Genomic DNA, 55270 nt, shown 5'->3' with positions numbered 1-55270 from the left:
ATGTAACCGATGGAACCGTCCGCGCCCTTGACCCGGCTGGCCACGCCGTCCGAGCCCTTGGCGCCGGTGCCGCCCGGGGCCTTCCACGCCTTGGCGTTGCCGAGGGTCCAGTCGCTCTCGGCGGTCTTCGAGAGGTACTTGGTGAAGTTGTCGGTGGTGCCCGACTCGTCCGAACGGTGGACGGTCTGGATGGTGGTCGCCGGGAGCGTGGCGCCCGGGTTGTCAGCCTTGATCGTGGCGTCGTCCCACTTGGTGACCTTGCCGGCGAAGATCTTCGCCAGGGTGGCCGGCTTGAGCTGGAGGTTGTCCACGCCGCTGACGTTGTAGGCGACGGCCACCGGGCCGATAACCATCGGCAGGTGGATGGCCTTGCCGCCGGCGCACTTGGCGTCCGCCTGCGGCTGCTCCTCCGGCTTGAGCGCGGAGTCGGAACCGGCGAAGTCGGCGGTCCCGGCGATGAACGCCTGGATGCCGGCGCCCGAACCGGAAGCCTCGTAGTTGATCGTGGTGCCCTGGCACTTCTGCTGGTACGCCTTGATCCACTCGGCCATGGCGTTCTTCTGCGCCGACGAGCCCTGGGCGTTGACCGTGCCGGTGCCGCAGTCGACCGCGGCGGCCGAGCCCGAGGCGCTGGCGCCGGTGGCGGGCTCGTTGTTGTCCGAGCCGCATGCACTGAGGCCGAGCGTCGCGGCGAGGGCGAGGCAGGCAATAGTGCCGTACCGCTGGAGCTTCACCTGAGGGGTTTCCCTTCGCGTCTGACTTGGCGCCCCGATCCCGGGGCCCGAGGACCGGCACTGACCGGCTGACACGAAAGTTAGAAGTGCCAGGTAGCCGGTTCGCCGGTCGCAAGTGAACGCAAGGTGAACACGTACGGCCCCCGAGGTGACCGCTCGCTGAGGGTGAGTTGTCCGTTAAGTGAACCCGGGTACACCTGTCGGAAGTATGGCCATATTTCCGGTTAGGCGTTATCTCGCCGACGTCCGGCCGTTACCCGCCGGTGACTCGGTCGGGCCGCGGCCGATGGTCAGCCCAGGTGGTAGTTGATGTGCGCGGACCACCTGGCGAAGCCCAGCCGCTCGTAGAGCGCCACGGCCCCGGTGTTCGAGTCGTCCACGTAGAGCATCACCCGGTCCAGGCCGCGCCTGTCCCTCAGGTGTGCCAGCCCCGCCGTGGTCAGGGCCCGGCCGAGCCCGCCACCGTGCGCGGTCGGCTCCACCCCCAGGACGTACACCTCGCCGATCCGGGCCGACCCGGGCCGCTCGTGCACCTTGGTCCAGTGGAAACCGAGCAGCCGGCCGGTCGCCGTCTCCTCGGCGAGGAGGAAGCCCGCCGGGTCGAACCACGGCTCGGCGAGGCGGACCCGCAGGTCGTCCGACGTCCACCGGCCCTGCTCGGGGTGCTCGGCGAAGGCTCGGGCGTTGAGGGCCAGCCAGGCCGCGTCGTCCGCGCCCGGCTGGAACGCGCGGAGCGCCACCCCGTCGGGCAGGCGCGGCTCACCAAGTGGGGCGGCAAGCGGCCGACGCAACTGCCAGAGCACCCGGGCGCGGGTGAAGCCGAGGTCGACGGCGAGCGCGGCGGCCGAGGGGTGGTCACCGTGCGACCAGGCCCGCAGCGGCCCGGTGGCGGAGGCGAGGACGCCCCGGGCGAGGGCCCGCCCGGTGCCCCGTCGCCGGTACGCGGGGTGCACCACCAGCTCGACGCCGATGCCGCCGACCGGGTCGGTGGTGTCCAGGTGCGCGTACCCGGTGAGGGTGCCGTCGTCGGCGCGGGCGATCAGGTGTACGGCGGGGGCGCCGGAGTCGCGCAGTCGGAGCAGGACGTGTTCGTCCAGCGGGTCCGCTCCGTCCGTGTCGCCCGCGGCGCTGGCGAGGGCCAGTACGTCGGCGATCTCGGCCGACGCCAGTCGGTCGCTCCGGGTCACCTGGTCGCTCGTCGGCTCCGCGCTGCTCATCCCGCCACCGTATCCGCTGCGGTTCGTGACGCTCGGACCGTCGCCGTAAAGCCGTGGCTCACGTCGGGTCGGTGGGGAGTGCCTCCAGCTCGAACCGGGCGGTTAGGTCGGGCAGCATCCGGCGTAGCGCCTCCACCGTGCCCTGCCGGTCCCCACCCGCGTCGTGCAGCAGCACCACCGAACCCGGTTTCGCCTGACTCACCACCGTTGCGGTGATCCTGGTGGCGCCGGGCAGCTCCCAGTCCGACGGGTCCACCGACCAGTGCAGCGGTGTCATGCCGAGTTGCCGCGCCACCGACACCACCGGGTAGGTCCAGGCCCCGCCCGGCTGGCGGTACCAGACGATCGGGGCGTTCGGCACCGCCGCCCGGATCGCCGCGTTGGTGCGCAGGAGGTCGGAGCGGATCGCGTCGGCCGATCGGGCGCCCAGGCCGACGTCGTGGTGCCACGAGTGGTTGCACAGGGTGTGCCCGTCGTTCACGATCGACTGGAGCAGGTCAGGGTGGTTCTGCGCGTTCTCGCCGACCACACAGAAGGTGGCTCGTACGTCGTATTCGCGCAGGATGGCGAGGACCTCCGGGGTGTAGCGCGGGTCCGGTCCGTCGTCGAAGGTCAGCGCGAGCCGTGGCGTGCCCGTGGTGGAGTGCGCGCCGAACAGGTTGTCGCCCCCGGCGTCCTGGCCGGACCCGTCCTGGCCGGTCTCGGCCGGGCCCGCGCTGGCGCTGGCGTTCGGGGCGCCGCTCGGCTCGGCAACGCTCGGTTGGTCGGCGTAGTGCGGCCCGTCGGCGTCGGTCGTGACACCTGTGGGGTGTCGGGGTGTCTGGTCGGGGACGAGGCTGCGGCCCAGCACGTACGCGGAGCCGAGCAGCCCCGCCAGCACAAGCGTCACGATCCCTGCGGCCCGCGCGGTGGAACCGACCCGCATCACGATGTCCGCCCGGCTCGCCGGTCACGCCGGCCCGTCGCCCCCGTGGTCAGTGCGCGCACCGTCGCCCCTTTCTCCGACAAACCCGGCAGTCAGAATAGAGCTGCCAAGCTGCGCAAAAAGGGCATATGGGAAATCGTCAAGCGTGGTCCGTAGATCAGACCGGCAGGGGCGCGTGCTCCGCCTCGGGAAGCGACCGCGACGGCGGCACGACGAACTTGTAGCCGACCTGGCGGACCGTGCCGATCATCGACTCGTACTCCGAGCCGAGCTTGGCGCGCAGTCGCCGGACGTGCACGTCCACCGTGCGGGTGCCGCCGAAGTAGTCGTAGCCCCAGACCTCGCGCAGGAGCTGGTCCCGGGTGAACACCCGGCCCGGGTGCTGAGCCAGGAACTTCAGCAGCTCGAACTCCTTGTAGGTGAGGTCGAGCGGGCGGCCCTTGAGTTTGGCCGCGTACGTGTCCGGGTCGATGGTCAGCTCGCCGGCCCGGATCGAGCCACCCGCACCAGCGGTGGCGTTGCTGAGCCGGCCCACCGCGAGCCGCAACCGTGCCTCGACCTCGGCCGGGCCGGCCGACGCGAGGATGACGTCGTCGACGCCCCAGTCGGCGTTGAGTGCGATCAGGCCGGCCTCGGTCACCACCGCGACCAGTGGGACGCCCAGCCCGGTGGCGTGCAACATCCGGCAGGTCGCCCGGGCCTCGCTCAACTCCGATCGGGCGTCCACCATCACCGCGTCCGGGCTGGGGCCCGCGACCAGGGTGCGGACGTCGCGCGGCGCGGTACGGACCGAGTGCGGCAGCAGGTCGAGCGCCGGCAGCACAGCCGACGGTTCCCCTGCGCGCGCGGTCACCAGCAGCAGGATCTCCACGATCACCTCCGTCCCGGCGGCGCGAGGCCGCACGCGACCAGTCGCACTCGGCGAGGGAGTGCGCTGAGAAATTGCGTGGTCCCGGCGTCGCTGACGGGCGGGTAACGCGTTGAGCCTAACTGATCGCCTCGGCAGTGCCGTCAGGCCATTTCCCGTTTGTCTAGCTTGCCCCTGATCGTGGCATGGATTTTAACGTCGCTGAAACCCGTGACCACCGCTTCGGGCCGCCGGTCTGGCACGATCGGGTCGTGTTTCCCTCCACCTCGCCCGAGGCCGGCCGCGAATCGTGGCCCGCCGGGCCCCAACCGGGCCCGGCCGCCGCACCGACGCGCGGCCAACCGCCCGCGCCGCGTACCGGTCCGGCCACCACCGACGGCGACCGCCGCGAACGGGGTGGGCCCCGTCGTGCCCGTCGCTCCGGCGAGCCGGCCCGCCGATCCGAAGACGAGATCGACGAGCCGGAAGAGGAGGTCATCCCCCCGGTCGAGGTGCACCGCCAGTTGGCGCTGACAATCGCCGGCTTCGCCGCGCTGCTCGGTGTCGGCCTGGTGCTCGGCGCACAGACGTCCGGCCCTGGTCACCGGCTGCCGTTCGCCTTCATCATCTTCGGCGTCCAGTTGCTGTTCGTGCTCGCCTGGACGATGGCCATGCGTCCGCCCGCGTTGCTCGTGGTCGCCGGGATCAGCGCCGCGGTCGCGGCGCTCGCCGACATCGCCGCGGTGCAGACCGACGTCGCCGGCCTGGCGCCGCTGGGCTACCTCGCCGTCGGCGGGTTCGTCGCTGCGGTGCTCGGCCAGCTGGTTCGTCGGGTCGACCGGGTCCGGGTCACCGACTCCCTCGGCGCCACGCTGCTCATCGTTGTCGGGGTGGTGGCCATCGGCACCCTGATCGTGCTCAGCCGGATCCCGGCCGGCACCCAGGCGATCACCGTCTGCCTGACCGCGAGCGGTGTCGCGCTCACCGTCGCCCGGCTCACCGACGCCGTGCTGCCCTGGCCCCGGCTGGCCCCGCAGGTGCCCCGTGGCGCCGCCGGCGTGGTGGCCGGCGCGATGGTCGGCACGTTGACGAGCGCCCTCCTCGGCAGCTATCTGGTGGCGCCCTTCACGCCGACCCGGGCCGCCGTGATCGGCCTGGTCGCGGCGGTCACCGCCGTCCTCTCCGACCTCGCCGTGGGGTACGCGGAGGCGGGTCGGCTGATGGCCGGTGAACCGCCCACGATGTGGGTGGCCCGGCACATGCAGGGTCCGCTCGGTGGCTTCGCCCTGGCGGCGCCCGCCGCGTACGCCATGTGCATGCTCTTCCTCTGAGTCACGGTTGAGCGCTGAGCGGGTCGGGTACCTACGGGTGCGCCGCCCTGCGGCGTCGGTACGAACGACCCGTCGCGGCGCGACGGGCGGAGACAGGAGGCGGCGTGGCGCAGGACTATCCGGTGGAAGAGGCGCGACCCCGACGGCGTGGCCGCAAGCTGCTCATCGGGCTGTTCGTGCTGCTCCTGCTGCTGGCGGGGTTGCTTGTGGTCGCCGACCGGGTGGCGGTCGGGGTCGCCGAGCGGATGATCGCCGACCGGGTGCAACAGGAGATCACCAAGCAGGGCGCGCAGTCCGCGGCACCTGACGTCGAGGTGGGCGGCACTCCGTTCCTCACCCAGGTGCTGGACGGCCGCTACCAGCGGATCACCATCAACCTGCGGGACGTGCAGGCCTCGGTCGAGGGCGACGCCGTCCGGCTGCCGGTGCTCGACGTGACCGCCCGCAACGTTCGGGCCTCGCTCGACACTCTGCGCAGCGGCCAGGGTGACGTCGTGGCGGACACCGTCGACGGCGCCGGCACGATCAGCTACGAGAGTCTGGCGGCGCTGCTGAACCGCCCAGGGCTCGCGCTCGGCGAGCAGAACGGCAAGCTCACCGTCACGGCCCCGGCCGACATCCTCGGTCAGAAGCTCACCATCAGCGGCACCGCCGACGTCACCGTCGCCGACAACGGCGCCGTCGCCCTGCGCTTCAACGATCTGGACGCCGCGGGTCTGCCGAACCTGCCGCTGGCCCGTGCCTTCCTGAGCAACTACGCCAAGAGCATCTCGATCGACGTGCCCCTTCCGGAACTGCCGTTCCAGCTCGCGATCCGGGAGGTCCGTCCACTGCCGGAAGGGCTTGCGGTCTCCGGCGACGCGAAGAACGTACCCATCAATTCCGTCAACTGATCGACGGCCCGGGCCGTCCGACGGTCCGGGCCGTTCCCGGATGGTGGTCGGCTGAGTGGCAGCTCGGTCACTGGCTGGTAGGCTCCCTGGCCATGGGGACCCACCTCACCAAACGGCGCGCGGTCGACCTGTGCCGCGTGGCCACCTGCCTGTGTCGCCCCGTCATCTGACGGCGGGGCTGTCTCCGGCCGCCTGACGGCGGCCACCGGCACAGGGTTCTCTAACCCTCCGGTCATCCCACCGAACGCCCGGCAGCGGCGCCGTCGCACGAACCCGTGATCCCGTCCTTCCGCTGGGTCCCGCGCGTGGTGCGACAGATACATCGATCGATTCGCGCGCGTTGGCTCACCATCCATCCTCACCAGGGAGTGATTCGATGAGTCGCGACACCGCACTCGTTTCGGCCGAGTGGGCCGAGAAGAACCTCGACGCCCCGGGCGTCGTCTTCGTCGAGGTCGACGAGGACACCTCCGCCTACGACACCGGCCACATCGCCGGCGCCATCAAGATTGACTGGAAGACCGACCTCCAGGACCAGGTCCGCCGGGACTTCGTCAACAAGACGCAGTTCGAGGCGCTGCTCTCCGAGCGGGGCATCAGCAACGACGACACCGTGATCCTGTACGGCGGCAACAACAACTGGTTCGCGGCGTACGCCTACTGGTACTTCAAGCTCTACGGTCACCGCGACGTGAAGCTGCTCGACGGCGGCCGCAAGAAGTGGGAGCTGGACGCCCGCCCGCTCGTGACCGACCAGGTGTCCCGTCCGGCGACGCAGTACGTGGCGCAGGAGCCGGACACCTCCATCCGGGCCTTCCGCGACGAGGTCGTCGCCGCGATCGGCACCAAGAACCTCGTCGACGTGCGCAGCCCCGACGAGTTCGCCGGTCGCCTGCTCGCCCCCGCCCACCTGCCGCAGGAGCAGGCGCAGCGGGCCGGTCACATCCCCACCGCGATCAGCGTGCCGTGGTCCAAGGCGGCCAACGAGGACGGCACCTTCCGGTCCGACGACGACCTGCGCAAGATCTACGGCGACGCGGGGCTCGACGACGGCAAGGAGACCATCGCCTACTGCCGGATCGGTGAGCGCTCGTCGCACACCTGGTTCGTGCTCCAGGAGCTGCTGGGTCACCGCAACGTCAAGAACTACGACGGCTCGTGGACCGAGTACGGCTCGCTTGTCGGTGTGCCGGTCGCGCTCGGCGACGAACCCGGGGAGGCCTGATCATGACTCTCCCCATCGCCGCTGGTTGCGCCGCACCGGACCAGGCCGCGCCGCTGCCGGCCAGCCTGGACCTGGAGAAGGAGACCGTCATCACCGGCATCGTCCGCTCCGCCGAGGCCGAGCCGGTGCCGGGCGCGTACGTCCGGCTGCTCGACTCGACGGGTGAGTTCACCGCCGAGGTGGTCACCTCGGCGGCCGGCCAGTTCCGGTTCTTCGCCGCGCCGGGCTCCTGGACGCTGCGGGCGTTGTCCCGGCACGGCAACGGCGACACCGCGGTCACCGCCGGCCGGGGCGTCAACGAGGTCGCCGTCACCGTCGCCTGACCCACTGCTCTGATCGACCGGGGCCGGTCACCCTTCCGGGGGTGGCCGGCCCCGGTCGTCTTCGCGCCGCGTCAGTAAGCGCGCATCCTGCTCTGGTTTTCTGCAGGGACCGAGTCGGGCGGAAGCACCTTGTACTGCAGCTCTTCGAGAGCCCGAGCGGCGATGCCCGGAGAGTCGCGTACGGCCGCCAGTAGTTGGAGCCTGCGCCATTCCTCCCGACCTTCGCCGACTGCGCTTCGCCATCCCTCGACCGTATCGACGCAGAACTCCTCCACCACGGCCTGCAGGACATCCTCAACGCAAGGTCGAAAGCGATGTCCTCCGAGCGGGAAGTGGAACTTGGCAAGCCGTGGCACCTCGTGCCTGCGCTTGCGGGCCTTGGGGCGCCCGCTTGGCCCGTCCTGCATGACAAAGGCGAATTCGTCGCGGTGACCATGCACATGGAGGTGGGCGCAGGGCACGCCGGGTTGGAACTCCCGGACGTACTCGTAACGGAACAGGGGCGCCTTGTCGCCCCTGGGCGTGACATGCAGCCACGAGGCTTCCGTCGCCAGGTGCATGCCGCTCGAATCCATGCAGCAGTTGAACTTGATGAGCAGGTCGAGGCGGTGCTTCTTGTTGATGTACAGCGGAAATGTGCCGAAATCGTCTCCCTCGACGATGCCCACCATCACGCGGCCGCCGTTCCTGCCGGGCATCAGCAGTGCGGACAGCCGCTTCTCTGTCCGCACCACGCGTTGCACTCGGCTGGTGATGTCGTCGGCGAAAGCGCTGGCTCGGGCGATCAGGTCGGGAGAGACGGGAGCCCCGTCAGTCGTCATCGCCGAGTAGGTAGTCGATGGAACGGACCATTTCGTAGACGCTGCGCTCGTCGGCGCGAAGCTCGAAGTTGCGCCCCAGGTCGTACAGCGTCTCTTTGCTCATGTGGACACGCTCCAGGAGCCGAGCTCGCCACTCTCGTAGCTCTTGCGGTGTCTTGACGATGGCGGTGCCCATTGCTGGTCCTCTCGCCGTCGACGACGTCGCTGTTGGCGTCACCCTAGTGCCTCCCTCGGACGACGCGGACCGCATAGCTGATCCTCGCGTCAATAGTTCACTACCCACCGTTTATCGATGGCACCGGCTCTTCGGTTGCGTGAGTGTCGGTTCCACGACAGCGGCTGCGGGTGATGCGGTCCGGTGGGGGGGCCTTGTGGTAGCCCGATGAAAGCGCAGCGTTGTCAAGGGTGGTGACCGCCCAGTGAAATCAATAGGTATGCGTCACTATCTTCTGGTGGAGATCTCAGATGGTGCGGCCGGTGGCGTGTCCGGTCAAAACTCTCCGATCGTCGTCTGCGTCGGCGCGGATGCCCTGATGCTCGAGCGGGTGCGGCGACAGCTCGACGGAGTCGGCCAGGTGGTGAGCTGTGCAGACCTGGTCCTCCTGCGGGCGATGCTTTTCCCGTCGCCGGCCGCCGGGTCGGCCCGCCCGGGGATGGTGGCGCAGGGCCCGGCGAAGTGGGGTGAGTTGGTCGTCGACCGGGCCGGGCACCGGGCCACCTGGCGCGGCGACCCACTCCCGCTGACCCCCACCGAACGGGATCTGCTCGCCCTGCTCATCGGCCCGCCGCGCGTGGTGTGGAGCTACGAGCAGCTCTGCGCCTCGGCTCTGGGTGGCGCGGACACCGCGGCCCTGCAGTCCACGATCAAACGGCTTCGCCGCAGGCTCCGGGGGCTGCCGGACGGGCCGCGGGTGCACACGGTGCGAGGAGTCGGCTATCGACTCGACCCGCCGCCGCAGCGGAACGGGCACTGAGCCGCCCTGCCGGCCGCCTCCGCCGCCGGGTCGGCGGCGGGCGCGTGACACCATGGCCGGGTGAGCGGTGCTGTGCAGACGGGTTGGGCCTCCTCGACCGGCCCCGCCGCGCCGGCACCGGCCCGGTCGCGGCGTCGCTGGTTGCTGGCCGCGACCGTGGCCTGGGCCGTGTTGCTGGCCGGGCTCACCTGGGTGTCGGTGCGGGACGACCCGCCGACGGTGCGCGAACAGCGTTCCCTCGACCAGGCCGGCCCGGTGGTCGACCGGGCGGTCGGCGAGTTGGCCCGCGCGGCCGGTGCGGCCGGTCTGCTGGAGCTGGGTCCGGCGCGGATCGCGTCCGGCTGCCGGGTCACCCCGTTCGCCGACGGGGCGAGGCTGCGGCGCGAGGTCGGGGTGCTCGTGGGCACCGGTGACGCGCAGGCCGTGCTTGCCGGCATCGCCGAGCGACTGCCGGCGAGCTGGCGGGCCGGGGTCGGCCCCGGGGTGGACGGCCCCGAGCTGCGCGCCGACGCCGGAGAGTTCGTGGGCATCGAGGGGCGGCCGACAGTCGACGGCCGGTTGCGGCTCGTCGTCGACACCGGCTGCCGGCCGGTCGGCGCCGGCTACACGCCGGCCCCGGCGACCGCTGCCGGCCCGGAGACCACCGCGCTGACCGCCGCGCTGACCGCCGCGCTGCGGGCCCTCGACCGGCCGGGTGACGCCGCGCCGGAGCTGGTCACCGCGCCCTGCCCGGGCGGCGGGCTCGCCCGCACCGCCTGGTCCGCGAACGGCAGCGGTCCGGCGGCCTCGACGGCCGCACTCGCCCCGCTGGCCGGCAACGCCCCACTGCTGGACCAACCCCCGGTGTACGCGTACCGCAGCGGCGCCGTCACGGTGCTGGCCGAGATCGGCTCGGAGGCCACCCGACTGGCCGCCACCGTCGGCTGCCCGGTCTGAGCCGGGCCGCCCACTCCGGTCAGCCGTCGCCTGGCTGGTCCTCCCGGTCACGGCTGCGGCCCAATGCGTCGACCATGCCCCACCGGCCGGGGATGTCCAGCAGCTCGATCCGGCCCATCCCGGGCGGGACGGCCGGGTCGATGATCAGGTGCTCGCCCTGTGGCTCCAGTCCGAGCATCACCCGGAGGAGCAGCAGTGGGGTGCCTGTCGACCAGGCCTGCGGGCTGCACGCGGTCGGGTACTCCACCGGATAGTCGGTGAGGTCCCGGGCGTAGCCGGCGAACGCCTCCGGCAGCCGGCCCTCGAAGTACCGGGACGCGGCAAGCATCGTGTCGCAGAGCATGCCGGCCTCCTCCCGGAAGCCGTACCGCCACAACCCCCAGGCGATGATCGAGTTGTCGAACGGCCAGACCGTGCCCACGTGGTAGCCGATCGGGTTGTACCGTCCCTCGTCCGCGGCGAGCGTACGCACCCCCCAGCCGGAGAAGAGCCGTGGTCCGAGCAGGTGCTCGACCACCTTGCCGGCACGGGACTCGTCCACGATGCCGCTCCACAGCAGGTGCCCGATGTTCGAGGTGAGCGCGTCCACCTGCCGGCCGTCGGCGTCCAGCGCGAGCGCGTAGTGCTCGCGGTCGGGGATCCAGAAGTCGCGGTCGAACCGCCGCTTCAGGTCGGCGGCCTGCCGCTCCAGCTCGTCGGCGAACTCCGGGTCGTTCCAGAACGTCCGGGCCAGCCGGGCGGCCCGGATCTTCGCGTCGTACGCGTAGCCCTGCAACTCGCAGGTGGCCCGGGGGAAGCCGGGCAGCTCACCGTCGGCGTACGAGATGGCGTCCCAGGAGTCCTTCCAGCACTGGTTCTGCAGGCCGGTTTCCGGGTTGCGGGTCCGGTACCAGAGGTAGCCGGTGCCGAGCAGGTCACCGTAGGTGTCGATCCACTCCAACGCCGCCCGGATCTGCGACTCCAGTTTGCGGACGAGCGCGGCGTCACCGGTCCACCGCTCGTACTCGTCGACAAGGATGATGAACAGCGGTGTGGAGTCCGCCGACCCGTAGTACGGCGAGTGCGGCTGTTCCTCGAAGCCGGCGGTCTCCCCGTACCGCAGCTCGTGCAGGATCTTGCCGGGCTCCTCGTCCCGGAAGTCGTCCACCCGCTGCCCCTGTAGTCCGGCCAGCATCAGGATCGTCGGTGGGACCAGCTCCGGCAGGAACGGCAGCACCTGCAACGACGTGATGATGCTGTCCCGGCCGAACAGGGTCATGAACCACGGCAGCCCGGCGGCGATCAGCCGTACGCCCAGGGCGATCGACTCGTAGCGCAGTGCGGCCAGGTCGTTGAGGCTGCGCCGGTACGCCCCGGCCAGCGGCTCACAGTCGCAGCCGAGCTTCGGCGCCCGGTCGATCAGCTCCTGCTGCTCGGCCCGGATGACGTCCGCACTGCGGCTGCCGCCGTACGGGAGGGTGGTCCGGATGTCCTCGCCCCGGGCCCCGAAGACGACACTCGACACGTGCAGCCGGGTGCTCCACCTGCCGTTGCGGGCTATCCGGATCCGGAAGGTCATCCCGGTGTCGTCGACCTGCGCCGGCGCGGTGGTGCTGACCACCGTCTCCCGGTGGAACGCCTCCCGCCGGTAGGTCAGCCGCAACTCGTTCTCGGCGACCGTGACGGTGCTCCGGCCCCGCTTCTGCCGGGAATCCTTGATCTCGAACAGGTCGGCGAAGTCGGCCCCGATCTCGATCCGGACGGTGCACTCGACGTCCGTGCCGAGGTGGTTCAGCACGGTCAGCTCCTCCTGGAAGCTGCCCACGATCGCCCGGCTGCGGATCACCGACACCTTGGCGTCCAGATAGTGCGTGGGCTCCCCGGGGGCGAGGAAGAACTTGGTGCGGTACGACTCGACATCATCGACGGAGAGGGCGTGCAGCCGTTCGCCGTCCAGGGTGAGGACCCAGGTGGACAGGAAGCGGGTGTCGAAGGAGAAGAGCCCGGTGGGGAAGTCGTAGGACGGCTCGATGTCCCCACGCCGGTCGCTGACCAGGAAGGTGTTGCCGTCAAGGATGCTGACGAGTTCCCTCACCCACGTCGCCCGGCTGCTCGGCGGGCCGTCTCGCGGGGGTCGCGGGTGCCGGGTGGGTTGGGGAAGAACCGGCGGAAGGCGAGGAAGAGCACCACGTTCCCGCTGAACGTGCTCTCGTTGCGCAGCACCGCCGCGACTCCCTGGGCCTCGCCGCGGACCAGCCGGTCGAAGAGGGCGGCGCTGCTGTACCAGATGGCGTCGGCCGGCCCACGTTCTCGGGTGACCTGCACCGACCCGGGTCGCATCCGGACCAGCCAGTGTTCGGTCCGGTGGTCGTCGCCGAGGTCGATCTGGAGGGTGCCGTCGGCCAGGCCGCCGAGGACGTCGGGGGCGCGCGACGGCAGCGATTCGAAGAACTTCTCCGCCGCCTCGGTCACATCCGAATCGTAGGCACCTGTCCGAGATGTCGTGTCGGTATCGGCACTCCGCCGCTATGGATCAGGTGACGGCGTGCGGTCAGTAGACGAGTGCCTGGGCGCCCTCGGCCAACGCCTCCTCGACGAAGACCGCGGCGCCGGCGATCCGCACCCCGGGGAGCACGTCGTCCGGGCCGATCTCCCGTCGGGCGGCGCACTGCGTGCAGGCGGTCACCCGGCCGCTGGTCAGGATCACGTGCAACAACTCGGCCAGGGGTGCGGAGTGCGGCAGGTCGAACTGCTGGGCGCGACCGGGCAGCGCGAACCAGGTCGACTCACCGGTCAGCCAGAGTGAGACGTCCACCCCGGCCGCGACCGCCGTCGCGGCGACGGTGAATGCCTGCGCGCACCGCTCCGGGGCGTCCGCCCCCGCAGTGACCTTGACGACGAGAGTGCGGGCCATGTGGCCCAGCATAGGATGGCCGGGATGGTTACCGAGATCGGGTTTGTCAGCCTGCTGGTCGCTGGCCTGGGCGGGCTCGCTGGTGGCTTGGTCTACCTAGCCGTACGCATGTCGAGAGGAAACTGGTGAGCGCGAGGAGTGAGCCGGGTCTGCGAGCCCCGCAGTCGCGAACGAAGGTGGCCTGGTGAGCGCGAGGAGTGAGCCGGGTCTGCGAGCCCCGCAGTCGCGAACGAAGGTGGCCTGGTGAGCGAGAATCCGCTGCAACCGCCGTGGCTGAACGCGCCGCCGGTCGAGGAGTACCCGTTCGAGGAGAGTCACGACCTCCGGGTCGGGCCGAAGCTCCACCCCGCGCTCGATGCCCTGCTGCCGTACATCGGGCTGTGGCGTGGCCGGGGCAAGGGCGGTTTCCCCACCATCGAGGACTTCGACTACGCGCAGGAGATCCGGATCAGCCACGACGGCCGGCCGTTCCTGCACTACGAGTCGCGTGCCTGGATCCTCGACGAGCAGAGCAGGCCGGTCCGTCCGGCTGGTCGTGAGGTCGGCTGGTGGCGGCCGGTGCTTGTGGACGGGCGGGCGACCGACGAGCTGGAGGCGCTGCTGACCACCCCGACCGGGGTGATGGAGCTGCACCTGGGCAAGCGCACCGGCACGCAGGTCGAGTTCGCCACCGACGCGGTGATCCGGACTCCGACCGCCAAGGAGGTCACCGGCGGGCACCGGCTCTTCGGCATCGTCGAGGGTGCGCTGCTCTACGCGCAGGAGATGGCCGCCATGGGGCACGGGCTCAGCCCGCACCTCTCGGCCCGACTGGTCCGGGTCGGCGGCTAGACGGGGAAACCGAGCAGGACCTGTAGGGCCGGGGTACGCGGGCATCGGGTCCGCCGTACCCCGTCCAGCGTGTGGACCTCGGCGGCGCCGCGCAGCGACGAGGTGAACCACACGCCGTCCGCCGCGTGCAGCCCGGCGGGGGTGGCCATCCGCTCGTCCGCGCTCAGGCCCAGCTCGGTCGCGTGGGCGAGCAGCCAGGCCGCGGTGGTGCCGGCGAGGATGCCGGTGGTGGCGGCCGGCACCGTGCAGAGCACGTCGTCGGTGAGCCACACCACGTTGGCCGTGGGGCCCTCGAGCGCGTAGCCGTCGGAGGAGGTCCAGAGCACGTCGTCCACGCCGGTCCGGCGGGCCCAGCGGCGGGCGGCGCTGTTGACCGCGTACGACGTGGACTTGACGCCCGCCGGCAGCCAGTCCAGCCCGGTGCGGGCGGCGGCGGGCAGCCCCAGCGGCAGGGTGGCCACCGCGATCCCGTCCCGCCGGGCGGCCCGGGTGGACGCCGGCACCTCGCTCAGCGTGGCGTAGACCGTGGGCGGCCCGCCGGCCTCGGGGCCCCGGGTGCAGACCAACCGCAGTGCCCCTTCCACCGGCGCTGGCCAGCCCGTTCGCACCTCGTCAAGGAGGTCGACGAGCGCGGCGGTCGGGGGCAGGGCCAGCTCGACGGCGGTGGCTGCCGCGGCTAGGCGCGCCAGGTGCTCGTCGCGCAGCCACGGCTGGCCGTCCCGCAGGTGCATGGTCTCGAAGAGGCCGTCGCCGTGCAGCACCCCGAGGTCGTCGCCGCGCAGCACCGGGTCGCCGGGCGGCACCAGGCCACGCCCCAGCACGGCGACCCGGGCGGCCGAGTCGGCCGGATTCTGCCCGACGGGCGACCTCACCATGACCGTCGAGCGTAGCGGTGATCGATCGCGGGGCGCGGAACAGGCCGCAGGCCGAACTATGATCGGACGGTGTCCGAATCCTCCCTCGCGGAAATGCTGCGGGCCCGTGGGCTGCGGCTGACGCCCCAGCGGCAGCTCGTCCTCCAGGCGGTGCTCGACCTGGGCCACGCCACCCCGGAACAGGTGCACACCGCGGTCCGGGAGGTCGCCGCCGGCGTCAACATCACCACCATCTACCGCACGCTCGAGCTGCTGGAGCGGCTCGGTCTGGTCACCCACACGCACCTGTCGCACGGTTCACCGACCTATCACGCCGCCGGTGAGCACCAACACGTCCACCTGGTCTGCCGGGAGTGCGGCGCGATCGACGAGATCGATCCGGAGCTGCTCCGTCCGCTTGCCGACCAGTTGGCCGCGCAGCGCGGGTTCCGGGTGGACATCGGGCACGTGTCACTCTTCGGCGTCTGCGTACGCTGCGAGAACGGGGACGAGAAATGATCGACATCGCGGGCGCGGTGGCCGTCGAGGGCATCGACGAGGCCAGCCGTGACCAGCCGGATCCGGCGCACGTCGCGGCCGGCGTGCGGGGGGTGGCCGCGCACTACGGCGACCCGCTGCGTGAGCAACGCACCCTCGACACCGCCGTCGGTCTCGTCGACAGGTCGCACCGAGGGGTCATCGCGGTGCCCGGCGAGGAGCGGGCCGGCTGGCTGCACACGATCACCTCGCAGCACCTGAACACGCTCGCCGCGAACGAGGGCACCGAGTTGTTGGTGCTGTCGCCGCACGGCCACGTCGAGCAGCACGCCATGGTCGCCGAGGATGGCGAGACCGCCTGGCTGGACACCGAACCCGGGGCGACCGAGGGCCTCCTGACCTACCTGGAGAAGATGCGGTTCTTCAGCCGGGTCGAACCCCGCGACGCGACGGCCGAGCGCGCGCTCCTGTCGCTTGTCGGGCCGGCGGCCATGGACGCGCTCGGCACGCTCGGCGTGACCGGGCTCGCCGAGCCGGACGTGGTCGCGGTGCCGGGTCCGAAGTTCGCGCACGGTGCCGTGCCACCCCGGGCCAGCGTTCGGTACGACGTACGACCGCTGCCGATCGGCGGCTGGGCCCGACGTGGTCCGCTCGGGGTGGACCTGCTGGTGCCCCGCTCGGCGATGGACCAGGTGGTGGCCGAGCTGCGCGGCGCCGGCGTGCCGGTCGCGGGGCTCTGGGCGTACGAGGCGATCCGGGTGGCCGCCCGACAGCCCCGGGTCGGGGTGGACACCGACCACCGGACGATTCCGGCCGAGGTCGACCTGATCGCCCCGGCGGTGCACCTGGACAAGGGTTGCTACCGGGGGCAGGAGACTGTGGCGCGGGTGCACAACCTGGGTCGGCCGCCGCGTCGCCTCGTACTGCTGCATCTGGACGGGGTGACCACCGACCAGCCGCCGGTGGCCGGTACGCCGGTGACCCTCGACGGCCGCGCGGTCGGCTTCGTCGGCACCGCCGTGCTGCACCACGAGCTGGGCCAGATCGCTCTCGCGGTGCTCAAGCGGAACGTTCCGGACGACGCCGCGCTGCTGATCGGCGAGACCGCGGCGGCGATCGACCCGTCCTGACCCGGCGTCTAGGATCGCCGGCATGACGACAGGGACGTTGATCACGGTGGCCCCGACCGGCGCGGAGTCGGCCAAGGCGGAGGTGCCGGCGCTGCCGGTGACCCTCGACGAGTTGCTGCTCACCGCCAAGGAGTGCGAGGCGCTCGGGGCTTCCGTGATCCACGTCCACATCCGCGACGACGAGGCCCGGCCGACGCTCGACCCGCTGCGCCTGGCCGACACGGTGGCGGCGCTGCGGGACAGCACGGACCTGATCGTGCAGCTCTCCTCCGGTGGCGCGGTGACCGACCCGGAGGCCGCCCGGCTCGCCGTGCTCGACGCCCGTCCGGACATGGCGTCCTGCACCATGGGCACCGTCAACTTCGGCGACGACGTCTTCCTCAACCGCTGGGAGTTCATCGTCGACCTGCACACCCGGATGCAGGAACGCGCGATCGTGCCGGAGTACGAGATCTTCGACCTCGGCCACCTGTCCGCGTTGCAGCGGTTGCTCGGCAAGTACGGACTGCCGGCCGGCGGGCACGTGCACGTCGACTTCGTGATGGGCGTGCCGGGTGGCATGCCGGGCACCACCGAGACGCTCGTCGCGGCCCACCGGATGCTGCGGGACCTGCCGGAGGGCACCACCTTCTCGGCCACCGGCGTCGGCCGGAGCACCATCCCGGTGCTGCTGGCGTCGCTGTCGACGGGCGGGCACCTGCGGGTCGGCATGGAGGACACCGTGACGTACGCGAAGGGCCGCCCGGTGGAGTCCAACATGCAGTTGGTCGCCCGTGCGGTGGGTTTCGCCCAGCTCGCCCAGCGCCCGCCGCTGACCACCACCGAGGCCCGCGAGCTGCTCGGGCTGTAAGGCCGGGTCCGTCCCGCGCCCCTGTCACCCGGGCGGTGGACCTGCTGGTCACCCGGCCGCCGGGCACCCCCGGACCGTCGGTACCGTCCAGCGCGTGACGAAGACGTACGAGGGCGGCGCGCCGCTCGCCGAGGTGGTCCGGTCGGGGTTCGTGGAGGGTGCGCACCGCGGCTCGGTGGTGGTGCTTGACGCGGCCGGTGTCGTGGTGGCGTCCGCCGGGGACGTGAGTTCGCCGGTCTTTCCCCGCTCGGCGAGCAAGCCGATGCAGGCGATCGGGATGCTCCGGGCCGGCCTGGCCCTGACCGACCCGGCCGACGTGGCGTTGGTCTCGGCGAGTCACGCGGGTGAGGAGTTCCACCTGGCCCGGGTCGGTGCGCTGCTGGAGCGCGCCGGGCTGGACGCGTCGGCGCTGCGCTGCCCCCCCGACCTGCCAGTCGGCGCCGCCGCCCGGGAGGCGGTGCTCCGGGCCGGTGGCGGCCCGAGCCGGGTGCAGATGAACTGCTCCGGCAAACACAGCGGGATGTTGCTGACCTGCGAGGCCGCCGGTTGGTCGCGGGAGGGCTACTGGCGGCCGGAGCACCCGCTCCAGCAGCGGTTGCGGGCCGCCATCGAGGAGTTCACCGGGGAACCGGCGGCTGCGGTGGGGGTCGACGGCTGCGGGGCCCCGGTGCTCGCGGTGTCGCTGACCGGCCTGGCCGGGGCGTACCTCCGACTTGTCGACGCCGAGCCCGGCTCGGTGCCGCGCACGGTGGCCGACGCGATGCGGGCGTACCCGGAGATCGTGGGCGGCACCCAGGCCGACGACACCCGACTGATGCGCGGTGTGCCGGGGCTGCTGGCCAAGGTCGGCGCCGAGGGCGTGATCGCCGTGGCGCTGCCGGGCGTCGGCGCGGTCGCGCTGAAGATCGACGACGGCGCCGACCGGGCCCGGATGCCGGTGCTGGTCTCCGCGCTGCGCCGGCTCGGCGTGGACGCCCCGGTGCTGACCGAGTACGCAGAGGTGCCGCTCTTCGGCGGCGGGGTGCCGGTCGGGGCGGTCCGCCCGCTCTGGTGACGGCCTGTCGGCGGTCCGGTCGAGCGACCCGGCCGGCAACGCCCGAATGAGCGCCATGCCTCAGAGGTGTGAATATGACTCTGAGGTATGGCGCTCGTCGCGGCGTGCGATCGGTCGGGTCGCGGTGGGGTCCGATGGCGGGCGCGGTGCCGAGGTGCGTCGAGGCCGCGCCGCGGTTCAGTTCAGGAAGTCGAGGAGTGCGGCGTTTACCGGCTCCGGACGCTCCAGTGGCAGCAGGTGTGCCGCGTCCGGCACGTCGGGGAGTCGGACCGCGCCGGGGACCTCGGCGGCTATCCGGTCGGCGAGTCGACTGATGTCCGGCACGTCGGCGGCACCGGCGGTGACCAGGACGGGGATCTTCAGCTCGCCGAGTCGGCCGATCGCCGGAGGCGTCAGCTCGCCCACCTCGATCGCGCCGAGCGCCAGTTCGGCGGCGAGGGCACGCTGGTCCATCTCCTGCGCGAACGCGACCAACTCGGGGTCGACGTCCTCCGGCTGGCGTCCCGGGCCGACCACCCAGAACCGCACCTCACCGGCCGCGCCGGCGACGAAGTCGTCGGGGTCGACCTCTCCGACCAGGTCGTCCCAGAGGTCGTTCGCCTCGTCGGACCACTCGTTGCCGGATACCGCCGTGTCGAACAGCGCGAGCGCGCTCACCCGGTCCGGGTGGGCCAGCGCGGTGTCGATGGCGACAGCCCCACCGAAGGAGCAGCCGACAAGCGCGGTCCGGGGGAGGCCCAGCGCGTCCAGCAGCCCGACCACGTCCTCGTGGTGGGTGAACGGCGCCGGGGGCAGCTCCGAGTCGCCGTAGCCGCGCAGGTCCGGGACGATCACCCGGTGCCGGGCGGCAAGCGCGGAGACCTGTCCCCGCCACATCCGCCGGTCGGCGATTCCGGCGTGCAGCAGGACGACTGGCGAACCGCTGCCGGCCTCGTCGTACGCGATGCTTGCTCCATTGACTGTGATCTTGTGCACGGACGGACCGTACGGATCGGTCGAGCGGCGCGCAAACGGCATGTTGAGACGTTGCTAACTATGGTTAGCGTTTTGCTTGCAACAGCTAGCGCGGACGGTTAGCGTCGCTGTCATGGCCACACCCAAGGACCTTCCCGACGTCGGCGGGTTCATCCGCGATCTGCGGCGCAACGCCAAGATCTCGCTACGGCAACTCGCCGAGCAGGCGGGGGTCAGCAATCCGTACCTCAGCCAGATCGAGCGCGGCCTGCGCAAACCCAGCGCCGAGGTGCTCCAGCAACTGGCAAGCGCACTGCGGGTCTCCACGCCGGCGATGTACCTGCGCGCCGGCCTGCTCGACGACAAGGAAGGCCACGGGGTGCTCGCCGCCATCGCCGTGGACGCCGACCTGACGATGGCGCAGAAGCAGTCGCTCAGTCAGATCTACGAGACGTTCCGCCGGGAGAACACCCGGCTGGCCGAGGCCGAGGCCGAGGCGGCGCAGGAGGCCGACAAGCCTGCTGACCAGCCCGCCAGCCAGGCCGCCGACCTGGCCAATCTGGCCGCCACCGGCCCCACCACCGTGGGCGGCACCCCGACCGAGGCCGTCCTCGAGTCGGTGGCCGTCACCGAGGCGGGCACCGCACCCGCTCCGGGCAGCACCAGCATCCCCCAGAAGAAGAAGGCCGCCGAGGCGGCCGAAGAGGAGACGTCATGAGCGAGCCGAAGACCAACCGCATCCCCGCCCCGATCTACGCCGCAGCCGGCGCCGGTGAGCTGGCCATCGAGCAGCTGCGCAAGCTCCCGGCCGTGGTCGGCGTCCTCAGCACCCGGGTCGTCGCCGACCTGGGTGGCCGGGCCGTGCTGACCGGGTTCGAGTTGAAGCAGAAGGCCACCGAGACGCTGCGTACCGCGAACGAGACCGCCGACCTGGCGAAGCTGCGGGAGGTGGCCGACATCGACAAGCTGCGTGCCGCCGCGACCCGCAACGCAGCCCTGGTGGTCGCCGGCGCCCAGGTCGCGCAGGAGCGCGCATTCGCCGCGTACGGCGCGCTCGTCGCCCGGGGCGAGCGGGTCGTCGGGGCCGGCGTTCTGGAGGCCGCCGAGACGGTGAACGCCGACATCGAGGCCACCCAGGCGGTGGCGCCGACCACCACCACCGCGACCGCCACCCCGACCGCTGCGGCCACGGCCCCCGCCGACGCGCCGACCCCTGCCGCCGTGGCCGAGATCGCCGAGGCCAAGCCGGCCGCGGTCAAGAAGGTCGCCCGCGCGCCGAAGGCCACCAAGCCGGCCGAGACCCCGTCGGCGAAGCTTCCCCGGGCCACCAAGCGGACCCGCCCGGCTGCCGAGTAGCTCGTCGAGTCGACGACCCCGGCGGCGTCCTTGTCGGACGTAGCCGGGGTCGTGGACATAAACTTGCCGACATGGCCAACGCCGCGCCGATCTTCGCGTTCGAAGTCCGCTACGTGATCGAGCTGATTCTGCTCGTCTTCGCGCTGATCATCCAGGGTGTCGCGCTGGTGCACGCCGTCACGCAGCGCTCCGATGCCTTCCCCGCAATCGGGACGCTGCCCAAGGGTGGCTGGATCGCCATCCTGGCGGTCTGCCTCGTGCTCACCCTCCTCGGCTTCGGTCCGATCAGCCTCTTCGGCCTGGTCGGCATCGCCGCCGCTCTCATCTACCTGCTCGACGTCCGGGTCGGTCTCCGCGACCTGAGCGACGGCAAAGGGTTCTGGTGAGAGGTTTTCGCTGGCCACCTCCACCCGACAGCGGGCCCCGCACCTGGGGGCCCGGGCCGGGTGGGCCGCGTACCGGCCGGCCCGCACTGCCGGAGCCGGAGACCGAGCTGGTCACCACCCCGCACGGCGTACAGCTGGAGCGGCTGGTCACCGGTGCCGGTGACCCGGTCACCGTGTTCGCACACGGGCTGGGCAACGGCATCGCCACCACCCGCCCGTTCGGCAGTGGGGTGAACGGTCGCAAGGTGTTCTTCCAGTTCCGGGGGCACGGTCGTTCCGGAGCCCCGGACGGGCCGTGGGACTACCTGGACCTGGCCCGGGACCTGCGCGCCATCGCCGACCTCGGCGGCGCCAGCCGGGCGTTCGGCGCGAGCCTCGGCGCGGGCGCCCTCTGCCGACTCCTGGTGGAGAGCCCGGAACGCTTCGACAGGCTGGTCTTCTTCCTGCCGGCGGTCCTCGACGAGCCACGCCTGCCGGTCGCCCGGGAACGCATCACCAGCCTGCTGGAGGCGGTGGAGAGCGGGGACGCCTCGGCGGTCGCCGACATCGTCACGCTGGAGCTGCCGCCGGCGGTGCGCAACACCCCGGCCGGCTGGGCGTACCTGCGGCAACGACTCGACCAGCTGCTCCGCGACGGTCTTGCCGACGGTCTGGCCACCCTCGCCGACCAGACGCCGCTGCGCCAGATCGGTGACCTGACGGCGGTCACCGCGCCGGCTTTGGTGATCGGTTGCGCGGGCGACGACCTGCACCCGGTCGAGGTCGCCGAACGGCTCGCCGTCGCGCTGCCCCAGGCCACCCTGCACGTGTACGACAGGCCCGGCGTCCTCTGGTCGGAACGCGCCGATCTGCGGGACCGCATCTCCGGCTTCCTGAACGAGTAACCTGCCCGGTCGTACCGAATTCGGACGTCGGCTGTCAGGTATCCCTGGCACCGTCGCAGGCATGACACAACCGCTAACCGGAAAGATCGCGCTCGTCGCCGGTGCCACCCGAGGCGCCGGGCGGCAGATCGCCGTGCAGCTCGGGGCTGCCGGTGCCACGGTCTACGCCACCGGCCGCAGCACCCGGGCCGGCCGCTCCGAGATGGACCGACCGGAGACCATCGAGGAGACCGCCGAGCTGGTCAGCGCGGCCGGCGGCACCGGCATCGCCGTCCAGGTCGACCACCTCGTGCCCGAGCAGGTCCGCGACCTGGTCGCGCGGATCGACGCCGAGCAGGGCCAACTCGATGTGCTGGTGAACGACATCTGGGGCGGCGACCCGCTTGTCACCTGGGACAAGCCGGTCTGGGAACAGCCACTCGCCGCCGGTTTCCGCACCCTGCGACTGGCCGTCGACACGCACATCATCACCAGCCACTTCGCCCTGCCGCTGCTGATCCGTCGGCCCGGCGGACTGGTGGTGGAGATGGGCGACGGCACCAAGGCGTACAACGACGAGAACTACCGGCTGTCGGTCTTCTACGACCTGGCCAAGGTCTCGGTCAACCGGCTCGCCTTCAGCCAGGCGCACGAGCTGAAACCGCATGGCTGCACGGCCGTGGCGCTCACCCCCGGCTGGATCCGATCCGAGGCGATGCTCGAGCACTTCGGCGTGACCGAGGAGAACTGGCGCGACGGCGCCGCCACCGACCCCAACTTCCTCATCTCGGAGACCCCGGCCTTCGTCGGCCGCGCGGTCGCCGCGCTCGCCGCCGACGAGGAGAAGGCCCGCTGGAGCGGCAGGTCCGTCGATGCCGGCACGCTCTCCAAGGTGTACGGGTTCACCGACCTCGACGGCAGCCAACCCGAGGCCTTCCGCTACATCACCGAGGTGGTCGACGCGGGCAAACCGTCGGACGTGACCGGCTACCGGTAGAGCGCACCGAGCCGCTCGGCGCTCTCCGCGAACAACTGCCGCAGCTCGGGTGGATCGAGGACCTCGACCTCGGGGCCGAGCCCCAGCAGTTGGTGGTACGCCACCTGGACCGACTCGACGGGCAGCCGCGCCACGACCCAGCCCTGCCCGTCGGGTCGGCCGGCGGCGGCGACGATGTCGTCGTACACGAAGGGGGCATCGACCAGGTGCCGGAGCCGGCGCAGGCCGGCGGGGCTCAGCCGGACGGCGACCTCGGCCCGCAGCATGGTCCGCAGGAACGACCCGGCCTGCTCGCGCCAGTGCCCGGCCAGGTCGAAGCCCTCGTCGCGGTCGAAGTGCTCGTCGCCCACCTCGACCCCGGTGACCCGGTCCACCCGGTAGGTGCGCACGTCGTCGCCGGCCCGGCCGACCAGATACCAGACCGCGCTCTTGAGCACCAGGCCGTACGGCTGGACCTGGCGGGTCACCTCCCGGTCGCCGCGCCGGTAACGCAGCTCCACCACGCGGTCTGCCCAGACGGCCCGGGCCAGCTCGGACAACCAGAGCGGTGGCGCGGTCTCCCGGAACCAGCCCGGCACGTCCAGGTGGAACCGCTGCCCGGCCCGGGCCGGCGCGTCACGCAGGGCGGGTGGCAGCGCGGCCAGCACCTTCAACTCCGCGGACGCGACCGCGTCGGCGAGCCCCATCTCGCCGGCCGGCCCGGGTAAACCGGCGAGGAAGAGCGCCTCCGCCTCGTCCCGGGTCAGCCCGGTCAGTCGGGTGCGGTAGCCGCCGAGCAGGCGGTAACCGCCGGCCCGCCCCCGGTCCGCGTAGACCGGCACCCCGGCGGCCGAGAGCGCCAGCACGTCCCGGTAGACGGTCCGCTCGGAGACCTCCAGCTCCCGGGCCAGCTCGCTCGCGGTCATCGAGCCGCGCGCCTGCAACAGCAGCAGCAACGAGATCAGTCGGGAGGCACGCACCCGATCATCCTGCCCGTTGTCGCTTGCCGTACGGCGGATTCGATCACGGCTGGTTAGGCTGCTCGATCGTGGACGTCAGCAGAATCGCCAGCCCGGTGACCGGGGTCGTCGGACGCTTCCTCGCCGGGGCGGGCCTGCTCCTGCGGGGGCTGGGCCTCTACGTTCGTAGCCCGGGCCTGATGCTGCTCGGCATCGTGCCGGCGCTGATCTCCGGCGTGCTCTTCCTGGCCGCGTTGGCCACACTCGTGTACTTCGTGGACGACCTCGCCGCGCTTGTCACCCCGTTCGCCGACGACTGGTCGAGCACCGGCCGCAGCCTGGTCCGGGTGATCGCCGGGCTGGCCTTCCTGGGGCTCGGCGGCCTGCTCGCGGTGGTCAGCTTCACCGCGGTCACCCTGGTCATCGGCGACCCGTTCTACGAGAAGATCTCCGAGCAGGTGGAGCAGCGGTACGGCGGCACGCCGGGCGCGGTGGACGTGCCCTTCTGGTCGTCGCTGCGCCGCAGCGCCGCCGACTCGGTACGGCTGGTGGCGCTCACCGCGCTTGTCGGCATCCCGCTCTTCCTCGCCGGTTTCATCCCGGTGGTCGGGCAGACTGTCGTCCCGGTGATCGGGGCGGCCGTGGGCGGGTGGTTCCTCGCCGTGGAGCTGGTCGGCGCGCCGTTCTACCGGCGCGGAATGCGGCTGCCGCAGCGCCGGACGATCCTGAAGGCCGACCGACCCACCGCGCTCGGCTTCGGCGTGGCCGTCTTCCTCTGCTTCCTGATCCCGCTCGGGGCCGTGCTGATCATGCCGGCTGCGGTCGCCGGTGCCACGCTGCTGGCCCGCCGCTCGATGGGCCAGTCGATCGAGGAGAGCTGACCTGGTCGGCGCCGTCATCGCCTCCTGCCTTGATCAAGTGATGAGAAGTAGGTTCCACGGGGCACGTGGGACCTACTTCTCATCACATGATCTCGACAGGTCGGCCAGGCAGGACCACTCGGCTGCCACCGGGCGGTAGCCCAGCCGGGTGTTGATCGCGAGCATCGGCCCGTTCGCCTCGTCGTTCGAGGTGTACGCGACGCGCACGCCGTTCGCGGCGGCCCGGTGCAGCGCCGCCGTCTTGGCGAGCCGGGCCAGTCCGCGTCCCCGGTACGCCGGGAGGGTGCCGGTGAAGTCCGACCACATCCGGTCGCCGTCCCGCTTCACCAGGCTGAACGCGGCGATCTCACCATCGACTTCGGCGGCGACGCTTGCTGTCTTGTCCAGGCCGAGGTTGTCCCAGACGTCGTACTGCCAGCTCTCGTAACTGATCGAGTCGACAGGTACGTCGCCCGGCTCGTCAAGCGCAGCGGCCACGTCCGCCGCGTAGAGCCGGTGCGGGTCCAGGTCCGCGATCTGGCACAGTCGTACGCCCGGGGGCGGCTCCGGCAGCGCGGGCACCGGGTTCAGATCGAGCGCCGAGAAACGCAGCTCACGACTGGGCTCGTAGCCGTGCCGACGGGCGAACGGCAGAGCCTCCGGCTGGGCGAAGGCGCGTAGCCGTCGGACTCCCAGCGGGGCGAGGTGATCTGTCGCGGTCGTCAGCAGCGCGGTGCCGATGCCCCGCCGTCGGTGTTCGGGGTGGACGTGCAGGAGGTTGATGTCACCGAAGTCGGCCGTCGAGGTCGAGTCGTTGCGTTGCGCCGTCACCCATCCGACGACCTCGTCGTCGACCTCGGCCACGAAGGCCGTCCAGCCCTTCTCGGGCGGAGGCTCGGCGATCATCTTCCGGGTCGACTCGACACCGCGCACCAGATACGGAAAGACCAGGCGCCGCAGCGCCACCACGCCCGGGGCGTCGTCCGGCTGCGCCACACGGATCCGCATGTCAGGCCCCCGTCCGTACGGCGGCGACCGCCTCGACCTCGACGAGCTGGTCGGGATAGCCGAGCACGGCCACCCCGAGCAGGGTGCTTGGTGGGTCGTGGTCGCCGAAGAAGTCGCGAACCACCTCCCAGACGGTGACCAGGTCGGCCCGCTGCGACGACGCGACGTACACGGTGGTCTTGACGACGTCGGTCAGTCGGGCGCCGGCCGCGTCCAGAGCGGTCGCCAGGTTCGTCATCACCTGCCGGGCCTGCGCGGCGTGATCGCCCGGCGCGACCGTGCGGCCCTCGGCGTCGAGTGGGCACGCACCGGCGGTGAACACCAGCCGGGCAGGTGACTCGACGGTGGCCGCGTACGCGTACTCGGCGGTGTCGGAGAGGGCGGGGACGTGCAGCAGCGCGACAGGATCCGGCATGCCGGCGAGGCTAACCAGGATTCCCCGGCCGAGCGACGCATTAACCACGCGCTCGCGCGCGGCCGGTCACGCCGAGGCGCGGCGGATCAACTCGGTGGGGAGCATGACCGCCTGCTCGATGGTTTCGCCGGCGGCCAGCCGGAGGAGTTGGCGGGTCATTCGACGACCCAGTTCCACGATCGGCTGCCGGACGGTGGTCAGTGGCGGCTCGGTGTAGGCGGCGGTCTCGATGTCGTCGAAGCCGACGACCGCCACGTCCTCCGGCACCCGCCGGCCGGCCTCGCGAAGCGTCCGCAGGGCTGCGTGCGCCATCAGGTCGGAGGCGGCGAAGACGCCGTCGAGGTCGGGGTGTTCGGTGAGCAGGTGGCGCATCGCGGCCGACCCGGACTCCCGGGTGAAGTCGCCGATGGCGACCAGCTCGGGCAGCCCCGCGTCGGCGACCGTGCTGCGGTAGCCGCTGAGCCGTTCGATCCCGGCGACCATGTCCTGCGGGCCGGCGATGGTAGCGATCCGTCGACGACCGCTGTCGATCATGTGGCGGACGGCTGCGGTCACCCCGGCGACATGGTCGACGTCGACGTACGGGACCGGCACGTCGCCGAGCGGTCGACCGCTGACCACCACCGGGATGCCGAGCCGGGCAAGCGTGCCGGGCAGCGGGTCGGCGCCGTGCAGCGACGCGAAGAGCACCCCGTCGACGTGCCGGCCGGTGGTGTACCGCTCCACCCGGTGGTGCCCGGCCGGCGAGCCGGCGAGCATCAGCACCAGTTGTTTGTCGGCCGCCTCCAACTCCTGGCTGACGCCCCGGATGATGCCGGGGAAGACCTGGTCGTCGGAGAAGACCCGGGTGGCGGCCTCCGGCATGACCAGGGCGATCGAGTCGGTGCGTTGGGTGACCAGGCTGCGGGCGGCCAGGTTGGGGACGTACCCCAACTCGGCGACCGCCCGGGTGACCGCCTCGCGGATCGGTTCGGCGACGGTGGTGGAGCCGTTGACCACCCGGGACACGGTGGCGCGGGACACTCCGGCCCGCGCTGCCACCGCCTCGAGCGTCGGCCGCTGCGCCGTCGTCATCGCGCCTTTCCCCCCGCTCGTCACAGCCCGTTCCGGGAGATCACCTCCTGGTACCACCGGGCGCTGGCCTTCGGTGTGCGCCGCTGGGTCAGGTAGTCGACGTGCACGATCCCGAACCGCTTGCGGTAACCCTCCGCCCACTCGAAGTTGTCCAGGAATGACCATACGAGATAACCGCGCAGGTCCACGCCCCGGGAGATCGCCTCGTGCGCCGCACGGAGGTGCCCGTCGAGGTAGGCGATGCGATCGGCGTCGATCACCTGTGCCGCACCGTCGGGCGAGTCGGCGCCCGGCTTGTCGGGGAACGCCGCGCCGTTCTCGGTGATCAGCAGCGGCACCCCGGGGTAGTCGGTGGCGATCCGCTCCAGCAGTCGGGTCAGCCCGGCCGGCTCGATCATCCAGCCCATGTCGGTGAGCGGGCCGGTGGGCGGCAGGAAGTGCACGGTGCCCTCGGTGCCCGGGTAGGCGGGGTTGCCTGCGGCGTCGGGTCGACCCGCCACGTAGCCGGGTGCGTAGTAGTTGATGCCGAGCAGGTCGATCGGGGCCGCGATCAGTTTCTCGTCGCCGTCGCGGATGAACGTCGGCTCGACGATCCGGGCCACGTGCTCCCGGACGTCGTCCGGGTAGCCGCCGGCCAGCAGCGGGTCGAGGAAGATCCGGTTGTGCAGGCCGTCGACGAGCCGGACCGCGGCGGCGTCGACAGCGCTCTCCGGGTCGGCCGGCCGTACGTCGGCCGGGTTGAGGGTGATGCCGACGCTGCGCGCGCCGGCGGCCCGCAGCGCCCGCGCGGCCAGGCCGTGCCCCAACAACAGATGGTGTACGGCGGTGAAGGCCGCCGCCGGACTCTGCTCGCCCGGGGCGTGCACGCCGTTGGCGTAACCGAGGTAGGCCGAGCACCAGGGTTCGTTGAGGGTGGTCCAGACGTCGATCCGGTCGCCGAGGCGGGCGTACACGGCGGTGGCGTAGGTGGCGAAGTGCTCGGCGGTGTCCCGGTTTGTCCAGCCGCCCCGGTCACCGAGGGCCTGCGGCAGGTCCCAGTGGTAGAGGGTGACGATGGGGTCGATGCCCCGATCGAGAAGCGTGTCGGTGAGTCGGTCGTAGAAGTCCAGCCCCCCCGGGTTGGCGGGGCCGGTGCCGTCGGGTTGGATTCGCGGCCAGGAGACCGAGAACCGGTACGCCCGCAGGCCCAGGTCGGCCATCAACGCCACGTCGTCGGCGTACCGGTGGTAGTGGTCGCAGGCGACGTCGCCGGTGTGACCCTGGTACACCTTGCCCGGCGTACGGCTGAAGGTGTCCCAGATGGACGGACCGCGACCGTCGTCGCGGGCCGCGCCCTCGATCTGGTACGCGGCGGTGGCCGCCCCCCAGAGGAAGCCGTCGGGGAAGTTGAGTTCACTCACGCCTTGACCGCACCTTCCATGATTCCGCCGATGATCTGTCGGCCGAACAACACGAAGACCAGTAGCAGGGGCAGCGTCGCGATGGCCGTTCCGGTGAACACCTGCGACATGTCCTGGTAGTACCCGTCCGACAGCGCGCGTAGGGACAGTTGCACTGTCGGATTCGCCGGATCGTTCAGTACAGCGTACGGCCACAGGAAGTCGTTCCAGGTGGTCATGAAGGTCAGTAGACCGAGGACGGCGGCGGCGGGGCGCAGGGCGGGCAGCACGACGTGCCACCAGATCCGGGCGCTGCCACAGCCGTCCACCCGGGCGGCCTCGATCAGTTCGTCGCTGATGGCCTGGCCGGCGTACTGCCGCATCATGAACACGCCGAACCCGGTGACAAGCACCGGGACGATCACCGCGGGTAGCCGGTCGTTCCACTGCAGCTTGGTCATGAGCAGGTAGAGCGGGATCACGCCGAGCTGCGTCGGCACCATCATGGTCGCGATGATCACCAGTAGCAGCGCGTTTCGGCCCCGGAACCTGAGCTTGGCGAAGGCGAACCCGGCCAGGCTGGAGAAGAAGACCACGGAGACGGTCACCGTGGTCGCGACGATCGCCGAGTTGATCAGACCGGTCAGGAAGTACGCGTCGGTGTTGTCGAACAGGCGGGCGATGTTCGCGCCCAGGTTGCCTCCGGGGGTGACCGGGGGTGGCAGTTGGCCCATCGCGTCGTTGCTGCGGCTGGCGACGACGAACATCCACCAGATCGGAAAGATCGACAGGCCGGCGGCGAACACCAGGGCCAGGTAGGTGAGCGGGCTGGCCCGCCAGAGCCGGCTCATCGGCTGGTTCCCTTCTGCGGGCGGTTCCCGCCGCCGAGTCGGCGCAGGATCAGCACGTTCACCGCCGCGACGATCGCGATGAGCGCGAAGAGCAGCCAGGCCACCGCCGAGCCGTACCCGAAGTTGTAGTGCGGGGCGAACGCGTTCTCGAACATGTACATGGTCAGCGTCTGCGACTCGCGCAGCGGTCCGCCGCGGATCGGGTTGGTGCCGGAGTGGAACAGCCGGGGCTCGGTGAAGAGCTGCAGGCCGCCGATGGTGGCGATGATGGCGCAGAAGATGATCGTCGGTTTGAGCAGCGGCACGGTGATCGACCAGAACTGTCGGGCCCGGTTGGCGCCGTCGATCGCCGCGGCCTCGTACAGGTCGCGGGGGATGGCCTGCATCGCGGCCAGGAGGATCAGCGCGTTGTAGCCGGTCCAGCGCCAGTCGACCATGGCGGAGATGGCCACCCAGGAGGCCAGCCGGTTGGACTTCCACTCGATCGCGTCCATGCCGACCAGGTCGAGCAGCCAGTTGATCATGCCGAACTCGCGGCCGAAGAGCACCCCGAACACGATCGCCACGGCGGCCGTGGAGGTGACGTTCGGGACGAGCACCGCCATCCGCCATCCGGTGCGGGCCCGCAGCCCCCGGTTCAGCAGGTTGGCCAGCCAGAGCGCGGCGAGCAGTTGCGGCACCGTGGAGATCACGAAGATGCCAAGCGTGTTGACGAGCGCGTGCCAGAAGTCGACGTCGGCGAGCAGCCGGGTGTAGTTCTCCGCGCCGACGAACGGGTGGTCGGAGCCGAGCAGGTCCCAGTCGTGCAGCGACACCCAGAAGGTGTACGCCAGCGGGTACGCCCCGAAGATGCCGAAGATCAGGAAGAACGGGGCGATGTAGAGGTACGGGGAGAGCCGGGCGTCGAGCCGACTGAGCCGACCTGACGAGCGTGGGGGTGCCGGTGCGACCGGCGGGCGGGCGTCGAGCTGGACGGTCATGCCCGAGAACTCCTTTCCGTCGCGCGGGCGGGACTCCGGTGCCCGGAGCCCGCCCGCACGCTCGCTCGGGCTACTTGGCGGCGGCCTTCTTCGCGTTGGTCACCGCGTCGGTCCAGCCCTGCGCGGGGCTGCGCTGACCCAGCTCCACGGTCCGTACGGCGTTCTCCACCTCGGTCCGTACGGCCTGGTTCTTCGGGCCCATGTAGACGGGCTTGAGGCTCTTCGCGCCGGTGCCGAAGATGGCGCCGACAGGTGCCCCCGAGAAGTACGCGTTTGTCGCGCCGGTGATCGCCGGGTCGCCGAGCGCCTGCGGCGAGGAGGGCAGCGGACCCTTGGCCTTGAACGCCCCGATCTGCCCCTTGGCGCTGGTCAGGAACTTGGCCAGCTCGATGGCCTCGGCCTGGTGCTTGCTCTGCTTGGGCACGGCGAGGTGCGATCCACCCCAGTTGCCGCCGTTGCCGGGGACCCGGGCGATGTCCCACTTGCCCTGGGCGCTGGTGCCGGCGTTGGCCTCGATGACGCCGGTCATCCAGGAGGGGCAGGCGATGGTGGCGAACTTCGACTGCTTGAAGGCGGAGACCCACTCCTCCGACCAGGAGCCGTACTTTCCGGAGAGGCCCGAGTCGATGATGTCCATCGTGGTGTCCCACGCCTGGCGTACCGACGGGTTGCTGTCGACGACCAGGTTGTCGCTGGTGTCGTAGTAGCTGTAGCCGGTCGTGTTGCCGGCGGTCTGGAGCAGGATGGTGTTGAACGTGTTCGTCGCCCCGTCGAGGAAGGACGCGCCGGTCTTCGCCGCGGTGAACTTCTCGCCGGTGGCGATGTAGTCCGGCCAGGTCGGCCAGAGCTTGGAGACCGCCTCCCGCTCGGTGGGCAGGCCGGCCTTCTCGAAGAGGTCCTTGCGGTAGCAGATGGCGATGCCACCGACGTCGGTGCCGAGGCCGATGAGCTGCTTGCCGTCGGCGGTCAGGCCGGCGTTCCACTTCCACTCGAGGAAGTTGCCCTTGAGGTCGGCGGCGCCGTGGTCCAGCAGGTTGACGAAGTTCGCGGGGTTGGCCTTGTACTCGACGAGCAGGCCCTCCTCGATGGCCACCACGTCGCCTGCGCCCCGGCCGGCGGCGAGCCACTGGGTCAGCTTCGGCGAGTACTCGTCGAGGTTGGTGCCGGTGCCACGCTCGACGACCTTCACGCCGGGGTTCGCGGCCATGTACTCCTGGTAGAGCTGCTCGTAGCCGAACTGGCCGAAGACGTCGACGGTCAGCGTGACCGTTCCGTCGCCCGGCTCGTCACCGCCGCCGCAGCCGGTGGTGACGAGCAGGGCGGTGGCGGCGGCGAGAGCCACCGCGGCGAGGCGGCGGCGTGGGAGGACAGCCATGGGTTTCGACCTCTCTCAAGGTGGGCGGGTGGTGGCAGATGGCTAAGAGAGCGCTCTCACGACAGGGTGGTGGGTCGCCAACCCGCTGTCAAGAGAGCGCTCTCTCGTTGTTCCGATCCAGGCCCCGACATCGACGAGGGCGTCACCCCTGACGGGGTGACGCCCTCGTTCGTGCGTATCGGTCAGCCGGTGCGCAGACCGTTCAACAGGGTGCGGTCGCCGACGACGTCGAGCGTCTCGAAGCTCACCCGCCCCCACAGCGCCAACAGCAGGTCGCTCGCGGTGCCGCTGACCTGCGCGCGCGCGTGGTGATCGTCGTGGTCGAAGATGGTCGCGGTGTCGAGCAACGCCACCCCCTCGCCGCGCAGCCGCAGATACCAGTCCTGGGCCGCATCGGTCGCGCAGAGCTGCACCACCCCGTGCCAGTCACCCGGCACCTGCCGCCGGCCCGCCGGCAGCCAGGTGTCCAGCACCTCACTCACCCCGTCGGCCGCGAGCTTCGCCTCAACCGGGTCACCAGCCGCGATGGCGAGCTGGGCGTCCCAGCGGTGCACAGCCGTCTCGTGCGCCATCCGACGCGGCCAGAAGCCGGCCTTCTTCGGCTGCGGAGCCCAGTTCCACGCCGGCGCCTCCGGGTCGAGCCCGTCGAAGAGAGTCATCAGCCGGTCGTACCCCTGCTGCCACAGCTGGAGCGCGTTCACACCCGGGTCGGCTTCACGTTGCTCCCGGCGCGGCGGCTGGGTGGCCTGGCCGGAACCGACGAACGACGAAACCCAGTGGTAGATGCCGGCCATGTGCAGTGTGAGGTCGTTGACCGTCCAGCCCGGACAGGACAGCACCGGTGTCTCCGGCGGCGCCTCGGCCACCGCTGCGGCGAAAGCCGGAGCCTCCGTCCGGAGCGCCCCGATCCAGAAATCCTTGCTGCCCTGCAGTCTGCTCATCGCCATCCTCCCGGGGGTGCCGGGCGACCAGTGGGTGCCACGGCTAGTTGTCAGCCTAAGGTGAAGGGCGTGCCAGACGCCTCCGCCCAGCCGACAACCGACGCCGATCGTGCCATCCCCGGTCCACTCGCCGGCTACACCACCCTGCGAACGGGTGGGCCGGCCGGGCGGATCGTGGCCGCCGGCAGTGCCGACGAGATCGTCCGGGCGGTCCAGGCCGCGGCCGAGCCGGTCCTGCTCCTGGCCGGGGGCAGCAACGTGGTGATCGGCGACGCCGGTTTCCCCGGCACCGTCGTGCTGGTGCGCTCCCGTGGCATGCAGGTCATCGCCGAGGACGCCGCCTCGATCACCGTACGGGTCGACGCCGGCGAACCATGGGACGACCTCGTCGCCGCCACGGTCGCCAACGGCTGGGCCGGGCTGGAGTGCCTGTCCGGCATCCCCGGCTCGACCGGCGCCACCCCGATCCAGAACGTCGGAGCGTACGGCCAGGAGGTCGCCGAGACGATCACCGGCGTCGAGGTGTACGACCGGATCACCGGCACCCGCCAGGTCATCCCCGCGGCCGACTGCGGCTTCGCCTACCGGGGCAGCATCTTCAAGTACGTGGACCGTTGGGTCGTGCTCTCGGTCGACTTCCGGCTCACCAGGTCCGCGCTCAGTGGGCCGGTGCGCTACGCCGAGTTGGCCAAGGCGCTCGGCGTCGAGGTGGGCGACCAGGTGCCGCTTGCGGACGCCCGCGCGGCGGTGCTGCGGCTGCGCGCGGGCAAGGGCATGGTGCTCGACGCCAACGACCCGGACACTCGCTCGGTCGGCTCCTTCTTCACCAACCCGGTGCTCGACCGCGCGACGTACGAACAGCTCCTCGAACGCTCCACCGAGCTGGGCGACCCACCCGCCTGGCCCGGGGCGGACGGCCTGGTCAAGGTGAGCGCCGCCTGGCTGATCGACAAGGCCGGCTTCACCAAGGGCCACCCCGGCGAGGGCGGGGTGGCCATCTCCAGCAAGCACACCCTGGCCCTGACCAACCGCAGCGGCACCGCCCACACGACCGCCCTGCTCACCCTGGCCCGCACCATCCGCGACCAGGTCCACGCCCGCTTCGGCGTAACCCTGCACCCCGAACCAGTCCTCATAAACTGCACCCTCTAACCCACCCACCCCGCCCCGCCCCGCCCCGCCCCGCGCGACTCCAGCCCGTGCGACCGCGTCGATCAAGGAGTTGTGGTGGGGGACATTCACCTCTGTCGGGGTTAAATCGCCCACCACAACTCCATGATCGACGGGCGGGGCGGGCGGGCCGGGGCGGGACGGGCGGGGCGTTAGGGGAGGGGCCAGGGGAGGGTTAGTTCGCCTTGGCGCCAGCGGGTGGGGTTGTCGAGGATGGGCCAGCCTGATTCGCGGAGGCGGGTCACCGCTTGCAGCCACCGTTGGCGGGGGCCGAAGGTGGCGTACGGGGCGGCGGCCTGCCAGGCGTCCTCCAGGGCGCGGACCAGGGCGTGCACCGGCTCACCGGGGACGTTGCGGTGGATCAGCGCCTTGGGTAGCCGCTCGGCCAGCTCGGCGGGGCTGCCAAGCGTCGTGAGCTTCGCGGCCAGGGTCAGCGTCCGGGGCCCTTCGGCGTCGATCAGCAGCCAACTCGCGAGCCGCCCCAACTCGTCACACGTGCCCTCGACGAGCACCCCACCGGGGGCGAGCGCGGCGCACATGGTCTGCCAGGCTTCGGCCACGTCGCTCTCGTCGTACTGTCGCAGCACGTTGAACGCGCGGACCAGCACCGGCCGGAGCCCGGCCAACTCGAACCCACCCCGGGCGAACGTGAGCCCGGGTGGGTCGGCGGCCGGCGCGGCGGCCGCCACCCGGGCCGCGTCGATCTCCAACCCGACCAGCCGTACGTCCGGACGGACCCTGGCCGCCAGCCGCGCCCGCAACTCCACAGCTGTCACCGGGGTGGCGCCGTAGCCGAGGTCGACCACCAGGGGGTCGTCCGCAGCCAGCAGGGTTTCGGCGCAGGTGGCGACGATCCAGTTGTCCACCCGACGCAGTCGGTTCGGGTTCGTCGTGCCGCGCGTGACCACGCCGAACGGCCGGTGCCGTGCCCCAGGGCTCACGCCGACCTCAGGGCCGATCTCCGCTGGCGCCTCACTTGCCGACCCGGTGCACCTTGTGCTGGGCGGCCTGTGCCCGTGGCCGGACCACCAGCCGGTCGACGTTGACGTGCTCCGGGCGGGTGGCGCACCAGGCGATGCAGTCCGCGACGTCCTCGGCGACCAGTGGCCCCGGCACCCCGGCGTAGACGGCCGCCGCCCGTTCCGCATCGCCTTCGAAGCGGACCAGGCCGAACTCGTCGGTCTTCACCATGCCCGGGTCGATCTCGACGACCCGCAGCGGCCGGCCGCACAATTCGAGGCGGAGCGTGCCGGCGATTGCGGTCTGCGCGTGCTTCGCGGCGGTGTAGCCGCCCCCGCCCTCGTAGACGGTCAGGCCGGCGGTCGAGGAGACCACCACGATGGTGCCGGAACCGGAGGCCTCCAGCGCCGGCAGCAGTGCCTGGGTGACCCGCAGGGTGCCGAGCACGTTCACGTCGTACATCCACTGCCAGTCGGCGACCGAGCCGGACTCGACCGGGTCCAGCCCGCGTGCCCCGCCGGCGTTGTTGACCAGGAGGGTGACCGGCCCGGGTGCCTGGGCGGCGGCTTCGGCCAGCCGGGCCACCGACTCGTCCGAGGTGACATCGCAGGTCACCGCGGTGGCCTTGCCGCCGGCAGCGGTGATCTCGGCGACCAGATCGGTGAGCCGTTCGGCGCGGCGGGCGGCGGCGAGCACGTGGAAGCCCTCGGCGGCGAGCCGGCGGGCGGTGGCCGCGCCGATCCCGCTTGAAGCTCCGGTGACGATGGCGACTGAGGTCATCCCGACATTGTCCCCCGACCGTGGGAGCCACCCCGACCGGGCGTACGGGGGCCATCGACGGGCGTCCGGTCATGAGGTCCGTCACCCCGGGGGGCCGCGCCGGGGAATTTCCGAAGCCCGATGGGGAAGATGACATCCGGCGTACAGGTTGACCGAGAAGCGCCGGTCGTGCGAGACGGCATCAACCGTGACGAAGGAGCGGATGTGGCGGAAATGCACACCGGTGTCGGGCGTCAGCGAGGTACGCAACCGTGGCCCCGGCCACGCCGCATCGCGACCCTGTCGGTGCACACCTCACCCCTGCACCAGCCCGGCACGGGTGACGCCGGCGGAATGAACGTCTACATCCTCGAGGTCGCCCGGCGTCTCGCCGAGGCCAACGTGGAGGTGGAGATCTTCACCCGGGCCACCTCCGGTGACCTCCCCCCGGTGGTCGAGATGGCGCCCGGCGTGCAGGTCCGACACGTCACCTCCGGCCCCCTGGAAGGCCTCACCAAGGAGGAGTTGCCCGGTCAGCTCTGCGCCTTCACCGCCGGGGTGCTGCGCGCTGAGGCGTCCCGCCCGCCCGGCCACTACGACCTGATCCACTCCCACTACTGGCTCTCCGGCCAGGTCGGTTGGCTGGCCAAGGAGCGCTGGGGAGTGCCGCTGGTGCACACCGCGCACACCCTCGCCAAGGTCAAGAACGACCAGCTCGCCGCCGGTGACCGGCCGGAGCCCAAGGCCCGGATCATCGGTGAGGAACAGGTCGTCGCCGAGGCGGACCGACTTGTCGCCAACACCAGGGTCGAGGCCAGCGACCTGCTCGGCCGTTACGACGCCAACCCGGCCCGGGTGTCCGTCGTGCAGCCGGGCGTCGACCTGGCCCGCTTCCGGCCTGCGCCGGGCGACCGGCCCGCGGCGGCCCGCCAGGCCCGCCGCCGGCTGGGGCTTCCCGTCGACGGGTACGTGGTTGCCTTCGTCGGTCGGATCCAGCCGCTCAAGGCTCCCGACGTGCTGATCCGCGCGATCGCCGCACTGCGGGAGCGCGACCCGGCGCTTGCCGACCAGATGACGGTGGTGATCTGCGGTGGGCCCAGCGGCAGTGGGCTGGACCGGCCGACCGCCCTGATCGAATTGGCCGCCAACCTCGGGGTCAGCGACGGGGTGCGGTTCCTCCCGCCACTCACCGGCGACGACCTGCCGGCCCTGTACCGCGCGGCGGATCTGGTCGCGGTGCCGTCGCACAACGAGTCGTTCGGGCTGGTCGCCCTGGAGGCGCAGGCCTGCGGTACGCCGGTGCTGGCCGCCGCCGTCGGAGGGCTGGTCACCGCCGTACGGGACCAGGTCAGCGGCGTGCTCATCGACGGGCACGACCCGGTCGACTGGGCCCGCGCGCTGGGCAGCCTGCTGCCGAACCAGGCCCTCCGCTCGGTGCTGGCCCGAGGTGCCGAGCAGCACGCCCGGTACTTCTCCTGGGACCGTACCGTCGCCGGCCTGCTCGGGGTCTACGGCGAGGCGATCGCCGGGCACCGCGCCCGGCTCGCGGCCGACCTGGCCTGCGATCCGGCGCTCTCCTGCTCCTGGTGACCCGGGCGTCGGTCGCCACCCGGTGCGCGGGCCGAGTCGGTCGTAGAGTGGGTGCGGTGAGCCCGAAGAGCGATCTTGCGACCCTGATCGAGTCGGTCTGCGCCGAGCGGGACCTGGCCTGTGAGTCGACCGGCCCCGGCTCGTACGCGGTGACGCTGCCGGGCACCCACAAGCTCAAGACGGTCTGCAACCTGATCGTCGGCGAGCACGCGCTGCGGGTCGAGGCGTTCGTGATGCGCCAGCCGGACGAACGCCGCGAAGAGCTGTGGGCCTGGCTGTTACAGCGCAACGCCCGGATGTACGGCGTCTCCTTCTCCACCGACGCGGTCGGCGACGTCTACCTGACCGGTCGGGTCAACCCGGCGGGCGTGGACGCCGACGAGTTGGACCGACTGCTCGGCGCCGTGCTCACGTACGCCGACGAGTCGTTCGACACGATGTTGGAGATCGGCTTCGGCAGCTCGATCCGGCGCGAGTACGAGTGGCGGGTGAAGCGCGGCGAGTCGACCGCCAACCTGGCCGCCTTCGCCCACCTCTTCGAGCCCTCCACCACCAACCCCAACCCAACCTGACCCCACCCCCCACCGCCTCGCCCCGCCGACCCCCACCCCACCCCACCCCCGCCCCGCCCCACCCTCCGCCCCGCGCCACGCACCCCCGCCCCGCGCCACGCACCCCGCCGATCATGGAGTTGTGGTGGGTGACAAAGTCCCTGCGTCGCACCAAACCAGGCACCACAACTCCATGATCGACAGTGCTCGGCCGCGATCTTGCACTTGCTGTCCCGGCGTAGGGGGCATTCCACGCTTTTCGGCGACTGAAAACGCAAGATCGGCGCGGGCCAGCGCGGTCATGGCGCGTCGACGGTGGTTCGGACTGCTCCTGACGGGTATGCCGCACCGCGCGGTGCGGCAAGGGACCCCCGCGCGCCGATGACGGAGTGCCAAGGAGCGGAGCGTCCCATGGCTCAGCGGAACAGCTCAGGTCGCGGCGCGACTGCGACCAGGACGAAGCGACAGACCGGCAACCAGACTCCGGGTACGCCCGGAGTTTCCGAGTCGGAGATATCCCGGATGCGGGTGGACGACATCCGCGGGCAGCTGCGCAAACGCGGGGTTTCCGGGATCTCCGCCCTACGCAAGCCCGAACTGGTGAAACAGCTGGTGCGCTCGATGCGGGCCGGCGCGGGTCGGAGCAGCACCGGCCCGGCGGGCCGGGCCACCGGCACCCGTGCGTCGGCGGGTCGTGCCGCGGCCACCAGGAAGTCGGCGGCCAGACCGGCGTCGAGCCGTGCCAAGGCCGCACCGGCGAACAAGAGCGCGCCCGCGAAGCGGGCTGCCGCCACGAAGGCGACCGCCGCGCGGAAGTCGGCTGCGGCGGCGAAGCGGGCGCCGGCGAAGAAGGCGACCGCCGCGAAGAAGACGACCGCCGCGAAGAAGACGACAGCGGCCGCGAGGCCGACGGCCGCGCGCAAGACCGCGGTCGCGAGCAGGACGACCGCCGCCCGTAAGACGGCGGCAGCGCGGAAGACCACGGCAGCGCGGAAGACCACGGCGGCCCGTAAGACCACGGCGGCCCGGAAGACCGCGACGGCGCGTACGGCGCCCGCGCGGAAGACTGCGGCGAAGAAGGCACCGGCCAAGAGCACTGCGGCGAAGCGCACAGCACCAGCCAGGAGCACGGCGGCGAAGCGCACGACGTCGGCCAGGAGTACGGCGGCGAAGAAGGCGCCGGCAAAGAGCGCGGCGGGAAAGCGCACAGCGCCGGCAAAGAGCGCGGCGGCGAAGCGTCCGCTGACGCGGTCGACGGGCGGCGGGACGGCGGCCGGCGGGATCCGGACCGGACGGGGTACGGGTCGGTCGGTCCGTAGTTCGCAGGTGATCTCGTCGACGATGGACCGGCCGGAGCGTCCGGGGCGGAGCCTGATCACGGCGAACCACGAGGTGATCCAGCGGTGGGCCCGGGAACGCGGGGCGAAGCCGGCGACCATCGCCGGCACCGAGCGGGATGGCCGGGCGGGTGTGTTGACGTTCAACATCCCCGGATACCGGGAAAGTAGCCGGATTCGCGAGATCACCTGGGATGAGTGGTTCTACACCTTTGACCTGCGTCGGCTGAATCTGATTTATCAGGAACAGTTGCGGGACGGCCGGCAGAGCAGCTTCTTCCGGACCGAGTCACCCGATCGAGAAGACGGTTGAGGTGTTTGCGGGAATGGGCGACGGGTATGCGGCTGTTGCCAACGGACGAGGCCGGAGCAGCGGATACTCGCCAGTTGTGACGGGCGAGACAGCCGTTCTGGGTTGAATCCAGAATCCGGGCGAACTAGCTTTATTGCACCGCGCCACGTTTGGAAACGTTCGGGGGAGCGGCGGATCGATCAGATCCGCGCACCAGACGAGGCGCGAGGGGACGGGTGGATCAACCGTTGGGGGACGGTGCCCACCTGTTTGGACCGGCGGCGTGAGCGGGCGATGCTTACGGGGGTGAGTGTTGCCCGCCGCCGCCGGCCCCACGGCGGGCGCCCACTACGACCTCAGGGACGTGGTGGGCGCTTTGCGTCGTTCATCCGGTCGGCACGTGGTCGGCGAGTGTCTTCGGCTCCGGTTCGGCGACCCGGCGTAGCGCGGCGACGTGCCGCTCCCGGGGTGGTCCGGCGAGCAGGTGTCCGAGCGCGGCAAGCAGGCCGAGGCCGGCCACGATCAGCCAGTGCCGGTCGCCGAGGTGCTGGAGGCTCACCCCGCCGAGGGTCGGCGCGACGAACGCGGCGGCCGGGAACGTCAGGTAGAAGACCGACTGGTAGCGCGCGCGTAGCTGCGGTGGTGCCAGGTCCGCGTTGATCTGCGCGTTCGGCGGTGCGGCGAGCATCGAGCCGACCGTCCAGACGACTGCGGCACCCAGGTAGATGGCCAGTTCGTCGGCGATGGCGAGGACCCCGAAGCCGAGCGCGAGCAGCGCCGTGGAGGCGGCCAGGACGACGTCCTTGCGGTGCCTGTCGATCAGCCGGGGCACGAACAGCTGCCCGACCACGATCAGCGCGCCGCCGAGTGCCACCACCAGCCCGTACGCCGAGGGGCCCAGGCCGTCCGCGCGCATGGCCAGCGGCATGATCGTCGAGGTCTGCATGGTGAGTACGGCAAGCACGAAGGTGAGCCCGACGAAGACCAGGAAGGTGCGGTCGGTGAGCGCGGTGTGCAGTCCAGGTCGGCGGGCCCGGACGGATGCCGGTGCGGCGCGGGTGGTGGGCGGGTGGCCGGTCGTCGGCCGGGCCAGCCGTAGCGTTTCGGGCACCTTCCAGCCGATCACGGCGGCGGCGGTCAGGGTGGCTCCCGCGTCGACAAGGAACAGCGCGGTGAAGCTCGCCTCGGCCAGGACACCGGCGAGCAGCGAGGCGACCGCCATGCCCAGGTTGAACGCCCAGAACTGGAGGTTGAACGCCCGTGACCGGCGTTCGGCGGGCACCACGTCGACGATCGCCGCGACGAACGCCGGGCTGGGCATCGAGTGGACCACGCCGATCAGCGCGGAGAGCACCGCGATCAACAGCAGGGGTCGGGTGAAGGCGAGCGCCACCATCAGGCCGACGGTGGCCAGGTGCGCGGCGAGCAGGGTCGCCCTGCGGCCCCACCTGTCGGCGAGCACCCCGCCGAGCAGTACCCCGGCTGCCCCGCCGGCCCCGTACGCGCCGACCACGGTGCCGGCGAGCCCTTCGCTCGCGCCGCGCACGTCGGTGAGGTAGAGCGAGAGGAACAGCATGGCGAAGGCGCCGGCCCGGTTGATCAGCAGGCCGGCCCAGAGGTACCAGAAGGTGGCGGGGAGGCCGCCTGCGGTGTCGTGCCACCAGCGCCGCAGGGCGTGCACCCGACCTCCCGACAGTTCAGGTTGTTAACTGTTTCCTCTGCACAGTAGAAACTCGGGGCCCCGCCGCGCCAGTCGTTAAGCCTCTGCGGGCTGCGGCGCCTGGCTGGCGGTGACCGGGGCCAGCGCCGCACCGGAGCGGCGCAGCGCGGTGGCGCGACGCTCCCGGGCCGGCCCCGACACCAGGTGGGCCACCGCGGTCAGCAGGCCGAGCGCGGCGCAGCCGTACCAGAGCGCGTCGTTGCCGACGTGCTCGCGGACCAGACCGCCGAGGATCGGCGCGCTGGCCCCGGCGATCTGCCAGGAGAGCGAGAACACGCCCTGGTAGCGACCGCGCAGCTCGGCCGGGGACAGTTCGGCGATAAGCGTGGAGTTGGAGGGGGAGTTCAGCATTTCGCCGACCGTCCAGATGAGCACGGTCAGCCCGTAGAACCAGGCGGTGCCGGCGAACGCGGTCAGCCCGAACCCCACCCCCATCACCACGGAGGCCAGCGCGAGCACGTGTGAGCGGCTGCGACCCCGGATCAGTCGGGGTACGAAGAGCTGGCCGACCACGATGAGGATGCCGTTGAGCGCGATCACCGAGCCGTAGGTGGCCGGGCTCAGACCGTCGTCGCCCATCGCGATCGGCAGCATCGAGATGTGCTGGAGGAACACCAGCGCGGCGAGCAGGTTGAGTGCCACGAAGCCGAGGTAGACCCGGTCGGTGAGGATCGTGCGCAGGGCGCCGAGCGGGACCGCCTTCGCCGCGTCGGCACTTGTCGGGCCGGCCTGTCGGGTCTCCGGCACCCTGCTGAAGATGATCAGCGCGGTGATCAGCATGGTGGCCGCGTCGACCACGAACAACAGCAGGTAGTCGGCCTGTGCGGCGAGGCCGGCGAGGACGGCGGCGCAGGCGAAGCCCAGGTTGATCGCCCAGTAGTTGAGCGAGAAGGCGCGCAGCCGGTCCTTGGCCGGCACCACGTCGATCATCATGGCCCCGAACGCGGGCCGGGCCGCCTCGGCGAACATGCCGAGCAGCAGTGCCCCAAGCGCCACCGCCCAGAGGTCCCGGGCCAGCCCGAGCCCGAGCATCATGGTCGCCGCGCCCACGTGGGCGGTGAGCAGCGTCGGTCGGCGACCCCACCGGTCCGCGAGGGTGCCGCCGGCGGTCGTGCCGAATGCCCCGCCGACGCCCCAGAGGCCGATCACCAGGCCGGCCTGCGAGGCCGAGAAGCCACGTTCCTGGGTCAGGTAGATGGCGAGGAAGACGAGGACGAACGAGCCGAGTCGGTTGATCAGGGTCCCGGACCACAGGTACCAGAAGGTGGTCGGAAGGCCTCCGGTGGTGTCCCGGAACCAACTCCGCATCGTCCGCATATTGGCGCCCCGCTTGCAGTAATGACCGATGTGACTGGCGTGCCTTACAACCCTAGTGGCGGGCGGACCGGCTGGTCATCCGCTTTTTCACGTGGTGGTCGTCACGACGGCTGCCCGCGTGTCCGCCGGGCCGTTGAGGCAGGATGATCCGCATGACTGCGAGCGAAGGGCCCACCGTCGGGACGCTGGTCCTGCTGCGACACGGTGAGAGCGACTGGAATGCCAAGAACCTCTTCACCGGCTGGGTGGACGTCGACCTGACCGAGAAGGGCGAGGGTGAGGCGCGGCGCGGCGGCGAGCTGCTGCGTGAGCACAGCCTGCTGCCGGATGTCGTGCACACCAGCGTGATGCGCCGGGCGATCCGCACCGCCGAGCTGGCGCTCAACGCCGCCGACCGGCACTGGATCGCCGTGCGCCGGTCGTGGCGGCTCAACGAGCGGCACTACGGCGCCCTGCAGGGCAAGAACAAGAAGCAGACCCTCGACGAGTACGGCGAGGAGCAGTTCATGCTCTGGCGCCGGTCGTACGACACGCCGCCGCCGCCGATCGACGACAACGACGAGTGGTCGCAGGTGGGTGACCCGCGCTACGCGCTGCTGCCGACCGAGCTGATGCCGCGCACCGAGTGCCTCAAGGACGTCGTCGACCGGATGCTGCCCTACTGGTACGACTCGATCGTGCCGGACATCCTGGCCGGCCGGACGGTGCTGGTGGCCGCGCACGGCAACTCGCTGCGCGCCCTCGTCAAGCACCTCGACCAGATCTCCGACGAGGCGATCGCCAAGCTGAACATCCCGACGGGGATCCCGCTGCGCTACGACCTCGACCCGCAGCTGCGTCCGCTCAGCCTCGGCGGCACGTACCTCGACCCGACCGCGGCGAAGGAAGCCGCCGCCGCGGTCGCCAACCAGGGCCGCTGACCACGAGCGAAGGGCCCCCGCATGACGGGGGCCCTTCGTCTCACCGTCAGTTGGTGGTCGGGCTGTTCTCTCCGGTGATCAGGTAGATCACGTGCTCGCCGGCGTTCACCGCGTGGTCGGCGAAGCGCTCGTAGAAGCGGCCCAGCAGGGTGGCGTCGATGGCCGTCTCCACCCCGTACGGCCAGTCGTCGCCGAGCAGCACCGCGAACAGGTTCTTGTGCAGCTCGTCCATGGCGTCGTCGTCGCGGTCCAGCTCGCCGGCGAGGTCGGCGTCGGGCTTCGCCAGCACCGAACCGATCTTCACGGCCATCCGGTCGGCGATCTCGGACATCTCGGTGAAGACCGTCCGCAGCTCGGCCGGGACGGCGGGGGAGGGGTGCCGGCGCAGCGCGGTCTTCGCCACGTGCTCGGCGAGGTCGCCCATCCGCTCCAGATCAGCGGCCACGTGCAGCGCGGTGATCATCGCCCGGAGGTCGGAGGCGACCGGCGCCTGTCGGGCGAGCAGGTCACAGACCCGCTCCTCGACGTGTCGGTAGAGGTCGTCGATCTCGGCGTCCCGCTCGATGACCGTCTCGGCGGCCTGCCGGTCGGCGGTGAGCAGGGCCCGGGTGGCCTGGCGCATGGCGGCGCGGACGCCCTCCGCCATGTCCACCAGCAATTGGCTGACGATCTGGAGGTCGGCCCGGAACTCGTCGCGCATCATCACGTCCTGTGGTCGGTCGCCGCCGACGGGTGCCGGCGCAGGGGGTTGAGCAGGTGCGACGCCAACGGTAGGGCGCGCGGACGGACCCCGGATGAACCACGGTGAACGACGCCAGACGTGGGGGTGAACACTTCCGTAAGTGAGGGTAGTTCGTCCCGTTCTGTGTGGTAGCCAGGTTAACAATGACCCTACGATCGCCGGGTGGAGTGGGCGGTGGCGGTCGTGGTGGCCGTGGCGTTGGTGGCCGGGATGGTCGCCGGCTTGGTGCTGCCCAGGTTCCTGCCGAGGCGGGACGGTCGCTCCACGTCGACGGGGAGCGTCAGCTTCCGCTGGAGCAGGGGGAGGCCCGCGATAGTCGACGAGCAGCAGGCCGGGCTCGGCCGCCGGACGATCGACTCGCTCCGGGCCGGTGTCGTGGTCCTGGACAACGACGACGTCCCCGTGCTGATCAACCCGGCCGCCCGCGCGATGGGGCTGCTGCGTACCGGCAGCACCCCCGGCTCGATCGCCGCGCACCCGCTCATCCGTACCCTCGCCGGTCAGGTGCGACGCACCGGCGTGCGGCGCGAGATCGAGCTTGACCTGCCCCGGGGTCGCGACAGCGCGGGGGAGAACCCGCTCGGCGTGCACCTGCGGGCGATGGGTCTCGGCAACGGCTTCATCGCGGTCGAGGCGGTCGACGTGACCGAGTCGCACCGGCTGACCCGGGTACGGCGCGACTTCGTGGCGAACGTGAGCCACGAGCTGAAGACCCCCATCGGTGCCCTGCAACTGCTCGCCGAGGCGTTGCTGGACGCGACCGAGCCGGCCGACGCCGCGACGCCCGACCTCTCCGAGGACCTGGTGGCCGCCCGTCGGTTCGCCGAACGGATCCAGCACGAGTCGACCCGGCTGGGTCGGTTGGTGCAGGAGTTGCTGGAGCTGACCCGGTTGCAGGGGGCTGAGCCGCAGCCGCCACCGGAGCCGGTCGCGTTGGACTGGGTGATCGCCGAGGTGGTCGACCGGACCCGCACCACGGCGTCCGCCCGGGGTGTCGCGGTGACCGTGGACGGGCAGCGTGGCCTGACCGCGTACGGCAGCGACTCCCAACTCGCCACGGCGGTGGCGAACCTGGTGGAGAACGCCATCAACTACTCGGGCGAGGACACCACGGTGCGGGTGACCCTGCGGGGCGACGACGAGCACGTCGAGGTTGCCGTCACCGACCAGGGCATCGGCATCGCCCCCACCGACGTGGACCGGATCTTCGAGCGGTTCTACCGGGCCGACCAGGCCCGCTCGCGTGCCACCGGCGGCACCGGGCTCGGCCTGGCGATCGTGAAACACATTGCGAGCAACCATGGCGGACGGGTGGAGGTGTCGAGCACTCTTGGTGGTGGATCGACGTTCACCCTCCGGCTGCCCGCCAGCCCACCGGATGACCTTCTGGCGACACTGCCGCCGGTTGGGATCGAGTCCGGTCCGGCTGGGCTACGGCAGGTCTGACAGCAAATGGAAAGGAAATCCCCGTTGAGCCGCGTTCTCGTGGTCGAGGACGAGGAGTCGTTCTCCGACGCCTTGTCGTACATGCTCCGTAAGGAGGGCTTTGAGGTTTCGGTCGCCGCGACCGGCACCGACGCCCTCACCGAGTTCGACCGGACCGGCGCCGACATCGTGCTGCTCGACCTGATGTTGCCCGAGATGTCGGGGACCGAGGTCTGCCGGCAGTTGCGGCAGCGCTCCGCCGTGCCGATCATCATGGTCACCGCCCGGGACAGCGAGATCGACAAGGTGGTCGGGCTGGAGATCGGCGCCGACGACTACGTCACGAAGCCGTACTCGCCGCGGGAACTTGTCGCCCGGATCCGGGCCGTCCTGCGCCGGCAGAGCCCGGAGGTGGCCGAGGCGGGTGCGCCGACGCTCGCCGCCGGCCCGGTGCGGATGGACATCGAGCGGCACGTGGTGACGGTCGACGGCGGGGCCGTGCAGCTGCCGCTGAAGGAATTCGAGTTGCTGGAGCTGCTGCTGCGCAACGCGGGCCGGGTGCTCACCCGCGGCCAGCTCATCGACCGGGTCTGGGGTGCCGACTACGTCGGTGACACCAAGACGCTCGACGTGCACGTCAAGCGGCTGCGTTCCAAGATCGAGCCGGAGCCGTCCGCGCCGCGCTTCATCGTGACCGTGCGGGGTCTGGGCTACAAGTTCGAGCCGTGATCGGCGTACGCGAAGGGGGCTTGCGTTCGACGCAGGCCCCCTTCGGCGTGTCCCCACCTGCTCGCCTTGCCGGCTTGTCAGGGCTGAGTCAGCTGTGCGCCGGGGGATGCGTCTCCGTTGCTGTGGTCCTTTGGAGCTGATGTCGCAGACGAGTCATCCGCCGATGTCGCAGAGCCGATGTCGTAAACGAGTCAGCTCCAAAGGGGTTGCACCCGACGCCCGGCTCCTTGTCCGCGTCCGCTGGGGCACCGCCCGCAGGCGAGCGAGCGAGCCGCGCGGGCGGCGTGGCGGGGTGTGGGCTGGGCGTCGGATGATCTCGTCCGGGGGAGGCCGGCGAGGTTCCGGCCTGTCAGACCTCGTCGGCCGGGTGCGGGGCGACCATGCCCTGCCTCGTCCGGATCGCGCACAGCTCGGCCAGCCGCTCGTAGGCCGCAGCGCCGATCAGAGCGGTCAGCTCCGGCCCGTACGACAGGTACATCGGCTCGGTGCCGACGTGCGCGTCGGTGGAGGAGGTGCACCACCAGTCCAGGTCGTGCCCGCCCGCGCCCCAGCCCCGCCGGTCGAACTCGGACAGCGTGGAGACCAGCACCTTGCTGTTGTCCGGCCGCTTCACCCAATCCTGGTCGCGGCGGATCGGCAGCTGCCAGCAGACATCGGGCTTGTATTCCAACGGGTGCACCCCGTCACGAAGCGCCTGCGCGTGCAGGGCGCAGCCGCCCCCACCGACGAAGTCGGCGTCGTTGAGGAACACGCACGGACCTTCGGCGCCCTGGGTGGCGGTGCGGCGGGCCGGATTCTTGCCGTCGATGGTGTCCTCGTCGGTCCAGTTCTTGAACCCGCGCCGGAAGTGCTGCCAGGTCTCCGGGGTGAGCCGCTTGACGGCGCTGCGCACCCGCTTCTCGTCGTCCGAGTCGGTGAAGAACGCCCCGTGCGAGCAGCAGCCGTCGGCGGCCCGGCCGGCGATGATGCCGTGGCAGCCCTTGCCGAAGATGCAGGTCCAACGGGAGAGCAACCAGGTCAGGTCGGCCCGGATCAGGTGCGTCTCGTCGGCCGGGTCGGCGAACTCGATCCACTCCCGAGGGAAGTCGAGGGGCACCTCGCGGCTGCGCGGGTCACCCGGGTCGTCCACCAGCACACGGAGCTCCATCGTCACTCGGCCCAGCGTACGCGCGGTGGCGTGCGCAGGCCGGTGAGCCGGGCAAACGTGTTGCGCTTAGGGTCTTCACCATGCGACTGGGTGTCCTCGACGTCGGATCCAACACGGTGCACCTCCTGGTGGTGGATGCGCACCACGGCGCTCACCCGTGGCCGGCGCACTCCGAGAAGGTGGTACTCCGGCTGGCCGAGCAGATCGGTCCCGACGGCGCGCTCACCGAGACGGGAGCGGACGGCCTGGTCAAGGCCGTGGGCATGGCCAAGGCGGCGGCCGCCGGGCTGGAGGCCGACGACCTCATCGCCTTCGCCACGTCCGCCGTGCGCGACGCCACGAACGCGGCCGAGGTCCTGGCCCGGGTCCGGGACGAGACCGGCGTACGCCTCGCGGTGCTCTCCGGGGCGGACGAGGCGCGGTCGACGTTCCTGGCCGTCCGGCGGTGGTTCGGCTGGTCGGCGGGCCGGCTGCTGGTGCTGGACATCGGCGGCGGCTCGCTGGAGATCGCCGCCGGCATCGACGAGGACCCGGACGTCGCGGTCTCGCTGCCGCTCGGCGCCGGTCGGCTGACCCGGGAGCGGCTGCGGGTCGATCCGGCCAGCACCACCCCGCCGTCGATGGAGGCCGTCGAGAAGCTCCGGGAGTACGTGGAGGGTCGGCTGGACAAGGTCGTCGACCAGATCACCCAGGTCGGCTGGGACCGGACGGTGGCCACGTCGAAGACGTTCCGGACCCTGGCCCGGCTGGCCGGGGCGGCACCGTCCGGCGCCGGTCTGTGGGCACGTCGCAGCCTGACCCGGGCCGGCCTACGGCAGGTCATCGGCTTCATCCGGCACATCCCGCCGGCGCAGCTCATGGAGCTGGAGGGGGTCAGCGCGGGCCGGGCCCACCAGTTGCTGGCCGGAGCCGTGGTCGCCGAGGCGGCGATGCGCCGGTTGGATCTGGACTCGTTGGACATCTGCCCGTGGGCGCTGCGGGAGGGTGTCATCCTCCGCCGGCTCGATCAACTTGAGCCGATCTGACCGCTGGCCGTTTTAGGTTGGTTTGCCGGCGCTCGTCACGATGCCCCCGGCGCTGCCGGGCTACGCTGGTTGATGTGACTTCCCGCGTTCCCGTGCTCCTGTCCAGCTCGTCGGTGTTTCCCGAGCCGACCGCGGCGGCGTTCCAACTGGCTGCGGCGCTCGGCTACGACGGCGTCGAGGTGATGGTCTGGACCGACGTGGTCAGCCAGGACGCGGGCGCGCTGCGCGGCCTCTCCACGCACTACGGGATGCCGGTGCTCTCGGTGCACGCGCCCTGCCTGCTGGTCACCCAGCGGGTGTGGAGTCCGGACCCGTGGGAGCGCCTGCGCAAGGCTGCCGAGTTGGCCGAGACGCTCGGCGCGCCGACAGTCGTGGTGCACCCGCCGTTCACCTGGCAGCGCGACTACGCGCGTAACTTCGCCGAGGGTCTGGCCACCGTCGCGGACAGGTTCAGCGGGCTGCGCTTCGCGGTGGAGAACATGTACCCGGTGCGGATGGCGGGTCGTCAGTTCGTCCCGTACGTGCCCGGCTGGGATCCGACCGACGCCGGCTACCCGTCGTACACCCTGGATCTGTCGCACTGCGCGGCCTCGCACAGCGACCCCCTGGAGATGGCCGACCGGATGGGCGCCGGGCTGGCGCACGTGCACCTCGGTGACGGCACCGGCGAGGGCCGCGACGAGCACCTGGTGCCCGGTCGTGGCACCCAGCCCTGCGGGGAGCTGCTCTCCTCGCTTGCCGGGCGGGGTTTCACCGGGGCGGTGGCGGTGGAGGTCGCCACCCGGGGCGCGAAGAGCCGCGCGGTGCGCGAGGCGGACCTGCGCGCCGCGCTGGAGTTCGCCCGCCACCACCTGACCGCGTCGTCACCTGTCGACGCCTGACCTGCCCGCCCACGAGCGGGCGGCGGCGGGGTCAGCTGACCGGTGAGAGAGAGTCGACGGCGGAGGTCGGCTGCGGGGCGACAGTCACCTGCTCGCCGACCGCCGCCCGCTTGCGGGCCCGGTGCGCCGCGACGTGCGAGCGGGTGGCGCAGCGCTCCGAGCAGAACCGCCGGCAGCAGTTGGACGACGTGTCCAGGTAGACGTTGCCGCACCGCTCGTCGGCGCAGACCCCGAACCGGGCGCTGCCGTACTCGCAGAGCCAGACCGACAGCCCCCAGGCTGCGCCGGCCAGGTATTCGGCGCTGACCGAGGCACCCCGGCTGGTCACGTGCATGTGCCAGTCGCTGGAGTCGTGCCCGGAGATGCGCGGTTGCACCGGGAACGCCTCGAGCAGCGCGTTCAGCTCGGTGACCGCCTGGGCGTCGCGCCCCGAGGTGCCGTACTCGAAGACGTCGCGCAACCGCTTCTGTGCCCGGCGGAAGATGGCGACGTCCCGGTCGGCGACCTCGTCGCGCATCCAGGCGTGATCGTCGCTGAAGAGGCCTCGCAGGTCGTCGAGGTCGTCCAGGCGGGCGTTGACCAAGTCAACGCCGGTCCGGGCGTACGCGTCGAAGTTCACACCACAACGGTAGACGACTCAGCGGGTGCGCGGCGCGTCGATGTAGTGCGGCAGGAACCGCGCGTAGCCGTCGGTGATCAGACTCGCGCTCTCCCGTACCCCCAGACCGGCCGACTCGCCGTCGACGATCCAGCTGCCGAGCACCGTCCGGTGGCCGGCAAACTGCGGCAACGCCCGGAACTCCTGGTAGCACCAGCCCTCGTCGCCGTAGATCCCCGGGTTGGTGATCTCCTCCTCGGCGGTGACGATGCGTACCGAGCCGCCCTCGCGGCCGAGCAGCGGCTTGGCGACGTACTCCGGCATGCCGCGCGGCGAGTCGAGGTACGCCGGGAGCAGGTACTCGTGACCGGGGTACAGCTCCCAGAGGACCGCGAGCAGCGCCTTGTTGGAGAGCAGCAGCTTCCACGCCGGCTCGATCCAGGTGGTCGGGGTGCCCGGGGCCAGGGCAGCCGGCCCGTACGGCTCGGCAAGCATCCACTCCCACGGGTAGAGCTTGAAGCAGGTGGTCACCGGGCGGTCGTCGGCGTCGACGAAGCGCCGGCCGTCCCAGCCGATGTCCTGGATGGGCTGGAGCTCGACGCTCAGGCCGGCCTGCCGCGCGGTCTCGGCGAGATAACCGGCGGTCATGTGGTCCTCGCCGGACTCCTCCTCGTTCGACCAGAGCACGTGCACCCGGGGGTCGTGCAGCCCGGCCCCGATCTTGGCCCAGGCGCCGACCAGCCGCTCGTGCAGGCTGTTCCACTGGTCCAGATCCGGCCGGGTCTCCTCCAGCCAGTACCACTGGACGATGCTCGCCTCGACCAGAGCGGTGGGGGTGTCCGCGTTGTACTCCAACATCTTCGGAGGCCAGGTGCCGTCGTACGCGAGGTCGAAGCGCCCGTACAGGGTCGGTGGCGCCTCCCGCAGCGACCGGGCCACCGCCTCGGCCGCCCACTGCGGGATGCCGAACTCGGCGTACCGGCGCTGCGCCACCACGTGCTCGGCGGCGGCCACCGACATCCGGTGCAGCTCCTCGGTGGCCTCCTCCAGCCGCAGCACCTCGTCCAGGTCGAAGGCGTACGCGGCGGTCTCGTCCCAGTACGACATGATCCCGCCGTCGGGCAGCTCGGTGTCGACGTAGACAAGCCCCTGCGACCGGATCGTGGCGTCCCAGTCCGGTCGCGGCGTGACCGTCTCGCGGCGCACGTCAGCCGCCGCAGGCGGCGAGGTGGGTGCCGAACCCGCCGCGCTCGGGCAGGGCCGCGGTGGTCGGCTCCGGGGCGGTGCGACCGGCGGCCGGGTCGGCGACCCGCATCGCCAGCGCGACGGTCCCACCGCCGCCGACCGGCCCGAGGGCGCAGTCGTCGTCATCGTCGTCGTCCGAGGTCATGTTGCAGCCGGAGAGGGCGAGCGCGAGGGCGGTGAGCGCGCCGAGCTGCACGGAGGCCGACCGGAGCCGGCGGTGGGGGCGGGGGCGTTGGTCCACGGCATCGTTGTAGCCGATCCACGCCACCGCCGCCGCCCCGCCCCCACGTCGAGGTGGCCCGGCCGCCCCTCGGCGAGGGCCCTGGCAGGGGCGTTACGCTCGGCTCATGCTCCGTTCCGTCATCCTCGCCGCCTCCCGGTCATCCCAGGTCGAGCGGCTCGTCGCGACAGCCCCGTACACCCGGGACGTCGTCCGCCGGTTCGTGGCCGGCGCCGCCACCGACGACGCGTTGCGCGCGACCCGCGGGCTCGTCGACGACGGCCTCGCGGTCACCCTCGACCACCTCGGTGAGGACACCGTCCGCCCCGAACAGGCCACCGCCACCCGGGACGAATACCTGAAGCTGCTGACGATGCTCGGCGCCGCGGGGCTCACCCCGGCAGCCGAGGTGAGCGTGAAGCTCTCCGCCCTCGGTCAGATGTTCGACGAGCAGTTGGCGTACGACAACGCGCGGGCGATCTGCGCGGCGGCCGACGCGGTGGGCACCACCGTCACCCTGGACATGGAGGACCACACCACCACGGATTCGACGTTGGAGGTGCTGGGCCGGCTGCGCAAGGACTTCCCGTCGACAGGCGCGGTGCTCCAGGCGTACCTGCGTCGGACCGAGTCGGACTGCCGGGAGCTCTCCTCGGCCGGGTCGCGGGTGCGGCTGTGCAAGGGCGCCTACAAGGAGCCGGAGTCGGTGGCGTACCAGTCGGCCCGTGAGGTGGACAAGTCCTACGTCCGCTGCATGAACATCCTGATGTCCGGCGACGGGTACCCGATGCTCGCCACCCACGACCCCCGGATGATCGCCATCGGCGAGGACCGGGCCCGCTGGTTCGACCGGGGGCCGGAGCGCTTCGAGTTCCAGATGCTCTACGGCATCCGCCCCGAGGAGCAGGCCCGGCTGGCCGGCGAGGGCTACACCGTGCGCACCTACGTCCCGTACGGCGACGAGTGGTACGGCTACCTGATGCGCCGGCTCGCCGAGCGCCCCGCCAACCTGGTCTTCTTCGGCCGCGCCCTGATCTCCAAGAAGTAACCTCTCCGGTTCGGCAACGGGCCGGCGGCGACCCTCGGGTCACCGCCGGCCCGTTTCGCGTCTCCGGCTTGCCAAAGCTGGCTAAGTGACTTAGCTTTAAGGCTATGACAACTAGCCAGGTGCGGCGGGACGGCGGACACATCGCGTACGAGGTGCGGGGCGAGGGGCCGTTGGTCGTCCTCGCGCACGGCATGGGCGAGAACAGGGCGAGCTTCCGGCACCTCGTACCCCTGTTGGTGGCCGCCGGTCACCGGGTCGCCTCGGTCGACGTCCGGGGGCACGGCGAGTCCAGCGCCGGCTGGCCCACGTACGCCCCGGCGGAGGTCGGCGCGGACCTGCTGGCCGTGGTCCGTGACCTCGACTCCGGCCCGGCCGTGCTCGTCGGCAGCTCGTCCGCCGCGGCGGCGGTGGTCTTCGCCGCCACCGACGCCCCCGAGATGGTCAGCGGCATCGTGCAGATCGGCGCATTCGTCGGTAAGCCGAAGCTCAACCCGATGCTGCGGATGGCCATGTGGTCCGTGCTGCACAGCCCCCGACTCTTCGGGATGTTCCACAACACCCTGTTCCCGGTGCACCGACCCGCCGACGACGCGGCCTACCGTCGCTCCATGGTGGCCAACCTGCGCGAACCCGGCCGGATGGCCGCGACGCGCGGCGTCATCGCACCGGCCGAGCCGCACTGGACCGCCCGCGCCCCGCAGGTGCGGCAACCGGTGCTGGTGCTGATGGGGTCCAAGGACCCGGACTTCCCCGACCCGGGGGCCGAGGCCCGCGCCGCCCGGCGGCTCTTCGGCACCGCCGAGGCCCGCATGATCGGGGAGTCCGGCCACTATCCGCACGCCGACCAGCCGCAGCGCACCGCCGACGAGTTGCTCGGCTTCCTGGCGGTGTGCGCCGGTGCCTAGGGTCGGCCTGAACCAGCAGACCGTCGTACGGGAGGCCGCCCGGCTGGCCGACGAGGTCGGCTTCCCGCAGCTCACCCTCGCCGCGCTCGCCAGCCGGCTCGGGGTGGCGCTGCCCAGCCTCTACAAGCACGTGCGGGGGGCGGACGCGCTGGCCCAGAAGCTCGCCGCCCTGGCCACCGCCGAGTTGGCCACCGAGATGACCGCCGCCGCCGTCGGTCGCTCCGGTGGCGACGCGCTCCGGGCCATGGCGGACGCCTACCGCGGCTACGCCCACCGGCACCCCGGCCGCTACCCGGCGACGCAGCGGGTGCCCGACCCGGCCGACCCGGAGCACGTCGAGGCGGGCGAACGCGCCGTGAACGCCATCTTCGCGGTGCTCCACGGCTACGGGCTCACCGGTGACGACGCGGTGGACGCGACCCGAGCGCTGCGCAGCGCCCTGCACGGTTTCGTGACCCTGGAGGCCGCCGGCGGCTTCGGCCTGCCCCGGGACGTCGACCGCTCGTACCACCAGTTGGTCGCGAGCATGGACATCTCGTTCCGCTCCTGGCCGCGCACCGGCGGCTGAGCGAGTGGTCGGGCCGATCGACCCGGGGCGGCCTCGCCGCACCCAGGGAGTGGTCGTACCCTTCGGCGGGTGACTGACGAGGTGCAGCAGCCAGAACCACGGCGGCTCTGGCCGCTGTGGACGGTGCTCGTGGTGGTCGTCCTGCTGTTGGGCTGCGGCCTGCCCGCGGCGATCGTCGTCGGGGTGATCCGCGAGAATGGCGCGCGCCCCACGATCAGCCGGGTCGGCGCCTCGTCCGCCGACGACCCGGCCACGGTCGTGGCCCGCGGGCTGTCCGACCGGATAACCGCCCAGCTCCACCGGCAGTCCGCGGCACTTCTCGGTGGCGACCGCGCCGGGTTCCTCGCCGTGGCCGATCCCGCCGCCCACCCCGACCTGCGTCGACGCTTCGCGGCGCTCCGGGCGCTCAAGGTGACCGGCTGGCGGGCCGAGCCGAGTGGCCTGCCCGTGCCGATCATCGGCAAGCCCGGTGAGTGGCGGCTGCTGGTGCGCTTCCAGTACTGCTTCGTCACCCCGAACTGCCGGACCAGCACCGTGCTGATCGGCACCCGGTGGCGGGAGAACGGCGACCAGCCCCGGATGGTCGCCATGGAGGAGTCCAAGTCGGTGGAGACCGGCACCCGACCGTGGGAGATCAGCGACCTGGCGGTCGCCGTCGGCGCGCGGACCATCGTCGCCACCACCCCGGCCCTGCGCGGCAAACTCCCCGGCCTGCTCGCCCAGGCCGAGGCGGCGGCGAAGGTCGCCGACGGGTACGCGGTGACCGGCTCACCGCCGGACCGCTACCGGATCTTCTACGCCGGGCGCGCCGAGTGGCAGCGCTGGTACGGCGGGGAGCGTCCCGAATGGACCGGCGGGTACGCGGTGACCGTGGGCGGGGGCCACCACGAGGTGGTGCTCAACGCCGAGGGGCTCACCAACAACGGCACCGACGACCTGCTCCGGCACGAGCTGACCCATGCCGCGTCGTTACCGGAGCGCGGCTACCCGGGCAAGCTCACCTGGTGGTTGGTCGAAGGACTGGCCGAGTTCGCCGGTGCCGGAGGCCAGGCGATCGACAGGTACGAGGGGATCGCCGACGTCCGCAAGATGGTCCGGGGCGGCTGGGACGGCAAGTTGGAGGGCGTCAACCCCGCCGACGACGCCTCCGCCGAACGGGTCGCCGGCAGCTACGGCATCGGCTACCTGGCGGTTCGACACCTCGTCGACAGGTACGGACCGCTGCGGCTGCTCACCTTCTTCAAGACCGTGGTGCACGACGGCCGGACCATCGACGCGGCATCGGAGAAGGCGTTCGGTGAGCAGTGGTCGACGCTGCACGACGAGTGCGTGGCGTACATCCGGGCCACCGCCAGCTGACGCGACTCGTTCGATCGCTGTGGCGGTGGGTCGGGCCGTTGCCCGACCC

General features: G+C 71.5%; 59 protein-coding genes and 1 pseudogene (1 of these 60 cut by a window edge). 32 read left to right on the top strand and 28 right to left on the bottom strand.

The window, feature by feature from the left end; all coding sequences use genetic code 11:
- The 4 genes from pstS to ACWER9_RS03915 form a co-directional block, all read right to left on the bottom strand.
- Nucleotides 1-734: the 5' portion of a phosphate ABC transporter substrate-binding protein PstS gene (gene pstS / locus ACWER9_RS03930; protein ID WP_452300348.1), read on the bottom strand. 373 nt of this gene lie to the left of the window's left edge; only the first 734 of its 1107 coding nucleotides appear in the window; the start codon lies at nt 732-734; its stop codon lies off the left edge, out of view.
- Nucleotides 735-1024: 290 nt separating this feature from the next.
- Complete coding sequence (gene mshD / locus ACWER9_RS03925) at nt 1025-1951, bottom strand: mycothiol synthase (RefSeq protein WP_452300347.1); 927 nt, start codon at nt 1949-1951, stop codon at nt 1025-1027.
- A 58-nt stretch (nt 1952-2009) separates the two neighbouring features.
- On the bottom strand, nt 2010-2876 hold the full coding sequence (locus ACWER9_RS03920) for a polysaccharide deacetylase family protein (RefSeq protein ID WP_452300346.1): 867 nt from the start codon (nt 2874-2876) through the stop codon (nt 2010-2012).
- A gap of 157 nt (nt 2877-3033) precedes the next feature.
- Nucleotides 3034-3753 carry a winged helix-turn-helix transcriptional regulator gene (locus ACWER9_RS03915; RefSeq protein ID WP_181518701.1) on the bottom strand — a complete coding sequence of 240 codons (720 nt, stop codon included), beginning with the start codon at nt 3751-3753 and terminating at the stop codon, nt 3034-3036.
- Nucleotides 3754-3995: 242 nt separating this feature from the next.
- Between ACWER9_RS03915 and ACWER9_RS03910 the strand changes: the two genes are divergently transcribed.
- The 5 genes from ACWER9_RS03910 to ACWER9_RS03890 all read left to right on the top strand — a co-directional run bounded on the left by ACWER9_RS03910 (nt 3996) and on the right by ACWER9_RS03890 (nt 7495).
- Nucleotides 3996-5054, top strand: a complete 1059-nt coding sequence (locus ACWER9_RS03910; RefSeq protein WP_452300345.1) for a hypothetical protein — start codon at nt 3996-3998, stop codon at nt 5052-5054.
- A 104-nt stretch (nt 5055-5158) separates the two neighbouring features.
- Complete coding sequence (locus ACWER9_RS03905) at nt 5159-5947, top strand: LmeA family phospholipid-binding protein (protein ID WP_452300344.1); 789 nt, start codon at nt 5159-5161, stop codon at nt 5945-5947.
- 92 nt (nt 5948-6039) lie between these two features.
- Entirely contained in the window at nt 6040-6117 is a 78-nt protein-coding gene (locus tag ACWER9_RS03900; protein ID WP_310503780.1) for an Ms5788A family Cys-rich leader peptide, read from the top strand.
- A gap of 206 nt (nt 6118-6323) precedes the next feature.
- Nucleotides 6324-7172 carry a sulfurtransferase gene (locus tag ACWER9_RS03895; RefSeq protein WP_357351188.1) on the top strand — a complete coding sequence of 283 codons (849 nt, stop codon included), beginning with the start codon at nt 6324-6326 and terminating at the stop codon, nt 7170-7172.
- A gap of 2 nt (nt 7173-7174) precedes the next feature.
- Entirely contained in the window at nt 7175-7495 is a 321-nt protein-coding gene (locus ACWER9_RS03890; protein WP_130405043.1) for a DUF1416 domain-containing protein, read from the top strand.
- A gap of 71 nt (nt 7496-7566) precedes the next feature.
- Here ACWER9_RS03890 and ACWER9_RS03885 read toward each other — a convergent pair whose 3' ends face one another.
- Complete coding sequence (locus ACWER9_RS03885; protein ID WP_452300343.1) at nt 7567-8316, bottom strand: hypothetical protein; 750 nt, start codon at nt 8314-8316, stop codon at nt 7567-7569.
- A gap of 533 nt (nt 8317-8849) precedes the next feature.
- Between ACWER9_RS03885 and ACWER9_RS03880 the strand changes: the two genes are divergently transcribed.
- Both ACWER9_RS03880 and ACWER9_RS03875 read left to right on the top strand, forming a co-directional pair.
- The gene (locus ACWER9_RS03880; RefSeq protein ID WP_452300424.1) at nt 8850-9290 is read left to right on the top strand and encodes a winged helix-turn-helix domain-containing protein; all 441 of its coding nucleotides are present in this window, start codon (nt 8850-8852) and stop codon (nt 9288-9290) included.
- Between the two features lie 60 nt (nt 9291-9350).
- Nucleotides 9351-10226, top strand: coding sequence for a hypothetical protein (locus tag ACWER9_RS03875; RefSeq protein ID WP_452300342.1), 876 nt, complete (start codon nt 9351-9353; stop codon nt 10224-10226).
- 19 nt (nt 10227-10245) lie between these two features.
- Here the strand turns inward: ACWER9_RS03875 and ACWER9_RS03870 are convergent, their stop codons facing one another.
- The 3 genes from ACWER9_RS03870 to ACWER9_RS03860 all read right to left on the bottom strand — a co-directional run bounded on the left by ACWER9_RS03870 (nt 10246) and on the right by ACWER9_RS03860 (nt 13131).
- Nucleotides 10246-12300: an amylo-alpha-1,6-glucosidase gene (locus ACWER9_RS03870; protein ID WP_452300341.1), complete on the bottom strand. Its 2055-nt coding sequence runs from the start codon at nt 12298-12300 to the stop codon at nt 10246-10248.
- On the bottom strand, nt 12297-12677 hold the full coding sequence (locus ACWER9_RS03865) for an SCP2 sterol-binding domain-containing protein (RefSeq protein WP_452300340.1): 381 nt from the start codon (nt 12675-12677) through the stop codon (nt 12297-12299). The genes ACWER9_RS03870 and ACWER9_RS03865 overlap by 4 nt, the downstream gene beginning before the upstream one ends.
- Before the next feature lie 79 nt (nt 12678-12756).
- Nucleotides 12757-13131, bottom strand: coding sequence for a DsrE family protein (locus ACWER9_RS03860; protein ID WP_124772656.1), 375 nt, complete (start codon nt 13129-13131; stop codon nt 12757-12759).
- 12 nt (nt 13132-13143) lie between these two features.
- Between ACWER9_RS03860 and mtfM the strand changes: the two genes are divergently transcribed.
- Nucleotides 13144-13248, top strand: coding sequence for a small membrane protein MtfM (mtfM, locus tag ACWER9_RS03855; protein WP_452300339.1), 105 nt, complete (start codon nt 13144-13146; stop codon nt 13246-13248).
- 111 nt (nt 13249-13359) lie between these two features.
- Nucleotides 13360-13950: an FABP family protein gene (locus ACWER9_RS03850; RefSeq protein WP_452300423.1), complete on the top strand. Its 591-nt coding sequence runs from the start codon at nt 13360-13362 to the stop codon at nt 13948-13950.
- Here the strand turns inward: ACWER9_RS03850 and ACWER9_RS03845 are convergent.
- A complete protein-coding gene (locus ACWER9_RS03845) occupies nt 13947-14825 on the bottom strand; it encodes an aminotransferase class IV (protein ID WP_452300338.1) in 879 nt (292 codons plus the stop codon). The genes ACWER9_RS03850 and ACWER9_RS03845 overlap by 4 nt on opposite strands.
- 69 nt (nt 14826-14894) lie before the next feature.
- Here ACWER9_RS03845 and ACWER9_RS03840 point away from each other — a divergent pair, with 69 nt between their 5' ends.
- From ACWER9_RS03840 to ACWER9_RS03825, 4 genes are all read left to right on the top strand, one after another.
- Nucleotides 14895-15323 (top strand): Fur family transcriptional regulator, encoded by a 429-nt coding sequence (locus ACWER9_RS03840; RefSeq protein ID WP_238660121.1) that lies wholly within the window; start codon nt 14895-14897, stop codon nt 15321-15323.
- Entirely contained in the window at nt 15320-16432 is a 1113-nt protein-coding gene (ygfZ, locus tag ACWER9_RS03835) for a CAF17-like 4Fe-4S cluster assembly/insertion protein YgfZ (RefSeq protein WP_452300337.1), read from the top strand. Before ACWER9_RS03840 ends, ygfZ begins: the two co-directional genes overlap by 4 nt.
- 22 nt (nt 16433-16454) lie before the next feature.
- Nucleotides 16455-17282, top strand: coding sequence for a 3-keto-5-aminohexanoate cleavage protein (locus ACWER9_RS03830; protein ID WP_452300336.1), 828 nt, complete (start codon nt 16455-16457; stop codon nt 17280-17282).
- Nucleotides 17283-17376: 94 nt separating this feature from the next.
- Entirely contained in the window at nt 17377-18336 is a 960-nt protein-coding gene (locus ACWER9_RS03825; RefSeq protein ID WP_452300334.1) for an asparaginase, read from the top strand.
- 177 nt (nt 18337-18513) lie between these two features.
- On the opposite strand, the gene ACWER9_RS03820 is transcribed toward ACWER9_RS03825, so the two are convergent.
- Nucleotides 18514-19311, bottom strand: coding sequence for an alpha/beta fold hydrolase (locus ACWER9_RS03820; protein WP_452300333.1), 798 nt, complete (start codon nt 19309-19311; stop codon nt 18514-18516).
- Between the two features lie 112 nt (nt 19312-19423).
- Between ACWER9_RS03820 and ACWER9_RS03815 the strand changes: the two genes are divergently transcribed.
- From ACWER9_RS03815 to ACWER9_RS03795, 5 genes are all read left to right on the top strand, one after another.
- Nucleotides 19424-20008, top strand: coding sequence for a helix-turn-helix domain-containing protein (locus ACWER9_RS03815; RefSeq protein WP_452300332.1), 585 nt, complete (start codon nt 19424-19426; stop codon nt 20006-20008).
- Nucleotides 20005-20646, top strand: coding sequence for a hypothetical protein (locus tag ACWER9_RS03810; protein ID WP_452300331.1), 642 nt, complete (start codon nt 20005-20007; stop codon nt 20644-20646). Before ACWER9_RS03815 ends, ACWER9_RS03810 begins: the two co-directional genes overlap by 4 nt.
- Nucleotides 20647-20717: 71 nt before the next feature.
- Nucleotides 20718-21032 (top strand): DUF2516 family protein, encoded by a 315-nt coding sequence (locus ACWER9_RS03805; protein ID WP_357351174.1) that lies wholly within the window; start codon nt 20718-20720, stop codon nt 21030-21032.
- Nucleotides 21029-21916, top strand: a complete 888-nt coding sequence (locus ACWER9_RS03800; RefSeq protein ID WP_452300330.1) for an alpha/beta fold hydrolase — start codon at nt 21029-21031, stop codon at nt 21914-21916. Before ACWER9_RS03805 ends, ACWER9_RS03800 begins: the two co-directional genes overlap by 4 nt.
- 61 nt (nt 21917-21977) lie before the next feature.
- Nucleotides 21978-22892, top strand: a complete 915-nt coding sequence (locus ACWER9_RS03795; RefSeq protein WP_452300329.1) for an SDR family oxidoreductase — start codon at nt 21978-21980, stop codon at nt 22890-22892.
- On the opposite strand, the gene ACWER9_RS03790 is transcribed toward ACWER9_RS03795, so the two are convergent.
- Nucleotides 22883-23851: a helix-turn-helix transcriptional regulator gene (locus ACWER9_RS03790; RefSeq protein WP_452300328.1), complete on the bottom strand. Its 969-nt coding sequence runs from the start codon at nt 23849-23851 to the stop codon at nt 22883-22885. The two genes, ACWER9_RS03795 and ACWER9_RS03790, sit on opposite strands and share 10 nt — an antisense overlap.
- 68 nt (nt 23852-23919) lie before the next feature.
- On the opposite strand from ACWER9_RS03790, the gene ACWER9_RS03785 reads away from it, so the two are divergent.
- A complete protein-coding gene (locus ACWER9_RS03785) occupies nt 23920-24711 on the top strand; it encodes an EI24 domain-containing protein (RefSeq protein WP_452300327.1) in 792 nt (263 codons plus the stop codon).
- A gap of 72 nt (nt 24712-24783) precedes the next feature.
- Here ACWER9_RS03785 and ACWER9_RS03780 read toward each other — a convergent pair whose 3' ends face one another.
- The 8 genes from ACWER9_RS03780 to ACWER9_RS03745 form a co-directional block, all read right to left on the bottom strand.
- Nucleotides 24784-25698 carry a GNAT family N-acetyltransferase gene (locus ACWER9_RS03780; RefSeq protein WP_452300326.1) on the bottom strand — a complete coding sequence of 305 codons (915 nt, stop codon included), beginning with the start codon at nt 25696-25698 and terminating at the stop codon, nt 24784-24786.
- A gap of 1 nt (nt 25699) precedes the next feature.
- On the bottom strand, nt 25700-26113 hold the full coding sequence (locus tag ACWER9_RS03775; RefSeq protein ID WP_452300325.1) for a RidA family protein: 414 nt from the start codon (nt 26111-26113) through the stop codon (nt 25700-25702).
- A 66-nt stretch (nt 26114-26179) separates the two neighbouring features.
- The gene (locus ACWER9_RS03770) at nt 26180-27187 is read right to left on the bottom strand and encodes a LacI family DNA-binding transcriptional regulator (protein WP_452300324.1); all 1008 of its coding nucleotides are present in this window, start codon (nt 27185-27187) and stop codon (nt 26180-26182) included.
- A 20-nt stretch (nt 27188-27207) separates the two neighbouring features.
- Nucleotides 27208-28587 (bottom strand): GH1 family beta-glucosidase, encoded by a 1380-nt coding sequence (locus tag ACWER9_RS03765; RefSeq protein WP_452300323.1) that lies wholly within the window; start codon nt 28585-28587, stop codon nt 27208-27210.
- Nucleotides 28584-29417 (bottom strand): carbohydrate ABC transporter permease, encoded by an 834-nt coding sequence (locus ACWER9_RS03760; protein WP_452300322.1) that lies wholly within the window; start codon nt 29415-29417, stop codon nt 28584-28586. The genes ACWER9_RS03765 and ACWER9_RS03760 overlap by 4 nt, the downstream gene beginning before the upstream one ends.
- On the bottom strand, nt 29414-30397 hold the full coding sequence (locus ACWER9_RS03755; RefSeq protein ID WP_452300321.1) for a carbohydrate ABC transporter permease: 984 nt from the start codon (nt 30395-30397) through the stop codon (nt 29414-29416). The genes ACWER9_RS03760 and ACWER9_RS03755 overlap by 4 nt, the downstream gene beginning before the upstream one ends.
- Before the next feature lie 70 nt (nt 30398-30467).
- Nucleotides 30468-31772: an ABC transporter substrate-binding protein gene (locus ACWER9_RS03750; protein WP_452300320.1), complete on the bottom strand. Its 1305-nt coding sequence runs from the start codon at nt 31770-31772 to the stop codon at nt 30468-30470.
- A 182-nt stretch (nt 31773-31954) separates the two neighbouring features.
- Nucleotides 31955-32713: a maleylpyruvate isomerase family mycothiol-dependent enzyme gene (locus ACWER9_RS03745; RefSeq protein ID WP_452300319.1), complete on the bottom strand. Its 759-nt coding sequence runs from the start codon at nt 32711-32713 to the stop codon at nt 31955-31957.
- A gap of 69 nt (nt 32714-32782) precedes the next feature.
- Here ACWER9_RS03745 and ACWER9_RS03740 point away from each other — a divergent pair, with 69 nt between their 5' ends.
- Nucleotides 32783-33865: a UDP-N-acetylmuramate dehydrogenase gene (locus tag ACWER9_RS03740; RefSeq protein WP_452300318.1), complete on the top strand. Its 1083-nt coding sequence runs from the start codon at nt 32783-32785 to the stop codon at nt 33863-33865.
- Between the two features lie 170 nt (nt 33866-34035).
- Here the strand turns inward: ACWER9_RS03740 and ACWER9_RS03735 are convergent, their stop codons facing one another.
- Nucleotides 34036-34824, bottom strand: a complete 789-nt coding sequence (locus tag ACWER9_RS03735) for a class I SAM-dependent methyltransferase (RefSeq protein ID WP_452300317.1) — start codon at nt 34822-34824, stop codon at nt 34036-34038.
- Nucleotides 34825-34855: 31 nt separating this feature from the next.
- Nucleotides 34856-35623, bottom strand: a complete 768-nt coding sequence (locus ACWER9_RS03730; RefSeq protein ID WP_452300316.1) for an SDR family oxidoreductase — start codon at nt 35621-35623, stop codon at nt 34856-34858.
- A 204-nt stretch (nt 35624-35827) separates the two neighbouring features.
- On the opposite strand from ACWER9_RS03730, the gene mshA reads away from it, so the two are divergent.
- The 3 genes and pseudogenes from mshA to ACWER9_RS03715 all read left to right on the top strand — a co-directional run.
- Nucleotides 35828-37192 (top strand): D-inositol-3-phosphate glycosyltransferase, encoded by a 1365-nt coding sequence (mshA, locus tag ACWER9_RS03725; protein WP_452300315.1) that lies wholly within the window; start codon nt 35828-35830, stop codon nt 37190-37192.
- A gap of 56 nt (nt 37193-37248) precedes the next feature.
- Nucleotides 37249-37764, top strand: a complete 516-nt coding sequence (locus tag ACWER9_RS03720; protein WP_452300314.1) for a YbjN domain-containing protein — start codon at nt 37249-37251, stop codon at nt 37762-37764.
- 1197 nt (nt 37765-38961) lie between these two features.
- A pseudogene (locus ACWER9_RS03715) lies at nt 38962-39393 on the top strand (hypothetical protein); the annotation flags it as partial.
- A 364-nt stretch (nt 39394-39757) separates the two neighbouring features.
- Here ACWER9_RS03715 and ACWER9_RS03710 read toward each other — a convergent pair.
- Together ACWER9_RS03710 and ACWER9_RS03705 are read right to left on the bottom strand one after the other, a co-directional pair.
- Complete coding sequence (locus tag ACWER9_RS03710; RefSeq protein WP_452300313.1) at nt 39758-41053, bottom strand: MFS transporter; 1296 nt, start codon at nt 41051-41053, stop codon at nt 39758-39760.
- A 75-nt stretch (nt 41054-41128) separates the two neighbouring features.
- Entirely contained in the window at nt 41129-42409 is a 1281-nt protein-coding gene (locus ACWER9_RS03705; RefSeq protein WP_452300312.1) for an MDR family MFS transporter, read from the bottom strand.
- Nucleotides 42410-42561: 152 nt separating this feature from the next.
- Between ACWER9_RS03705 and ACWER9_RS03700 the strand changes: the two genes are divergently transcribed.
- On the top strand, nt 42562-43329 hold the full coding sequence (locus ACWER9_RS03700; RefSeq protein ID WP_088987447.1) for a phosphoglyceromutase: 768 nt from the start codon (nt 42562-42564) through the stop codon (nt 43327-43329).
- A gap of 46 nt (nt 43330-43375) precedes the next feature.
- Here ACWER9_RS03700 and phoU read toward each other — a convergent pair whose 3' ends face one another.
- Complete coding sequence (gene phoU, locus ACWER9_RS03695) at nt 43376-44029, bottom strand: phosphate signaling complex protein PhoU (RefSeq protein ID WP_452300311.1); 654 nt, start codon at nt 44027-44029, stop codon at nt 43376-43378.
- 204 nt (nt 44030-44233) lie between these two features.
- On the opposite strand from phoU, the gene ACWER9_RS03690 reads away from it, so the two are divergent.
- Both ACWER9_RS03690 and ACWER9_RS03685 read left to right on the top strand, forming a co-directional pair.
- On the top strand, nt 44234-45517 hold the full coding sequence (locus ACWER9_RS03690) for a sensor histidine kinase (RefSeq protein ID WP_452300310.1): 1284 nt from the start codon (nt 44234-44236) through the stop codon (nt 45515-45517).
- Between the two features lie 24 nt (nt 45518-45541).
- Nucleotides 45542-46225 (top strand): response regulator transcription factor, encoded by a 684-nt coding sequence (locus ACWER9_RS03685; protein WP_030329696.1) that lies wholly within the window; start codon nt 45542-45544, stop codon nt 46223-46225.
- A gap of 349 nt (nt 46226-46574) precedes the next feature.
- Here ACWER9_RS03685 and ACWER9_RS03680 read toward each other — a convergent pair whose 3' ends face one another.
- Nucleotides 46575-47372: a hypothetical protein gene (locus ACWER9_RS03680; RefSeq protein ID WP_452300422.1), complete on the bottom strand. Its 798-nt coding sequence runs from the start codon at nt 47370-47372 to the stop codon at nt 46575-46577.
- A gap of 80 nt (nt 47373-47452) precedes the next feature.
- Between ACWER9_RS03680 and ACWER9_RS03675 the strand changes: the two genes are divergently transcribed.
- Both ACWER9_RS03675 and ACWER9_RS03670 read left to right on the top strand, forming a co-directional pair.
- On the top strand, nt 47453-48397 hold the full coding sequence (locus ACWER9_RS03675) for a Ppx/GppA phosphatase family protein (RefSeq protein ID WP_452300309.1): 945 nt from the start codon (nt 47453-47455) through the stop codon (nt 48395-48397).
- Nucleotides 48398-48471: 74 nt separating this feature from the next.
- Nucleotides 48472-49278 (top strand): sugar phosphate isomerase/epimerase family protein, encoded by an 807-nt coding sequence (locus ACWER9_RS03670; RefSeq protein WP_452300308.1) that lies wholly within the window; start codon nt 48472-48474, stop codon nt 49276-49278.
- A gap of 31 nt (nt 49279-49309) precedes the next feature.
- Here ACWER9_RS03670 and ACWER9_RS03665 read toward each other — a convergent pair whose 3' ends face one another.
- The 3 genes from ACWER9_RS03665 to ACWER9_RS03655 are packed head-to-tail and all read right to left on the bottom strand — an operon-like array spanning nt 49310 to nt 51362.
- Nucleotides 49310-49897, bottom strand: a complete 588-nt coding sequence (locus ACWER9_RS03665) for a CGNR zinc finger domain-containing protein (RefSeq protein ID WP_452300307.1) — start codon at nt 49895-49897, stop codon at nt 49310-49312.
- 18 nt (nt 49898-49915) lie between these two features.
- Nucleotides 49916-51082 carry a glutathionylspermidine synthase family protein gene (locus tag ACWER9_RS03660; protein ID WP_452300306.1) on the bottom strand — a complete coding sequence of 389 codons (1167 nt, stop codon included), beginning with the start codon at nt 51080-51082 and terminating at the stop codon, nt 49916-49918.
- Between the two features lies 1 nt (nt 51083).
- Nucleotides 51084-51362, bottom strand: coding sequence for a hypothetical protein (locus tag ACWER9_RS03655; RefSeq protein ID WP_452300305.1), 279 nt, complete (start codon nt 51360-51362; stop codon nt 51084-51086).
- A 106-nt stretch (nt 51363-51468) separates the two neighbouring features.
- Between ACWER9_RS03655 and ACWER9_RS03650 the strand changes: the two genes are divergently transcribed.
- From ACWER9_RS03650 to ACWER9_RS03635, 4 genes are all read left to right on the top strand, one after another.
- Nucleotides 51469-52389, top strand: a complete 921-nt coding sequence (locus tag ACWER9_RS03650; RefSeq protein WP_452300304.1) for a proline dehydrogenase family protein — start codon at nt 51469-51471, stop codon at nt 52387-52389.
- Between the two features lie 104 nt (nt 52390-52493).
- Nucleotides 52494-53294, top strand: a complete 801-nt coding sequence (locus tag ACWER9_RS03645; RefSeq protein WP_452300303.1) for an alpha/beta fold hydrolase — start codon at nt 52494-52496, stop codon at nt 53292-53294.
- Nucleotides 53287-53862, top strand: a complete 576-nt coding sequence (locus ACWER9_RS03640; protein ID WP_452300302.1) for a TetR/AcrR family transcriptional regulator — start codon at nt 53287-53289, stop codon at nt 53860-53862. Before ACWER9_RS03645 ends, ACWER9_RS03640 begins: the two co-directional genes overlap by 8 nt.
- A 69-nt stretch (nt 53863-53931) precedes the next feature.
- Nucleotides 53932-55221 carry a hypothetical protein gene (locus ACWER9_RS03635; protein ID WP_452300301.1) on the top strand — a complete coding sequence of 430 codons (1290 nt, stop codon included), beginning with the start codon at nt 53932-53934 and terminating at the stop codon, nt 55219-55221.
- The last annotated feature ends 49 nt before the right edge of the window (nt 55222-55270 follow it).

This window comes from Micromonospora sp. NPDC003944 (assembly GCF_053605225.1).
This window is presented reverse-complemented; position numbering and strand designations above follow the sequence as displayed.

Bases quoted from the DNA above. Each gene is read 5' to 3' on its own strand.
- ACWER9_RS03885 (WP_452300343.1), bottom strand. From the start codon at position 8,316: ATGACGACTGACGGGGCTCCCGTCTCTCCCGACCTGATCGCCCGAGCC.
- ACWER9_RS03705 (WP_452300312.1), bottom strand. From the start codon at position 42,409: ATGCGGACGATGCGGAGTTGGTTCCGGGACACCACCGGAGGCCTTCCG.
- ygfZ (WP_452300337.1), top strand. From the start codon at position 15,320: ATGATCGACATCGCGGGCGCGGTGGCCGTCGAGGGCATCGACGAGGCC.
- ACWER9_RS03700 (WP_088987447.1), top strand. From the start codon at position 42,562: ATGACTGCGAGCGAAGGGCCCACCGTCGGGACGCTGGTCCTGCTGCGA.
- ACWER9_RS03645 (WP_452300303.1), top strand. From the start codon at position 52,494: ATGACAACTAGCCAGGTGCGGCGGGACGGCGGACACATCGCGTACGAG.
- ACWER9_RS03805 (WP_357351174.1), top strand. From the start codon at position 20,718: ATGGCCAACGCCGCGCCGATCTTCGCGTTCGAAGTCCGCTACGTGATC.
- ACWER9_RS03680 (WP_452300422.1), bottom strand. From the start codon at position 47,372: ATGGAGCTCCGTGTGCTGGTGGACGACCCGGGTGACCCGCGCAGCCGC.
- ACWER9_RS03880 (WP_452300424.1), top strand. From the start codon at position 8,850: ATGCTCGAGCGGGTGCGGCGACAGCTCGACGGAGTCGGCCAGGTGGTG.
- ACWER9_RS03810 (WP_452300331.1), top strand. From the start codon at position 20,005: ATGAGCGAGCCGAAGACCAACCGCATCCCCGCCCCGATCTACGCCGCA.
- ACWER9_RS03650 (WP_452300304.1), top strand. From the start codon at position 51,469: ATGCTCCGTTCCGTCATCCTCGCCGCCTCCCGGTCATCCCAGGTCGAG.
- ACWER9_RS03900 (WP_310503780.1), top strand. From the start codon at position 6,040: ATGGGGACCCACCTCACCAAACGGCGCGCGGTCGACCTGTGCCGCGTG.
- ACWER9_RS03750 (WP_452300320.1), bottom strand. From the start codon at position 31,772: ATGGCTGTCCTCCCACGCCGCCGCCTCGCCGCGGTGGCTCTCGCCGCC.
- ACWER9_RS03845 (WP_452300338.1), bottom strand. From the start codon at position 14,825: ATGGTGAGGTCGCCCGTCGGGCAGAATCCGGCCGACTCGGCCGCCCGG.
- ACWER9_RS03770 (WP_452300324.1), bottom strand. From the start codon at position 27,187: ATGACGACGGCGCAGCGGCCGACGCTCGAGGCGGTGGCAGCGCGGGCC.
- ACWER9_RS03795 (WP_452300329.1), top strand. From the start codon at position 21,978: ATGACACAACCGCTAACCGGAAAGATCGCGCTCGTCGCCGGTGCCACC.
- ACWER9_RS03830 (WP_452300336.1), top strand. From the start codon at position 16,455: ATGACGACAGGGACGTTGATCACGGTGGCCCCGACCGGCGCGGAGTCG.
- ACWER9_RS03730 (WP_452300316.1), bottom strand. From the start codon at position 35,623: ATGACCTCAGTCGCCATCGTCACCGGAGCTTCAAGCGGGATCGGCGCG.
- ACWER9_RS03755 (WP_452300321.1), bottom strand. From the start codon at position 30,397: ATGACCGTCCAGCTCGACGCCCGCCCGCCGGTCGCACCGGCACCCCCA.
- ACWER9_RS03815 (WP_452300332.1), top strand. From the start codon at position 19,424: ATGGCCACACCCAAGGACCTTCCCGACGTCGGCGGGTTCATCCGCGAT.
- ACWER9_RS03675 (WP_452300309.1), top strand. From the start codon at position 47,453: ATGCGACTGGGTGTCCTCGACGTCGGATCCAACACGGTGCACCTCCTG.
- ACWER9_RS03745 (WP_452300319.1), bottom strand. From the start codon at position 32,713: ATGAGCAGACTGCAGGGCAGCAAGGATTTCTGGATCGGGGCGCTCCGG.
- ACWER9_RS03775 (WP_452300325.1), bottom strand. From the start codon at position 26,113: ATGCCGGATCCTGTCGCGCTGCTGCACGTCCCCGCCCTCTCCGACACC.
- ACWER9_RS03890 (WP_130405043.1), top strand. From the start codon at position 7,175: ATGACTCTCCCCATCGCCGCTGGTTGCGCCGCACCGGACCAGGCCGCG.
- mshD (WP_452300347.1), bottom strand. From the start codon at position 1,951: ATGAGCAGCGCGGAGCCGACGAGCGACCAGGTGACCCGGAGCGACCGA.
- ACWER9_RS03780 (WP_452300326.1), bottom strand. From the start codon at position 25,698: ATGCGGATCCGTGTGGCGCAGCCGGACGACGCCCCGGGCGTGGTGGCG.
- ACWER9_RS03760 (WP_452300322.1), bottom strand. From the start codon at position 29,417: ATGAGCCGGCTCTGGCGGGCCAGCCCGCTCACCTACCTGGCCCTGGTG.
- mtfM (WP_452300339.1), top strand. From the start codon at position 13,144: ATGGTTACCGAGATCGGGTTTGTCAGCCTGCTGGTCGCTGGCCTGGGC.
- ACWER9_RS03860 (WP_124772656.1), bottom strand. From the start codon at position 13,131: ATGCTGGGCCACATGGCCCGCACTCTCGTCGTCAAGGTCACTGCGGGG.
- ACWER9_RS03920 (WP_452300346.1), bottom strand. From the start codon at position 2,876: ATGCGGGTCGGTTCCACCGCGCGGGCCGCAGGGATCGTGACGCTTGTG.
- ACWER9_RS03895 (WP_357351188.1), top strand. From the start codon at position 6,324: ATGAGTCGCGACACCGCACTCGTTTCGGCCGAGTGGGCCGAGAAGAAC.
- phoU (WP_452300311.1), bottom strand. From the start codon at position 44,029: ATGCGCGACGAGTTCCGGGCCGACCTCCAGATCGTCAGCCAATTGCTG.